At 73.5% G+C, this 57671-nt stretch carries 41 protein-coding genes (2 of these 41 running past the window's edge); 21 read left to right on the top strand and 20 right to left on the bottom strand.

The features are described from left to right. Window positions 1-611, bottom strand: the 5' portion of a protein-coding gene (locus tag ABD901_RS25595) for a carbohydrate ABC transporter permease (protein ID WP_345129855.1). The gene continues 322 nt to the left of window position 1, outside the view; the window shows 611 of its 933 coding nt (coding positions 1-611); its start codon is at window positions 609-611; its stop codon lies beyond the left edge, outside the window. Between the two features lie 5 nt (window positions 612-616). Next, a complete protein-coding gene (locus ABD901_RS25590; protein WP_345129853.1) occupies window positions 617-1996 on the bottom strand; it encodes an ABC transporter substrate-binding protein in 1380 nt (459 codons plus the stop codon). Window positions 1997-2150: 154 nt separating this feature from the next. Here ABD901_RS25590 and ABD901_RS25585 point away from each other — a divergent pair, with 154 nt between their 5' ends. After that, window positions 2151-3386: an enolase C-terminal domain-like protein gene (locus ABD901_RS25585; protein ID WP_345129851.1), complete on the top strand. Its 1236-nt coding sequence runs from the start codon at window positions 2151-2153 to the stop codon at window positions 3384-3386. 45 nt (window positions 3387-3431) lie between these two features. On the opposite strand, the gene ABD901_RS25580 is transcribed toward ABD901_RS25585, so the two are convergent. After that, window positions 3432-4625 (bottom strand): ROK family transcriptional regulator, encoded by a 1194-nt coding sequence (locus ABD901_RS25580; protein ID WP_345129849.1) that lies wholly within the window; start codon window positions 4623-4625, stop codon window positions 3432-3434. Between the two features lie 294 nt (window positions 4626-4919). Here ABD901_RS25580 and ABD901_RS25575 point away from each other — a divergent pair, with 294 nt between their 5' ends. Next, on the top strand, window positions 4920-5351 hold the full coding sequence (locus ABD901_RS25575; protein WP_345129848.1) for a hypothetical protein: 432 nt from the start codon (window positions 4920-4922) through the stop codon (window positions 5349-5351). Window positions 5352-5354: 3 nt separating this feature from the next. On the opposite strand, the gene ABD901_RS25570 is transcribed toward ABD901_RS25575, so the two are convergent. From ABD901_RS25570 to ABD901_RS25560, 3 genes are all read right to left on the bottom strand, one after another. Continuing rightward, window positions 5355-7028, bottom strand: coding sequence for a right-handed parallel beta-helix repeat-containing protein (locus ABD901_RS25570; RefSeq protein ID WP_345129845.1), 1674 nt, complete (start codon window positions 7026-7028; stop codon window positions 5355-5357). A gap of 238 nt (window positions 7029-7266) precedes the next feature. Further along, window positions 7267-9483: a hypothetical protein gene (locus ABD901_RS25565; protein ID WP_345129843.1), complete on the bottom strand. Its 2217-nt coding sequence runs from the start codon at window positions 9481-9483 to the stop codon at window positions 7267-7269. Between the two features lie 39 nt (window positions 9484-9522). Continuing rightward, window positions 9523-10443 (bottom strand): hypothetical protein, encoded by a 921-nt coding sequence (locus ABD901_RS25560; protein WP_345129841.1) that lies wholly within the window; start codon window positions 10441-10443, stop codon window positions 9523-9525. A gap of 212 nt (window positions 10444-10655) precedes the next feature. Here ABD901_RS25560 and ABD901_RS25555 point away from each other — a divergent pair, with 212 nt between their 5' ends. The 10 genes from ABD901_RS25555 (at window position 10656) to ABD901_RS25510 (ending at window position 30777) form a co-directional block, all read left to right on the top strand. Then, window positions 10656-11723, top strand: a complete 1068-nt coding sequence (locus ABD901_RS25555; RefSeq protein WP_345129839.1) for an SUKH-3 domain-containing protein — start codon at window positions 10656-10658, stop codon at window positions 11721-11723. Between the two features lie 8 nt (window positions 11724-11731). Continuing rightward, on the top strand, window positions 11732-12676 hold the full coding sequence (locus ABD901_RS25550; RefSeq protein ID WP_345129837.1) for an SseB family protein: 945 nt from the start codon (window positions 11732-11734) through the stop codon (window positions 12674-12676). Then, window positions 12633-13037, top strand: coding sequence for a YbaB/EbfC family nucleoid-associated protein (locus ABD901_RS25545; RefSeq protein WP_345129836.1), 405 nt, complete (start codon window positions 12633-12635; stop codon window positions 13035-13037). The genes ABD901_RS25550 and ABD901_RS25545 overlap by 44 nt, the downstream gene beginning before the upstream one ends. Next, window positions 13034-13393: a hypothetical protein gene (locus ABD901_RS25540; protein WP_345129834.1), complete on the top strand. Its 360-nt coding sequence runs from the start codon at window positions 13034-13036 to the stop codon at window positions 13391-13393. Before ABD901_RS25545 ends, ABD901_RS25540 begins: the two co-directional genes overlap by 4 nt. A 111-nt stretch (window positions 13394-13504) precedes the next feature. After that, complete coding sequence (locus ABD901_RS25535) at window positions 13505-24748, top strand: WXG100-like domain-containing protein (protein WP_345129832.1); 11244 nt, start codon at window positions 13505-13507, stop codon at window positions 24746-24748. Between the two features lies 1 nt (window position 24749). Continuing rightward, a complete protein-coding gene (locus ABD901_RS25530; RefSeq protein WP_345129829.1) occupies window positions 24750-25862 on the top strand; it encodes a hypothetical protein in 1113 nt (370 codons plus the stop codon). 24 nt (window positions 25863-25886) lie between these two features. After that, window positions 25887-27332, top strand: a complete 1446-nt coding sequence (locus tag ABD901_RS25525) for a hypothetical protein (protein WP_345129828.1) — start codon at window positions 25887-25889, stop codon at window positions 27330-27332. Next, the gene (locus ABD901_RS25520; RefSeq protein WP_345129827.1) at window positions 27332-28420 is read left to right on the top strand and encodes an SMI1/KNR4 family protein; all 1089 of its coding nucleotides are present in this window, start codon (window positions 27332-27334) and stop codon (window positions 28418-28420) included. The genes ABD901_RS25525 and ABD901_RS25520 overlap by 1 nt, the downstream gene beginning before the upstream one ends. A gap of 57 nt (window positions 28421-28477) precedes the next feature. Beyond that, on the top strand, window positions 28478-29737 hold the full coding sequence (locus ABD901_RS25515; protein WP_345129826.1) for a S8 family serine peptidase: 1260 nt from the start codon (window positions 28478-28480) through the stop codon (window positions 29735-29737). Continuing rightward, a complete protein-coding gene (locus tag ABD901_RS25510) occupies window positions 29734-30777 on the top strand; it encodes an SMI1/KNR4 family protein (protein WP_345129823.1) in 1044 nt (347 codons plus the stop codon). Before ABD901_RS25515 ends, ABD901_RS25510 begins: the two co-directional genes overlap by 4 nt. A 61-nt stretch (window positions 30778-30838) precedes the next feature. Here the strand turns inward: ABD901_RS25510 and ABD901_RS25505 are convergent, their stop codons facing one another. The 4 genes from ABD901_RS25505 to eccD all read right to left on the bottom strand — a co-directional run bounded on the left by ABD901_RS25505 (window position 30839) and on the right by eccD (window position 34451). Further along, the gene (locus tag ABD901_RS25505; protein ID WP_345129821.1) at window positions 30839-31132 is read right to left on the bottom strand and encodes a WXG100 family type VII secretion target; all 294 of its coding nucleotides are present in this window, start codon (window positions 31130-31132) and stop codon (window positions 30839-30841) included. 25 nt (window positions 31133-31157) lie between these two features. Beyond that, entirely contained in the window at window positions 31158-31505 is a 348-nt protein-coding gene (locus tag ABD901_RS25500; protein WP_345129819.1) for a WXG100 family type VII secretion target, read from the bottom strand. A gap of 155 nt (window positions 31506-31660) precedes the next feature. After that, entirely contained in the window at window positions 31661-33046 is a 1386-nt protein-coding gene (gene eccB / locus ABD901_RS25495; protein WP_345129817.1) for a type VII secretion protein EccB, read from the bottom strand. A gap of 1 nt (window position 33047) precedes the next feature. Then, window positions 33048-34451 (bottom strand): type VII secretion integral membrane protein EccD, encoded by a 1404-nt coding sequence (gene eccD, locus ABD901_RS25490; protein WP_345129815.1) that lies wholly within the window; start codon window positions 34449-34451, stop codon window positions 33048-33050. A 140-nt stretch (window positions 34452-34591) separates the two neighbouring features. Between eccD and eccCa the strand changes: the two genes are divergently transcribed. Both eccCa and ABD901_RS25480 read left to right on the top strand, forming a co-directional pair. Then, window positions 34592-38572, top strand: coding sequence for a type VII secretion protein EccCa (gene eccCa / locus ABD901_RS25485; RefSeq protein WP_345129812.1), 3981 nt, complete (start codon window positions 34592-34594; stop codon window positions 38570-38572). A 40-nt stretch (window positions 38573-38612) separates the two neighbouring features. Continuing rightward, entirely contained in the window at window positions 38613-39122 is a 510-nt protein-coding gene (locus ABD901_RS25480) for a DUF2199 domain-containing protein (RefSeq protein ID WP_345129810.1), read from the top strand. Between the two features lie 19 nt (window positions 39123-39141). Here the strand turns inward: ABD901_RS25480 and ABD901_RS25475 are convergent, their stop codons facing one another. The 4 genes from ABD901_RS25475 to ABD901_RS25460 all read right to left on the bottom strand — a co-directional run bounded on the left by ABD901_RS25475 (window position 39142) and on the right by ABD901_RS25460 (window position 43895). Continuing rightward, entirely contained in the window at window positions 39142-40266 is a 1125-nt protein-coding gene (locus ABD901_RS25475) for a hypothetical protein (RefSeq protein WP_345129808.1), read from the bottom strand. After that, complete coding sequence (locus tag ABD901_RS25470; protein WP_345129807.1) at window positions 40263-41606, bottom strand: type VII secretion protein EccE; 1344 nt, start codon at window positions 41604-41606, stop codon at window positions 40263-40265. Before ABD901_RS25470 ends, ABD901_RS25475 begins: the two co-directional genes overlap by 4 nt. 182 nt (window positions 41607-41788) lie before the next feature. Further along, a complete protein-coding gene (locus ABD901_RS25465; protein ID WP_345129805.1) occupies window positions 41789-42634 on the bottom strand; it encodes a M15 family metallopeptidase in 846 nt (281 codons plus the stop codon). 127 nt (window positions 42635-42761) lie between these two features. Next, window positions 42762-43895: an FtsK/SpoIIIE domain-containing protein gene (locus tag ABD901_RS25460; protein ID WP_345129804.1), complete on the bottom strand. Its 1134-nt coding sequence runs from the start codon at window positions 43893-43895 to the stop codon at window positions 42762-42764. Window positions 43896-43989: 94 nt separating this feature from the next. On the opposite strand from ABD901_RS25460, the gene ABD901_RS25455 reads away from it, so the two are divergent. After that, the gene (locus ABD901_RS25455; protein ID WP_345129803.1) at window positions 43990-44577 is read left to right on the top strand and encodes an HdeD family acid-resistance protein; all 588 of its coding nucleotides are present in this window, start codon (window positions 43990-43992) and stop codon (window positions 44575-44577) included. A 5-nt stretch (window positions 44578-44582) separates the two neighbouring features. Here ABD901_RS25455 and ABD901_RS25450 read toward each other — a convergent pair whose 3' ends face one another. From ABD901_RS25450 to ABD901_RS25435, 4 genes are read right to left on the bottom strand one after another with little or no spacing between them, the layout of a single operon-like run. Further along, a complete protein-coding gene (locus tag ABD901_RS25450) occupies window positions 44583-45416 on the bottom strand; it encodes a Cof-type HAD-IIB family hydrolase (protein WP_345129799.1) in 834 nt (277 codons plus the stop codon). Between the two features lie 23 nt (window positions 45417-45439). After that, on the bottom strand, window positions 45440-45925 hold the full coding sequence (locus tag ABD901_RS25445; protein WP_345129798.1) for a hypothetical protein: 486 nt from the start codon (window positions 45923-45925) through the stop codon (window positions 45440-45442). Window positions 45926-45929: 4 nt separating this feature from the next. Continuing rightward, the gene (locus ABD901_RS25440; protein WP_345129794.1) at window positions 45930-46826 is read right to left on the bottom strand and encodes a polyphosphate kinase 2 family protein; all 897 of its coding nucleotides are present in this window, start codon (window positions 46824-46826) and stop codon (window positions 45930-45932) included. Further along, window positions 46816-49536 carry a cation-translocating P-type ATPase gene (locus tag ABD901_RS25435; protein ID WP_345129792.1) on the bottom strand — a complete coding sequence of 907 codons (2721 nt, stop codon included), beginning with the start codon at window positions 49534-49536 and terminating at the stop codon, window positions 46816-46818. Before ABD901_RS25435 ends, ABD901_RS25440 begins: the two co-directional genes overlap by 11 nt. A gap of 140 nt (window positions 49537-49676) precedes the next feature. Between ABD901_RS25435 and ABD901_RS25430 the strand changes: the two genes are divergently transcribed. Then, window positions 49677-50060, top strand: coding sequence for a YccF domain-containing protein (locus tag ABD901_RS25430; RefSeq protein WP_345129790.1), 384 nt, complete (start codon window positions 49677-49679; stop codon window positions 50058-50060). Window positions 50061-50111: 51 nt separating this feature from the next. Here the strand turns inward: ABD901_RS25430 and ABD901_RS25425 are convergent, their stop codons facing one another. Continuing rightward, window positions 50112-50522, bottom strand: a complete 411-nt coding sequence (locus tag ABD901_RS25425; RefSeq protein ID WP_345129788.1) for a DUF2267 domain-containing protein — start codon at window positions 50520-50522, stop codon at window positions 50112-50114. 139 nt (window positions 50523-50661) lie between these two features. On the opposite strand from ABD901_RS25425, the gene dnaK reads away from it, so the two are divergent. From dnaK to clpB, 5 genes are read left to right on the top strand one after another with little or no spacing between them, the layout of a single operon-like run. Continuing rightward, window positions 50662-52539 carry a molecular chaperone DnaK gene (gene dnaK, locus ABD901_RS25420; RefSeq protein WP_345129786.1) on the top strand — a complete coding sequence of 626 codons (1878 nt, stop codon included), beginning with the start codon at window positions 50662-50664 and terminating at the stop codon, window positions 52537-52539. A 1-nt stretch (window position 52540) separates the two neighbouring features. Next, window positions 52541-53002 carry a nucleotide exchange factor GrpE gene (locus tag ABD901_RS25415; RefSeq protein WP_345129784.1) on the top strand — a complete coding sequence of 154 codons (462 nt, stop codon included), beginning with the start codon at window positions 52541-52543 and terminating at the stop codon, window positions 53000-53002. Beyond that, window positions 52992-53879 carry a DnaJ C-terminal domain-containing protein gene (locus ABD901_RS25410; protein WP_345129782.1) on the top strand — a complete coding sequence of 296 codons (888 nt, stop codon included), beginning with the start codon at window positions 52992-52994 and terminating at the stop codon, window positions 53877-53879. Before ABD901_RS25415 ends, ABD901_RS25410 begins: the two co-directional genes overlap by 11 nt. After that, entirely contained in the window at window positions 53876-54166 is a 291-nt protein-coding gene (locus ABD901_RS25405; RefSeq protein WP_345129780.1) for a chaperone modulator CbpM, read from the top strand. Before ABD901_RS25410 ends, ABD901_RS25405 begins: the two co-directional genes overlap by 4 nt. Next, on the top strand, window positions 54157-56784 hold the full coding sequence (gene clpB, locus ABD901_RS25400) for an ATP-dependent chaperone ClpB (RefSeq protein ID WP_345129777.1): 2628 nt from the start codon (window positions 54157-54159) through the stop codon (window positions 56782-56784). The genes ABD901_RS25405 and clpB overlap by 10 nt, the downstream gene beginning before the upstream one ends. On the opposite strand, the gene ABD901_RS25395 is transcribed toward clpB, so the two are convergent. After that, window positions 56781-57671, bottom strand: partial view of a glycoside hydrolase family 3 N-terminal domain-containing protein gene (locus ABD901_RS25395; RefSeq protein ID WP_345129774.1) — the 3' portion only. It continues 372 nt past the right edge of the window; 891 of the gene's 1263 nt are visible here — the last part of the coding sequence; its start codon lies off the right edge, out of view — the gene reads right to left on this strand; the stop codon is at window positions 56781-56783. The genes clpB and ABD901_RS25395 overlap by 4 nt on opposite strands.

Genomic DNA, 57671 nt, shown 5'->3' with positions numbered 1-57671 from the left:
AGCGCCGGGTCGACGGCCTGCAGGCCCGCGAGGTACAGCATCATCGAGACCGGGACCGCCGACCACACGGTGATCACGATCAGGGTGGGCAGCGCGGTGCTCGGGTTGCCCAGGAACCCCTGCGGCTGGCGGAGGCTGCCGAGGCCGAGCGAGCCGAGCAGGAGGTTGATCGCGCCGTCGGGCTGCAGGATGTACTGCCACGCGAAGTACACGGCGATGCCGGCGGTCACCTGCGGCACGAAGTACACCGAGCGCATCAGCGTGCGCAGCCGGCGCACCGAGTTGAGCATGACCGCGAGCGGGAAGCTCACCACGACGGTCAGCACCGGCACGGCGAGCATCACCCACAGCGTGTTCAGTGCCGCCTGGTGCACGATCGGCGCCCAATGGGGGCTCGCCCACAGCAGGTCGGCGTAGTTCTGCAGGCCGACCCAGCGCCAGTGCGGCTGGAAGCCGTTCCAGCTCGCGAAGCTCAGCGAGAAGCCGTAGCCGATGGTGTAGGCGCCCATCACCGCGAAGAGCACGATGGCGGGCGCGACGAAGGCGTACCCCCAGGGCGCCTCGGCGGGGCGGGTGCCCCGCCGGCGGCGGCCCGGGACGCGGATCGGCAATGCCATTACTGTTTGGCCCAGAAGGTGTCGATGACCTTCGTCATCTCGGTGCCGACGTCGGCGGCCGACTTCTTGGCCAGCGGCGTGTAGTCCATGAGCACGGAGGCGACGGCCTGCCCGTCGTAGGTGCTGGGCTTGTAGCTGGTGTCGCCCGGGTTGTAGGCCGAGGGGCCGGAGCCGAACGCCTTGATCATGGCGCCCAGCGCGGGGCCGACGGCCGCGGTCGGGTCGGAGCCGAGGTCGGTCGGCGGGATGTCCAGCGCCTCCTTGGCGAACGTGGCGGAGGCGTCGGACTTGGCGAGGTACTTCAGGAACTGGATCGCACCGGCCTTGTTCTTCACGGTCGCGGACACCGAGACGCCGGTGAGCGTGAAGGGCGCCAGGCTCAGGTTCTTGACGGCACCGTTGGCCGGCGCCGGCACCGGGAACGTGACGACGTTGTTGGCGTCGAACCCGTTCTGGGCCAGGAACGCGAGGGTGAAGGTGCCGCCGATGTCGAACGTGGACTTGCCCTGCGCGAAGGCCAGGTCGGCGGCGTCGATGTCCAGGCTCTGCGTGCCGGGCATCCAGTAGGGAGTGACCTGCCCGTAGGTCTCCAGGGCCTGCACGCCGGTCGGCGAGGAGAAGGTGCCGGCCTTGTCCTTGCCCCACAGGGCGTGGAACTTGTCGGGGCCGAGCAGCCCGTACGCCATGGGCTGCATGAACCACTCCATGCCCGTGGTCGGCGCCTTCAGGCCGATGCTCACGCCGCCGTTGTCGGGGAACTTCGCCTTGACCTTGCCCAGGTCGGCGACGAACTCCTCCCACGTCGTCGGGGCGGCGGTGACCCCGGCCTCGGTGAGGCGCTGCTTGTTGGCGTAGACGATGCCGAAGGTGCCGACGGTCAGCGGGACGCTGAAGCGCTGGCCGAGCTTGATGCCCTTGGTCTTGGCGTCCTGGGCGAGGGACTTCTTGTAGTACTCGTCGGTGACCGTCCCGTCCTGGCGCACGTCCGCCCGGTAGCTGGACAGCCACGCCTGGTCGGCGGCGGTGTCGGCGGCCAGGTCGGTGAGCAGGCCGGCGCCGCCGAAGGTGAGGTCGTCGCCGTTGGTGTGCACCTCGATGAGGTCCGGCAGGTTCTTGGTCTGCGCGGCGGCCTGCACCTTGGTGACGAACACGTCGTCGGGGCCGTAGGCCTCGACCTTGATCGTGATGCCGGACTCCTTGGCGAAGTCGTCGGCGACCTTCTGCAGCGCCTTCACGTGCGACTGCTTGAACGTCCACATCGTCAGGGTCTTGCTCTCGCCGGCGTCGTCGTTGCCGCCACAGGCGGCCGTCGTCGCACCGAGGGCCAGGGTTATCAGGACGGCCAGAGCCGGCCGCCACGCGCGTCGTTGGGGTGTCATCGCGGGGCCTTCGCGTCTGGGGCGCCATCGACAGGCGCCGCTCGTATGGCGGAGAACGTAAATCGAATTGATGTACTCTGTCAACCGTATGGACAGCCGGGGCCGGTCGATGGACAAGGACGGCGACTGATCGACGGAGGGGAACGGCCAATCGATGGACTCGGAACCGCTCGCACCCGCGCCCTGGCCGGCTGCCGCCCGCGCCGCCCGGATCACCCGCGTTCGCACCTTCCTGTGCGGACCGCAGGGCTGCCCCTACCTGATCGTCCGGATCGAGACCGACCAGCCCGGCCTCTACGGCCTGGGCTGCGCCAGCGACCCGCAGCGCACCCTCGCCGTGCGCTCGGTCCTCGACGACTACCTCGACCCGCTGCTGCGCGGCCGCGACGCCGGCGACATCGAGGACATCCACCGCCTCGCGCTCAACAGCGGGTACTGGCGGGGCGGCTCGATCGCCAACAACGCGCTCGGCGCCGCCGACGTCGCGCTGTGGGACATCCTCGGCAAGGTCGCCGGCCTGCCGCTGCACGCGCTGCTCGGCGGCCGGGCCCGGCACGGCGCCGCGGCATACACCCACGTCGACGGCGACGACCCGGCCCGCATCGCCGACGACGTCCTCGCCGCCGCCGCGGCCGGATACCGGCACGTCCGCGTGCAGGTGGCGGTGCCCGGCGTGCAGAACTACGGCACCGCCTCCACCGGCACGGCCTGGGACCCCCTGGCCTACCTGCGGCACGTCCCGCCCGCCCTGGCCGAGGTGCGCCGGCGGGTCGGCGACGGGGTCGAGCTGCTGCACGACGCGCACGAGCGGCTCACGCCGGCGCAGGCCGTCCGACTGGTCGGCGCCCTGGCCGACGCGCGGCTGTTCTTCCTCGAGGACGCCCTGGCCCCTGAGGACGCGGACCACTTCCCGCGGCTGGCGTCCTCGGGCGCGACGCCCCTGGCCGTCGGCGAGCTCTTCGACGACGTCGGGCAGTTCCTGCCGCTGCTCACGGCCCGGGCGATCGACTTCGTGCGCCTGCGCATCCCGACCCTCGGCGGGCTCACCCCGGCGCGCAAGCTCACCGCGGCGTGCGAGCTGTTCGGCGCCCGGATCGCGCCGCACGGTCCGGGCGACGTGAGCCCGGTCGCGCAGGCGGCCAACATCGCCCTCGACGTGTCGACGCCCGCGTTCGGGGTGCAGGAGGCGGCCCGCTTCCGCGACGCCACGCTCGAGGTCTTCCCGGGCGCCCCAGTGCCGGTCAGGGGCGTGCTGTACCCCTCGGAAGCCCCGGGCCTCGGCGTGGACTTCGACGAGGCCGCGGCGCGCCGCCACCCCGCTCCCCCGCCGCTGGCCCACGACCGCTGGGCCCTGGTCCGCGGCGTGGACGGCGCGGCCGAGCGGCCGTGACCCTCTCGTCGTTTAGCTGCCTTTGCCCTTTTTTGGGCTTTTGCCCTAGTCCAGTAGCAGTGACTGGGGCTGCGCGGAGAGGAACTGCTCCAGCACCAGGCAGGCGGCGCCGATCGCGCCGACGTCGATGCCCAGCCCCGTCGTCGTCACCGCCGTCGGGTGGATGCGCTCCACGAACGGTGAGCTCTCCACGATGCCCGGGATGACGGCCATGAACCGTTCGGCCAGCAGCGGCCAGATCGGGCCGCCGAACACGATCATCTCGGCGTCCACCAGCGTCGCCGCCGCGCTCACGCCGCGGCCGACCCGCACCGCCCAGCGGTCGATGATCTCGCCCGCGGTCACGTTGCCGGCCGCCGCGCGCCGGCACAGCGCGCGCAGGCTCTGCTCGGCGTCGCGCGGCCCGGCCGGCTTGAACTCCGGGCCCAGCACGCCCTCCTCGATCGCCTCGGCGACCAGCGCGTTGGTGGTGCAGGCGGCGTAGAGGCCGCCGACCTCGCCGGCGTTGCCGGAGAAGCCGCGCAGCACCACGTCGTCGACGACCAGGCCCATGCCGGAGCCGGTGCCCAGGTAGAAGAACAGGAGATTGCCGGTGTCGGTGGCCGCGCCCGCCCAGCGCTCGGCGACCGCGGCCGCGATCACGTCCTTGTCCAGCAGCACCGGCAGGCCGGTCGCCTCGCCGAGCTGGTCGCGCAGCGGCACCCGGCCCCAGCCGACCAGCTCGGGCGGCGCGACGACCAGCCCGGCGGCCACGTCCACGGGGCCCGGCGCGGCGATGCCCAGGCCGAGGATCGCCGAGCGCGCCACGCCGGAGTCGGTGACGAGGGCGTTGATGGACTCGCTCATCTCGGCGAGGGTGTGGTCCGGGTCCGCCGCCTGCGGCGTCGGGCGCTGCGCCCGCGCCACAACCCGGCCGAGCAGGTCGAGCACGACCAGCGTGACGACGGCCGGATCGAGGTGCACCCCGACCGCGTACCGCGCCTCCGCGTTGACCTGCAGCAGCCGGCGCGGCTTGCCGCTGCCCGTGCTGCGGGTGCCGGCCTCCCGGGCGAGCCCGGTGTCCAGCAGCCGCCGGCAGATGTTCGACACGGTCTGCGCCGACAGGCCGGTCAGCTCGATGAGCTCGACCCGGCTGAGCCCGTCTGGCACCCGCCGGATCGCGTCGAGCACCACCGACTCGTTGAAGTCGCCCATGCGCGGCAGGTTGGTGCCGCGGCGCGTCGGCAACTGCTTGACCATCCGCCATCCTCATATTTAATCCATCGAATTGATTTAGGGTAGCATCGATCTCCCCCGCCGTTGGGATGAGGCTAACGCCACAACGCGCGCGGGCACCGCCACGGCCCGTGTCGGCCGTGGTCGTTGTTCACCGGGCACCGCCCGGCGCCTGATCGCCGAGTTGACGGAGCGCTCGCAGGCCCGCGGCCGCTTCGAGGCGGTTTCGGGTTGCCCTCTGATTCAGGCCCCGCATCGTCGCGGGTCGACCCGATATGGGAGGTTGTCAGTAGCTCATCTACACACGGGAGGGTTCGCATGCGCGCGTGGATGGCCGTCGTCGCAGCCGTCGGGGTGCTCGCCGCGTCCGCGGCGTGCGGCGACAAGAACGACAAGCCGGCCGACGACACGGTCGCCTGCCTGACGGCGATCCAGGACTCCCGGGGCTTCGGCGCCAAGCTGGGCACCTCGATCGACGCCGCGCGCGGCGCCGTGCAGGGCAACGCCACCTCGCACTACCAGGCCATGGCGGACGCGAAGTCCTACGCGACGGACTGGCTGGTGAAGATCAAGGACCTGCTCGGCAAGGACATCAGCCCCGACCTGCGTCAGACCCTCACCGAGAGCCAGGCGACGATCGAGGAGATCCAGTCCACCCTCGGCGACGCCACCGCCAACCCGCCGGACGCGACCGGCAAGCTGGCGGGGATCGACGGCAACATCAACCGCGTCTGCAAGGGCAAGTACTGAGGTTCAGCGCGTCGCCGCGATGAGGTCGTCCAGCACGAGCGTGCGCAGGTCGTCGCGGCTCGGGACGCGGCCCAGGCCGCGCAGCCGCGTCGACTGCATCTTGCGCATGCCCTCGAGCAGGCGACGGGCCTCGCGGGCGTTACCGAAGTTCTGGTCCCGCTCGACCTGGTGGAACCACTCGAGCAGCCCGTCGGACAGGCCGGGCGCGAGCATGTAGTCGTCGTTCTCGGCGATGCGGTGCACGATGAGCACCAACTGCTCGGGCTCGTAGTTCTCGAACTCCATGGTCTTGGCGAAGCGGGAGGCCAGACCGGCGTTGGCGTCGAGGAAGTCGGCCATGTCCTTGGTGTAGCCGGCCACGATCACGGCGATCTCGTCGCGGTGGTCCTCCATCAGCTTCACCAGCGTGTCGACCGCCTCGCGGCCGAAGTCGCTGCCGCCGGTGGAGCGGGTCAGCGTGTACGCCTCGTCGATGAACAGCACGCCGCCGATCGCGCTGGTGAAGACCTCGGTGGTCTTCTCGGCCGTGTGCCCGATGTACTGCCCGACGAGGTCGCGCCGGCTGACCTCGCGGAAGTCGCCGTTGGGCAGCACGCCGAGCGCCTTGAGCAGCTCGCCGTAGATGCGCGCCACGGTCGTCTTGCCGGTGCCGGGCGCGCCCGTGAAGATCAGGTGGTGGCTGACCGCGCCGACGGACAGGCCCGCCGCGCGCCGCCACTCGTTGACCTGGATCTCGTCGATCAGCGTGCGGACCTCGTTCTTCACGCCGGCGAGGCCGATCATGCCGTCGAGGTCGGCGAGCAGCTTCTCGACCCGGTCCGGGTCCTTCTGGATGGCCCGGTCGATCGGCTGGTGCCCGGCGCTGACGCGCGGCCGGTCGGCCCGCGCGGCGACCACGGTCGGGTGCGCGCCCTCGTCGATCTGCAGCGCCGGCGACGCGGTGGACTCCAGCGTGTTGCCCTCGATGAGCCCGCCGCAGCCGCGGCCGACGAAGATGCCCACGCCGGTCGCGTCGTGGATCCAGGACTCGCGGATCGTCGGCGAGCTGTGGTGCGCCACCGAGATGCCGGCGTCGCCGGTGCGGCTGATCTCGCAGCGCTCGATCGTCGGGTTGCTGGCCTGGTACACGTAGATGCCCCGGTACCGGCACCCGGCAATGGTGGTGTCCCGGATGACCGGGTCGGCGCCGAGCCGTGCGATCACGCCGTCGGCCGTGACGTCGCTGATCTCGCAGCGCTCGATGACCCCGGTGGAGTCCTCGATCAGCACCCCGAACTCGGCGCCCTTGACCACCAGCTCGGTCGCCTGCACGGTGCCCCGGTCCGACACCGCGATGCCGGCGCCGTAGCGGGCCCGGACCTCGCAGTTCTCGATCGTCAGCTTGCCGCCGGCGATCTCGACCGCGTTCGCGTCACCGGCGTGCAGGGTCAGCCCCCGCAGGGTCAGGTCCGCGCCGCGGGCCCGCACGGCCGGCTGGTCGGCCGAGACGACGTCGATGGTCACCGAGCCCGGCTCGGCGGCGGCGAAGGTCAGCCGCCGCCCGTCCAGCTGCAGCGCCTCGTTGTAGGTGCCGGCGGAGATGGTGATGACGCTGCCGTCGTCGGCCACCTCCAGCGCGTCTCGCAGCGTCGGATACCCGCCGGGCCGCCCGGCGGTGACTGTCAGGACCTGGGGCATCGCTTCACCTGTTCGGTCGGGGACCCGACCACTCTACCGATCCGCCGTCATCCGTTCGCCGTCCGCCGCCCGCCACGGCAACACCGCGGACGGCGCCCGCTCGTCGCCACGGACGGCGCCCGCTCATCGCCACGGACGGCGCTCGGCCGTGATTGGCCCGAGCCGTCCGCCGCCCGCCACTGCAACGCCGCTGACACGCCCGCTCGTGGCCGCGGACGGAGCCCGGCCGTGATCCGCCTTAGCCGTTTGCCGCCCGACGCTGCAGCGCCTCGGGCGTCTCCTGGTCGTGCTCCGCCCGCGGGCCGGAGCCGAGGACGCCGCCGCCCGGCGTGCCGACGCTGAACGCCTGCTCGTCGGTGACGACTCCCGGCTGCTCGCCCGCGGCCGCCGCCGCGTCGTGGTCGTTCGTGTAGCGCCGGGTCTCCATGCCGCGCTCGGTGCGCCGCTGCAGCGCCGCGGCGCCGCGCTGGTCCACGGCCGGGGTGCGGCCGAGCACGGGCGCGGTGGCGCCGGCCGTCGTGGGCGGCAGCATCGGGGCGAAGGGCTCCTGGTGCTGCAGCCGCGCGGCACGCACGCTGCCGTCGATCACGGGCGCCGTTGCCGGCGGCGCCTCCTGCTCGGGCCCGTTGACCCAGTCGCCCGGCTGCGCCGGCGGCGTGTATCCGGGACCGCCCACCCGCGCGCCGCGGCGCTCGCCCGGCGCGCCCGGGGGCAGGCCCGGCAGCCCGGGGTCGCCCGTGCCGATGCGCGGCGCGTGCAGCACCGACGGGCCGCTGCCGGCGTCGACGCCCTGCGTCAGGGACTGGTCGACGACCGGCCGCCCGAAGCGGTCGACCGTCGGTCGCCCGTCGGCGCGGTTGGGCCGGCCCAGCACCGGGTTGGTGCTCGGCGGCATGGCGCCCTCGGTCAGCCCGTCGAACAGGGTGCCCTGCGGCGGCGCGCCCGACGCCGACTGCAGGCCGCGGCGGTTGAGGCCGCCCTGCGACTGCGAGGGCATGCCGGGCTCCCCCGGCGCGTTGGCGTTGGTCCGGTTGTTGCCCAGCACGCCGCGGCGCAGCCCGGGCGCGCCCGGCGGGCGGCCGCGCAGGCCGGAGCCGGGCATGCCGGGCGGGCCCTCGAGACCGCCCATGCCGGGACCGAGGCCCTGCGTGTTGATGCCGGTCGGCCGGGAGATGAGCCCCTTGTTGGCGTTGAGCCCGGACAGGCCGTCGGTCAGCGACGGCGAGAGCCCGGCCGGCACGTTGGCGTTGAGGCCGCTGGTGCCCGGCAGGCCGTTGGGCGCGGTCAGCGACGGCACGAGCCCGATCGGCAGGGCGCCCGGGTTGGGCACCGCGCCCGGGTTTGGCACGGAGCCCGGGTCCGGCACACTGCCGGGGTCGGGTGTCTTGCCCGGGTCGGGCACCGAGCCCGGGTCGGGCGTGCTGCCGACGTCGGGCTTGCCGGTGTCGGGGATCGGGATGACGAACGACGGGATCACCGGCGGCACGATGTTGGGCGGATTCACGTTGACGTGCGGCATCTGCGACATCATGTAGTTGCGCAGCGCGTCGTTGACGACCTTCGAGTCGACGGTCACCGCGTCGGTCGGGCCCTCGTAGCGGTGCGCGCGGGCCGAATACAGCTCGCCGATCGGGCCGGTGAACTCCGTGCCCATCTGATATTCGAGCTTGAACGCTTCGTTGGACCAGTTGACGTTGCCGGTGGCGATGGCGATGCGCATCGGCAGCACGTCCATGGAGCTGCTGGCCTTCATCGGCACGCTGCCGTCGCGGACCTGCTTCATCATGTCGATGTAGTTGTCGCGGTTCCACTGTTTCGCGCCCTGCAGCGACTCGCCGGTCTTGAGGTCCCGGGTGTCGTGGAACTGGTTCCAGTAGTCGTTCCACTCACGCTCGGCGGCCTGCAGGGCGGCCTTGTAGCGGTCGTAGAGGTCCTGCATCTGCCGCTTGTAGTCGGAGATGACGCCGCTGAGGGTGTTGAGGGCGCGCTGGTTGGCGACGGCCGCGGCCTGCCAGTCGTGCAGCGACTTCATCGCCGCGCCGGGGCCCTTGGCGTAGAACGCGTTGGCCGCGGGCGACTCCCAGGCGGTCCACTTGCCCTTGCCGCCGCCGGCGGCGAGCTGGTCGGTGTTCTTCGAATACGCCTGGGACATGGCGTCGAACACGCCGCCCAGCCGGCCCCACGCGGCCGCCGCGGAGCTCGCGTCCTCGGAGGAGAGGGCCATGATCCGCTGGTACACGTTGTCGATGTTGTCGCGCTTCATCCGCGCGTGAAGGTCGTCCCCCGACAGCTTGGACGGGTCGTCCGTCCACCCGCCGCCGCCGGAGTAGCCGTTGCTGTAATACAGCGGGCTGCCTTCCTCGCCGGTCTGGTGCCAGGTGCGAACCAGCTGCGCCTGCTTGGCGTAGTCGGTCTCGTAGCCGTAGTTGTCCTGCGCCGAGTGCTGCCCCGACATCCCCTCGTCCCCTCGATCCCCGCTCGACGGCGCCGCCGGCTACATACCCGACTGAGCTTGGCCCTCTTTGCTGCCCTTGCTGTCGTACTGGACCTCGCGCTTCTGGATCTCGCCGAGACCGGTGCCGTCCGAAACGGGCTTGTCCGACATGACCGTTGCGTCCGAGGTGTGCGACTTGCCGTCGGCGCCCGTCGTGGTGGTGCTGACGTGCACGCCGCCGCCGCTGAGCTGGGTGGTCGACTCGGTGGTGGTGATGTACTTCCCGTCGTCACCGGCCGTCTGCACCGTCTTGCTCTTCGTCGGCTGCCCCGAGTAGTCGGTCGACTCGCCGGTGGTCACGATCGAGGAGGGCTGCTTGTCGCCGGGCTTGTAGATGCTCTTGGTCGTGGTGTTGTTGCTGATGAACATCGACCCGCTGGTGCCGGTCGTGATCATGAGCTTGGAGCCGTCGGCGAACGTGTAGAGGTATCCGCCCTGGACCTCGGTCTGCGTCGCGTACTGCAACATGCTCGGGTCGTCGGCGGCCCGCGCGGCGCTGGTGTTGCGCCCGGCGGCCGCGTCGCGGGCCATCTGGTCGTCGAACATGGTGGACACGCCCTTGGTGGGGAAGCCCTTCGGCGCGCCCGCGCTGCCGTCGGCGAAGGCGAAGGCCACGGCGCCGACGGAGTCGGCCGACTCGCCGTCCGTAGTGGCGTATGCCACAGCCATCACCGTCGATGCCGACTGGATCGCCTGCAGGCCGGTGCCAACGTCCTGCAGGAACGCCTGCACGTCCTGCAGGTTGCGGCCGATGATCGCGTTGGCCGTCTTGGCCTCGGAGAAGACGCCCGCGGCACCCGACGCGAGGTGGATGAACGCGGCGGCCGAATGCTGGGAGATGCCGGTGATCGGCTCCACGAGCTGCCCCTGTGCGTCAGCCATGTCGCCGGCCAGAGCCGCACCGTAGTCGATCAGATCCATCGGATTGACCTTGACTGATCCGTCGCCCACCGCTACCTCCCCGTGTCCGCGTGGTGGCCGGCCGAAGCCGCACCTATGTCGAGCCTAATCGAAGCCGCCAACCGTTGCCGACCGCAAATGCGCCCAGGCTAGGCTGTGCTCCAAGTTACGGGCATTTGTGTTCCAAGTTACGGGCACGACGCCCGGCTCGGAAAGCGCGGAGAGGGGCAGTGGTGAGCGACCCGGAGGTGGACGAACGCGGACGCCCGGGACGGTGGGTGCTCACCGAGAAGCCGCCGGTCGTCCGGCTCGCTCCGGTCGAGGAACCGGGCGAGATGGACGGGTTCCGGCTGGCCCGCGTCTTCTCCACGCCCCTGGAGGACGGCCGGCCGCGCGTCGACCCGGCCCGCGGGCGGATGACGGACGTCGACGAGCGCCGCCGCGTCCTGGACTACCTCGAGTCCGCCACCGTCATCACCGACTTCGGCACGCGGTCCGGCGACCTGCTCGAGCCGCGGCGCATCAACGCGATCCCGGACGTGTTCCGCACCGACGGGCGCTGGATCTGGCACGACTCGGTCGCCTACTACCTGCGCTGGCACCTCGTGCCGCCGGAGCCGGACTTCCTCGGCCACATCATGGCCGAGGACTACCGCGTGCGCCCCGCCGATGCACGGACCGTCGCCGCGGCGGTCAGCGCGGCGACGAAGGCCGACGCCATCTACACGGCCCGCCGCGACCGCTGGCTGGTCGAGCAACGGCTGACCGCCGACCCATCGCGCTTCCCGCAGGAGCTGCAGCAGCGGCTGTTCGCGATCGGCTGGCGCCCGGACCGCGACGTCTCCGACGAGGTCGAGCGGTGGCTGGAGCGCGAGCTGCCGGAGCTGCGCGAGACGCACCGGCGCATCGGGCAGTTCGCACCGCTCGAGCCGTTCGACGCGGCCCGGAAGGTCTTCGCCGAGTTCGGCGGGCTGCAGTCGCGCGACAGCGCCGGCGGCGTCACGTCGGCCCGCGTGCCCTTCGTGATCTTCCCGCCGCCGCCCGGCGACGGCCGGAGCCTGCTGTCCGACCCGTTCAGCGTCATGTACCTCGGCAGCCGGCTCGGCCTGCCGGTGTTCCAGCTCGGATACATCGAGGACGGCTCGGCGCTGCTGGTCATCGCCGAGGACGGCTCGGTGCACCTGACCGGCGCCGTCGAGCGGTTCGTCGGCGAGACGTTCGACGCGGCGATCGCGGCGCTCATGAACGGCGACCTGCCCGAGGAGCCGGACCCGTACGGGCCCGGCGGCACCTACGCGTAGGCGCCCCGATGACCACACCCGACCCGGTCCAGCCCGCCTGGCTGCCCGGCAACGAAGCCGAGGCGGAGCTCGTCACCGCCCTTGCCGCCGACGACCGCGAGACGTTCTTCCGCATCATTAGGGACTCTCCGTGGTACCTCCCTGCCTTCCCCGAGGAGCCCGGCGGCGGCCAGCGCTTCCTCACGCACGAGCTGCTCGGCGAGACGTACCTGCTCGTGTTCACCTCGGAGCAGTCGCTGGCCGGCGCGGTCGGCGCGCTGGTGCAGGCCTACACCGTCACCGGCTTCGAGGAGATGGCCGCGCACTGGCCCGACCCGGCGTGGCGGCTGGGGGTCAACGCGGGCGCGCCGGTCGATGCCTGGGTCACGCTGGCCGCGCTCGCCGAGGCGGCCGCCGGCGAGCGCGTGGTGCCCACCCTCGAGCGCATCGCCGCGCGGTCGGACCCGGATTCCCCCGCCGACCCCCAGATCGATGCGGTGCTCGACGACTTCCTCGCCGAGCTCAACCGCACCACCTTCCTCGTGCCCGTGACCGGCGGGCAGCAGCCCCGGATCGCGGTCGCGCAGCACGTGGACGGGCCCGCCGTGGAGGTCTTCACCTCCGAGCGGACCCTCGCGGCGCGCCACCCCGAGGGCGTGGCGTGGGCCGAGGCCGGCCTGGAGGAGCTGCTGGCCGCCTGGCCCGGGCCGGACTGCGCCCTGCTGGTCGACCCCGGCACCGACACGCCGCTGCGGATTCCGGGGCCGGACCTGCCCGGGCTGCTGCTGTGGGGACCGGCGGGCGCCGGCGAGCCGCCGCCGGCGGAGCCCGGGGCAAGCGAGGAGGTAAGCGGGCTCACCTCGCCACGCATTGCCGATGTTGAGTACATTGACCGGGAGGACCGGCGCGACGGGGAGCGAGGTGAATCGAGTGGAACGTCCGGATTGGGCGAGTCTGCATTCCGTAGTCGATGACCTCAAGCGCGCCATCGGTTCGCTCGACGAGACCCAGAAGCGCATCGCCCGGATCACCGGGACCGGCTACTCCCCGGACCGGATGGTGAAGGTGGTCGTGGGGCCGCGGGGCCAGCTGGTCGACATCGAGATCGACCCGCGCGTGTTTCGCAACCCCGACTCCCGCGGCCTGGCCGACGCCATCCTGGTCGCCGCGCGCAACGCCGTCAACGACGCCAACGGCAAGACGACGACGATCGTCAACGAGGCCGTCCCGGTGCACCTGCGCCGCGGCATGTTCGCGGGCGAGGACCAGCTCGAGGGCGTCATCACCCGCCACGACGGCGACCTGAACGAAGACGAGGGGAGCAGCCGGAGATGAGCAACTTCTTCAAGATCACAGGCTCGCCCGCCGACATCATCGGCATCGCGAGCACCATCTCCGCCGACGGGCACGCGCTGGAGGCCGACCTCAAGGGCCTCCTGGCCAACATCAAGTCGCTGGAGACCGACGCGGTGATCGGCACCGACGACTTCGCCAAGGAGTTCGTCAAGACCTACCGTCAGGACACCCCGGTGGCCGACGGCAGCGCGTGGGCGACCGACGCGACCAAGGACGCCTCCCTGAGCATCGCCACGGCGGCCGGCCAGATCGGCGACGCGGTCAGCTCGGCGATGCAGGACTACCTGATCACCGACGGCCAGGCCGCGGGGGACATCGACTCCGTCGGGGCCTGATCCCCCCTGTCGTGTCCGGCGGGCCGCAGCCCGCCGGCGCGACCGGCGGCCAGCCGTGGCACGCAGTGCCCGGACCACACACGCGCGCAGCACACCGGGGGAGGCAGGGCTTTGCCGCAGGACCACCTGTTCGCGGAGATTCTCGACGCCTTCGCCCAACTCGAGAAGTGGATCCCGGGCTGCGGCACGTGGCCGGTCGACCTCATGATCGGCAAGCTGCCCGACGCCAACCCGGCCGACATCTACCGCCTCGCCGACGCGTGGGGCGAGGCGGCGACGCGGCTCACCGACTACTACTACGACGTCCAGCACAGCGCCGACCCGATCACCGACAACTGGCAGGGCGACGGCGCCCCGATGGCGTTCAACATGGCGTGGAACCAGCACCTGCAGGACGTCGCCGACGTCGCGCAGTCGATGGGCGCCATGCAGATGATCGTGCAGAACTACGGTCTCGAGCTGGAGACCGAAGAGTTCTTCATCGCCTTCACGCTCATCACGCTGCTCGTCCAGGCGATCATCGCCATCGTCAGCGCGTTCTTCAGCGGCGGCATCTCCCTCGGCGGCCTCGGCGCGGCGTACGCGGCCGCGCGAATAGGCATCAAGGAGGCCTTCGAGGCCTGCATGCGCGCGCTCGTGCGGCTCGGCGAGATGCTCGCCACCGGCGAGCTCAAGAAGGTGCTGTCACGCACCGCGATCAAGGACTTCCTCAAGGTCGCCGGGCGCGACCTCGCCGGGCGCGGCGCCGCCGCGCTGCGCAACGCGCCGAGGGCCCTCGGCACCGCCGTGAAGGACGGCGTCAAGGAGCTCGGCCCGCGCCGGATCCTGGCCCGCGCCGCCGCCGACCGGGCCGCCGCGCAGTTCCGCCGCGACATCATGCGCTCGGTGCTGCGAAAGGAGCTGCGCAAGCAGCTCATGGAGGTCGGCACCAAGGCCGAGGCGAAGGCCGCGATCCGAGCGCTGGACAAGGCCGCCGCCGAGCTCGGCCAGCGCATGGCCGCGGATCTGCGCAACCAGCTCTTCGAGAAGTTCGCCGGCCGCAGCGCGGCCCGCCTGGGCGGGCGGGAGCTCGCGCACCTCGGCGAGCACGAGGCCTTCCGCATCGCGGAGCACTACGGCGAGCGCGGGCTGGCCAACACCACCCGCGGCATGCTCGACACGTTCATCGAGCGCCAGCTCGAGCGCACCACGATGCTGGGCACCGCGGGCCGCTACGTCGGGGAGCTCGCCTTCGCCGGCGCCAAGTTCATGGGCGGCGTCGACTTCGGTGCGCAGGCCTTCGAGCTCGTCACCGGCGAGCGCAGCTCCATCGACATGCAGGAGGTCGCGTTCTCGCTCGGCCAGGGCGCGCTCATGGGCGGCGGCATGTTCGGCCACGGCGTGCTCGGCAAGATGGTCACCGGCGGCTTCGCCGGCGTCGCCACCGCCGCGGCCACCGACGGCGCGCAGCTCGCGATCGCCACGATCAAGGGCGAGAAGGCCGACATCCACTGGGGCGACGACATGTGGCGCGGCGCCCGCGACGGCGTGCGCATGGGCCTCGTGTTCAGCGCGCCGCACGCGCTGGCCGGCGCCGCCACCCACGTCGTGCCGCACTTCGGCGAGCGCCCTGGCGGCCACCAGACCTTCGCGCTCAACGACTCCCGCCTCGGCACCAACGTCTGGACCGGCGACACCCGCACCGGCGCCGGCGGCTACACCAGCGAGCACGGCGGCATCGGCTGGCGGCTCGCCGACGGCTCCTTCGTCCACCTCGGCTCCGACGGCTCCGTCATCGCCTCGCACCGCGCCGGCGGCGAGCCCACCGGCGGCGGCCCGACCCGCGACGGCGGCGGCTCGCGCACGTCGGTCATCGAGCGCCCGACCCCCACGCGGAGCGTCGAGGGTGGCGGCGGCGGCCCGCGCAGCACCGAGCGCGCCCTGCCGCCGGGCCATGGCGAGGGCGGCGCCGACCACACCCAGACGACCCACACATCGACCGACCACACATCAACCGACCGCACATCAACCGACCGCACATCGACGGTCGACCACACCCAGACCGACCGCACCTCCACCGACCACACGTCGACCGACCACACATCGCCCGACCGAACGCAGACCGATCGCACGCAGACCGACCACACGTCGACCGGCGACCGCGGCGATCACACCCAGACGGACCGGACCCAAACGGACCAAACCCAAACGGACCGGACCCAAGCTGACCATACGCGGACGGATCGTGCGCAAACCGATCACGCCGGGACGACCGAGCGCGACCACTCGCAGACCACGGACCGCACCAACGACGCCGACCGGACTACCGACCGCACGAACGACGGCGACGGCACGCAGACCGTGGACCGCACGCAGACGGACCATCGCCCGGCGGAGCAGCCGCGCGCCGAGCAGCCGCGGACCGAGGTGCGCGACGAGCAGGTCGCCGCGCGGCACCCGCAGGCCACGCACGAGCGGCCACCGGTGCGCACGCACGCCGAGGAGGTCCTCGCCCGCGTCGACGACACCCGCACGCCGGAGGCACTGCGCGCCGAGCAGCAGACCCACCTGGGCGAGCCGGAGGCGGGGCGGCCGGGGCACACGGTCGAGCACGTCGAGCGGCAGATGCAGGATCTTGCGGTACAAGGGAGGGAGTCGACCCTCGACGGGCACGCCGAGCCGTCCGGGCCGGGTCCCGAGGCGAGGATGCCGGAGCACCCCGACGGCGGCACGCACTGGGTGAGCGCGGCCGGCGGGCACTCCGCGGACCCGCACGACTTCCCGCGCCGGCTCTTCGGCGACGTGCTGGACGCCCGCGTGCCCGGCGGCCTGGCCGGCGCCGAGCCGCACGTCGTGCGGGAGCACGCGCACGAGCTCGCGCAGCAGATCATGGCCGCCGACGACGGCACGCGGCGCATCGACACGGTCCAGAAGCTGCGCGAATACGTTCGCAGCGAGCTCGGCGTGACGGACGCCGCCGGCACCCGCGTCGACCGCACCCGGGTCGAGCAGGCCGCCGACCGGGCCGCCGAGCACGCCCGCAACCGCGGCCCCGAGACCGACCGCACCGCCGTCGAACGCGACCGCCAGCGCGAACACGAGCCCGAGCAGCAACGCGACCGCGGGCCCGAGCACGAGGCCCAGCAGCGCGACCACCAGCCCGAGCGCGAGCGGCAGCAGGAACACGAAGGCCAACAGCGCGACCACGAGGGCCAACGCGACCACGAAGGCCAACGCGACCACGAGAGCCAGCGCGACCACGAAGGCCAGCAGCACGAGCAGCAGACGCACGAGCCCGTGCACACGCCGGGGCGCGAGCCGGTCGAGGTGCGCTTCGCCGAGGACCCGGTGCCCCGCGAGCACACGGTCGAGCGGCGGTTCATGGCGCTCGACCAGTCCAGCGGGCACTGGCGCCTGGTCACCGAGCGCGCCACGATGCACTGGAACGAGGCGGAGTTCGAGCGGCTGCCGCTGGAGCACATGGAGGGCGGCATCGACGGGCCCGCCGCCCGCGAGGCCGCGCACCGCGCCGCCCAGCATCTCGCCGAGCACGAGTACTCCCGGCTCGTCGACGCGACCAACCGGTGGGCCAACGGCGAGGGCCCGGTCGAGGACATCGGCAAGGTCGGCGGCATGTCGGCCGCCGTCGTGCTGCACGACGGGCGCATCGTCGCGGCGACGAGCATGCGCGAGACCACGCACCAGGAGTTCCACGACACCGGCCTCACCAACGCCGAGTGGGAGGGCCTGGGTGCGCGGCGCCAGGCCGAGATCCGGGGCGACTTCCACCCGACGCGCGCGATGGCCGACCGAGCCGTCATGGGCGAGCAGGTGGGCGGGCCCCGCCACCCGCTGGTGCTGCACGAGCTCAACGAGATCCCGCGCCAGCTGCGCTCGCTGACGCACGGCAAGTGCGCCGAGCCGTCCACGCTGAGCAAGGTCGCCCGGATGGTCGAGGCCGACTTCGCCCGCGAGGTCGAGGCGAACGGCGGCCACCCGCGGCCGGGCAGCCGGGAGTACGACGACGCGCTGCGCCAGCGGTTCCACGACACCGTCCGCGACGGTCAGATGGCCAGCCATCGCAACGAGGGCGAGCCGATCGACCGCTCGGAGCAGCTGCCCTGCGCCAGCGACGACCAGCTGCTCGGCCGGCTCGGGCTGCGCTCGGACTACGTCGACCACGCGATCGCGCAGGCGCACATCGACCCGGAGCGCCGGCTCGTCGTCCTGGCCGAGCAGGGCGACCTCCTGCGCGACTACGGCATGCGGCTGCCGGACCTCGGCCCCGACACCGTCGTCGTGGTCATGCACGGCGACGTCGACGGCCGTTCGATCACCGCCCGGATCGGCGGCATGGACGCCACCGGCGCCGAGGTCGCCCGCGTGCTCAACCGCATCATGGCCGAGCACCCGGAGCAGTTCGGCGGCGACCGGCGCATCGTGCTCGTCACGTGCGAGGCCGGCGTCGAGGCCGCGAACGCCGGCTTCCGCGGGCAGACGACGTCGCTGGCCGAGCAGGTGGCGGAGCGCACCGGCCGCACGGTGATCGCCGCGCGGGGCGAGGTCCTCGTCAGCGAGCACGGCGGCGTCGACACCCGCAGCCACCAGCCGGTACCGGACCACGCGGTGGACTCGCGGCCCCGGTTCTCCGAGCCGCAGCGGCCGGGCTGGGTCGAGGTCACGCCGACGCACGACCGCCAGGGCAACATCAACGGCGCGCGCACCCGCGACCTCACCGCGGACGAGGCCCCGTTCCGCGAGCACGCCGACCACCCGGTCGAGGGCCACCAGGTCCGCGCCGACCAGCCCGCGCACGGGCCCGCGCATCCGCCGGCCAACTCGGCAATCGAGGGCACCCGGCACGTCCCCGAGGGCACGAGGCTGCGGCTGAATGAGGACACCGCGTACATCATCGCGGCCGAGGAGACGCACCCCGGCGACTTCGGCGGCGGCGTGCGCGGCCTGGTCCGCGACAACGGCATGCTGCGCGTGGACCTGGCGGGCGAGCGCCCGCACTACTTCCGCGTCGAGGTCGCCGACGGCATGCACGACGTGTCGGTCAGCACCGTCCACACCGGACAGCCGCACGACCCGCACGTCATCCGCATCAGCGAGATGACCGACGGCTACGAGGTCCCCCGCGTCTGGCTCCACGAGATCACCAAGACCCTGGACCAGGCCGCACCCTGGTGGCACCAGGAGCAGCAGCCGCACGGCCTCATGGACCGGATGGCCGCCGAGACGCACGCACCGCAGGCGCGCAGCCACGACCCGTACGTCAACGGCCGCCTCGCCGAGCGCAACCACCTGCTGCGCCAGCTCGGCGACGAGCGCCAGTCGTGGCAGCACGACGAGCTCAGGCAGGACCTGCGCGGCCTGGATCGCGACCTGGCCGAGCACGGCCACGACCCGCACCGGCTCGAACAGGTCGAGGACCCCACCGGGCCCGAGCACGACCCGCACGACGCGCACTGGAACGAGCCGCGCTGGGTCCGCGAAGGACGCCCGCCCTCGATCGACGAGCTCATCCCGCAGACCAAGGCCGAGTCCCAGCGCTGGGCCGGCGCCATCGCCGAGCACGTGCGGCCGCTGTTCGAGCGGTACGAGTTCGGCGGCTTCCACATGCGCCTCGAGCACGACCTGCCGATCGTCGCCCACCGCGACTCCCTGCAGATCCGCCTGGAGGCCGTGCGCCCCGGCCTCGACGGCGGCCGGGCCGGGCACATGTCGTTCACCCTGCGCCGCCTCGAGGACGGCACCCTCGTCGCGCACCACGACCACCTCGGCCTGACCGACACCGGCGAGCGCGGGCGCGGCTTCTACCACCAGCTCAACCAGCACCTCGAAGGCTGGTACCGCTACTCCGGCGTCGACCGCGTCGAGCTGCACGCGGCGGAGTCGGCCGGCGGGTACGTCCACGCGCGCGAAGGCGTCGACTGGGCCAACCCGGGCGCGGCGAACAAGATGCTCAACCGGCTGCAGGCCCAGGTGGACCGCCTCGCCGGCGAGGCCGCGGCCGTCCAGCACTTCATCTACGTGGACCGCTCGACGCAGGTCGGCCACCTCGCGCACGAGTACCGCGCCACCGACGCGCACCAGCTGTACTGGGAGATCGAGCGGCAGCGCGCGGCCGGCCAGGCGGTCCTCGACCGGGCGGCGAACCACCCGTACGGAAGCGACGAGTTCCCGACGCCGAAGGACATCGCCGACGCGGGCCGCCCGCTCGACGGCGACACCGGCCCGGAGCGGATGTGGGGCGGCAAGCGTGCCCTGCTGGGCGGCGCCTGGATGGGCGCCAAGCACATCAGCGACGGCGGGCCCCGCTTCACCCGCGCCGAGCAGGTGACCGCAGGCGCGGTGGAGCACTCCCCGACGTTCCACGCGCACGCCCGGCCGCACCCCGAGCCCGCCGTCGTCGCCGACCACGGCCACCGCGCCCTCGCCGGCGCGATGCAGCGCCAGCCGGAGCACGCGCCGCTGCGCGATGCCCGGGTCGAGCTCACCAGCGCCTCACCGCACCAGCGGGACTGGCCCGGCAACGCCGTCGCGCGCAGCGTCCCGATCGACGCCGCCGGCCGCGACCTGCCGCACGGCACCGTGCCCCCGGAGGGCGGCGGCTACCGCATCGAGATCTCCGACCGCGCCGCCGACGCCGCCATCGATCGCGCCGTCGTCCACGAGGTCGCCGAGACCAACGAGATCCTGACCCGCCACCACAACGGCGAGCCGATCCACGTCCCCGACGCCCTGCGGCCCGGCGCGCACGACCCCGGCGCGCGGCTCAGCCCGCACGACGTCGGCCGCCTCGCCGAGCGGAGCCTGCTGCAGGAGCAGGCCGGCGACCACACGCTGTCCCCGGCCCAGCGCGCGCACGCCGCGCACGAGCTGGGCCTGCTCGACGAGCACCTCGGCCTCACCGGACACGACGAGGCGACGGCCGCCCGGCACGCGCTCGTCGAGGCGCACCAGCGCCCCGCCGACGCCGGCAGCGGGCACCCGCCGGCCAACTCCGCGATCGAGGGCACCCGGCACGTCCCCAACGGCACGCGCCTGCGGTTGGACGAGCACACGGCGTACGTCATCGCGGCCGAGGAAACGCACCCGGGTGACTTCGGCGGCGGCGTGCGCGGCCTGGTCCGCGACAACGGCCTGCTGCGCGTGGACCTGGCGGGCGAGCGCCCGCACTACTTCCGCGTCGAGGTCGCCGACGGCATGCACGACGTGTCGGTCAGCACCGTCCACACCGGACAGCCGCACGACCCGCACGTCATCCGCATCAGCGAGATGACCGACGGCTACGAGGTACCGCGGGTCTGGCTCCACGAGGTCACCAAGACCCTCGACCAGACCGCGCCCTGGTGGCGCCGCGAACAGGGCCTCGTGGACCGCATGGGCACCGAGACACACGACCCCTATGTCAACGCCCGCCTCGCCGAACGCAACCACCTGCTGCGCCAGCTCGGCGACGAGCGCCAGGCCTGGCAGCACGAGGAACTGCGCCAAGACCTCCGCGGCCTCGACCGCGACCTCGCCGAGCACGGCTACGACCCACACCGGCTCGAACAGGTCGAGGACCCGACCGGACCGGCGCACGACCCGCACGACGCGCACTGGAACGAGCCGCGCTGGGTCCGCGAGGGACGCCCGCCGTCCGTCGACGAGGTCGTCCCGCAGACGAAGGCGGAGGCCCAGCGCTGGTCGGGGGCGATCGCCGAGCACGTGCGGCCGCTGTTCGAGCGGTACGAGTTCGGCGGCTTCCGCATGCGCCTCGAGCACGACCTGCCCGTCGTCGCCCACCGCGACTCCCTGCAGATCCGCCTCGAAGCCGTGCGCCCCGACGGCACCAACGCCGGGCACATGTCGTTCACGATGACCCGCGACGAGGGCGGCCGGCTCGCCGTGCACCACGACCACGTCGGCATCACCCTCGACGGCGAGCACGGGCGCGGCTTCTACCGCCAGCTCAACCAGCACCTCGAAGGCTGGTACCGCTACTCCGGCGTCGACCGCGTCGACCTGCACGCCGCCGCCGAGGCCGGCGGCTACGTCCACGCCCGCGAGGGCGTCGACTGGGCCAACCCCGGCGCGGCGGACAAGATGCTCTCCCGGCTGCAGGACCAGGTGCACCGGCTGGCCCGGGACGCCGAGGCCGTGCACCGGTTCATCTACGTCGACCGCTCCACGCCGATCGGCCACCTGGCGCACGAGTACCGCGCCAACGAGGCATTCCAGCTGTACCACGAAATCGAACGCCAACGGCTGGCCGGCCAGGCCGTCCTGGACCGCGCACGCAGCCACCCCTTCGGCAGCCGCGAGTTCCCGACGCCCAAGGACATCGCCGACGCCGGCCGCCCGCTGGACGGCGACACCGGGCGCGACCGGATGTGGGCCGGCAAGCGTGCCCTGCTCGGCGGCGCCTGGCACGGCTCGAAGCACATCAGCTCCGACGGGCCCCGCTTCGCCCGCGGCGGCGAGCAGATCACCGCGTCGTCGGTGCACCGGTCCGAGACGTTCCACGGCTACGCCCGGCCGCGCCCCGAGCCGGCCGAGGTGGCCCACCAGGGCCGGCAGGCGCTCGGCGACGCGCTGCACCGCCAGGCGCAGGACGCACCGCTGCGCGACGCCCGGGTCGAGCTCACCAGCGTCTCGCCCGAGCGGCGGGACTGGCCCGGCGACGCGGTCGCGCGCAGCATCCCGGTCGACGCCGCCGGCCGCGACCTGCCGCACGGCACGGTGCCGCCCGAGGGCGGCGGCTACCGCATCGAGCTGTCCGACCGGGCCGCGGACCCGGCGATCGAACGGGCCGTCGTCCACGAGGTCGCCGAGACCAACGAGATCCTCGCCCGCCACCGCAACGGCGAGCCGATCGACACCCCCGACGCGCTGCGCCCGGGCGCGCACGACCCCGGCGCGCGGCTCAGCCCGCACGACGTGGGCCGGCTCGCCGAGCGGCGGCTGCTGCAGGAGCAGGCCGGCGACCACGAGCTGTCGCGGCGCGAGCGCGCGTCGGCCCGCCACGAGCTGGAGCTGCTCGACGACCACCTCGGGCTCACCGGCCACGACGAGGCCACCCTCGCCCGGCGGGCGCTGGTCGAGGAGCACACGAGCCACCTGCCGCCCGAGCCGGACCGGGCCGCGGTGCCGCACCGGCTCGACGCGCCGTTCCGGTTCGAGGAGATGTACCGCGACCCGCTCTGGCAGCACGACGCCACGCGGTTCGAGCAGGAGGTCGGCGCGCACTTCTTCAACGACGCGCGGACGCAGGAGGCCGCCCGGGACGCGGTGCGCCGGCTGCGCGACGTGCTGACCGACCTCGCCGTGGCCGCCGACCCGCACGAGAGCCCGGCCGTGCTGCGCGAGCGGGTCGAGTCGGCGTTCGTGCGCGACGACAAGCCCGACAGCGCCGGGCAGGTCGGCACCCACGTCCGCCTCGACGAGCTGCTCGAGCACGGCAACCTGCGCGAGCTGATGACGGCGTTCTACAACGCGGCGTACTTCAACTACGAAAACCCCGGGACCCTCTCGCACTCGCTGATCGGCGTCATCGACCACGACCGATGGGCGGCCGCCCGCGAGGCCGGGGTGAACGTCGCCGAGCTTCGCGACGTCGAGCGGCAGCTGGACCACCCGGCCCGGCGGGTGGCCGGGGTGTTGCTGCCCGATCAGTTCTTCCGCGACCCGTTCGCCACCGGCAACGTCGCCTCGCGCTCCGGCCACATCGTCCGCGACTTCGGCGAGCTGTACCGTAGCCAGAAGGCCCGCGAGAACCGGCTGCTGGATGAGCAGGAGCGGCTCGGGCTGATCCACACGGCCGAGGACTACGAGCGGCTCGGTGTTCCGCTCGGTGTGTTCGAGCGCGCGTTCGTCGAGTCGTACGTCGAGTCGCGGGCCGAGGGGCCCTTCACCGACCGCACGCCGCTGCCGTGGCGGGAGGGCCTGACCGCGCACGACACCACCGACAGCCGCTGGGCGCGTTCGGTGGCCGAGCGCGGCCTGCTGCCCGTTGACGGCGTCTCGGGCACCACCGCCCGGATGCTCACCGCGGCCAAGCTCATCGGGCTCGACCACGCGCAGACCGAGCACTTCCTGGACGCGCTCATGGGCTGGATGCTGCCCGGCCGGGACCACTCGCTGTTCGAGATCATGCGCGGCGCCGAGGTGGCCCGGGTGCTGCACGCGGCGCCCGCCGCCGAGCGTTTCGACCCCGCGCACATGTACCGCGAGATCCCCCACATCGACGCGGCCGACCTGCGGGCCCATGTGGCCCCCGACGGGCTGGTGCCGCACGAGGCCCGCTACTACGAGCACGCGATCGACCCGGCCGGCTTCTCCGAGACCCAGCACAAGGTGCAGGACATCGCCGGGCACCTGTGGCCGCAGCTGCGCAGCGGGCACGTCACCGACCCGATGCTGGATCACTGGCTGCGCGAGAACGGGATCGACCCGGCCGACAGCGCGGCGGTGCAGGCGCTGGCCGACCGGCTCACCGAGCCCCATGTCATGGCGCTGGCGGTGTACACCCGGCACAGCCACTATCTGATCAACAACATCGTGCGCACGGAGATGTTCACCCACTCCGACCGGATGGTCGAGGCGCGCTTCAACGCCAAGGTCGACCAGCTCGTGCGCAACTACCTGGACAACCTCGCGCAGGACGTCCGGCCGCTGCCGCTGCCCCTGGCGCTGCGCCCGGTCGTGCACGCCGACACCGGCCATCTCACCTCTGAGTCGGCCCTCGGCGCCGACGCGCAGCGCTGGGTCGACGCGCGGCGCGAGCAGCACGAGTGGAAGCAGCGCGCCGACGAGCTGCGCCGCGAGGGCCGCATCGTCGACGCGCAGGAGGCGAAGCTGCGGGCGCACGACGCCGAGCGCGACCGCCGCGCCGCCGAGCTGGCGCTGCGCCGGCAGCTGCGGGCCGTCGGGCCGGAGCTGCTGCGCGAGATGCGCTGGCACGCCGACATGGTCCAGGACGCGATGATGCAGCTGCCGACGGTCGGCACGCCGGACCACCCGGTGATCGTGTTCCGCGGCGACTGGCGCACCCCGGTGTACTCCCCCATCTACGGCGCCGAGTGGTCGCCGCACGGCATGGCGCGGGAGTTCCTCAGCACCAGCCGCCAGCTCGACGTCGCGGTACGGTTCATGAGCGAGAACCCGGCCGCCGGCCAGAAGGTCCTCGTCGTGTTCAAGCTGACCGGCCACAACGCCCGCGACATCTCGGTCTTCTCCTCGTTCAACACCGACGGCGAGGTGGTCCTGCCGCCCGGCTCGGCGATCGAGCGGGTCGACGACCCGGCGCTCGCCGCCCAGGTCCGGTCGCAACTGCCGGAGTACTGGCAGGATCGGTGCGACATCATCGTCATGACGGAGAGGTGACATGGCCGGCGAGCCAACCGACGAGGCGTGGACGGTGCTGTCCGGGCTGCACCGGGTCCTGCTGCACCTGGCCGGCCGGATGCCCGACGACTGGATGACCACGACCCGCGCGATGCTCGGCGGCGGCGAGCTCGGCTACATGCCCGACATGATCAGCGGCGGCGCGGCCGGCCTCGGCGTCGCCCTGCCGGCCGAGGACATCGCGCTGCTGCGGCGGGTGCAGGCCGACTACGCCGGGCCCGAGGAGCCGGCCGGGCTGGAGCTGGTGCCCGTCGCCGCGCAGCTGCCGCCGACCGGCTACCGGTTCGCCCCCGCGCGCACCGGCGAGGCCCCGGAGCCCGACGAGCACGACGACTCCGCCGTCGCGCTCAACCTCGACCCCGTCGTGGCGGCGGTCGCCCGCGCCTGGCGCACCGGCCCGGACGGCGGCGCACCCACGCGCGTCTTCCTCGTCGAGGTGGACCCGGGCGCGGAGGCCTGGACCGTCGGGCACGACCTGGCCGGGATGCTCGACTGGTCGCCGGAGCGGCCGGTGCCGCAGATCGAGGTGTACTGGACCGGGGAGCCCCTGCCGCCGTACCACGTCGCCGCGCTCGCCGGCGCCCTGCCGCTGTGGCGCCGCGAGGGCGGCCCCGCCCCGGCCGACCCGGGCCTCGAGCTGGTCGAGCGGCTCGTCGACGCGGCGCTGCGGCGCGACCTCGACGGGCTGCGCCGCGCCATCGACTGGCCGCTGACCGGCGCGCCCCGGGTCGCGGCGCGGCTGGCCGAGGTCGAGCCGGCCGAGCGCGACGAGTGGGCGGGTGACATGGTCCCGCGGCTGTTCACCGCGGGCGACACCGTCGAGGGCGTGCTCCAGGTGCTGCGCCAGGTCGTGGTCCTCGTCGGCGACGACCCGACGGTCCACCGGCCCGACGCCGAGGAGGCCCGCGAGGTCCTCGACCGGCTGCTGGTCCCGGCCGTGCCCGGGCTCGGCGGCGAACCGGCCGCGCGCCTGGCCGAGCTCGCCCGGCGCGCCGAGGCCCTGTCGGAGGTGTACCTGGTGCGCGGCGGGCCGACGCTGCTGCCCCTGGTGTGGGCGCCGGACACCGATCGGCTGGTCCTGGTCTATGAGTGAGCAAGTCCATGAGTGAGCAAGTCCATGAGTGAGCAGAACGGCGGGCCGAACATGAGCGAGGAGCGGCAGCGCCGCCTGGCGGCCCTGCGGGCCTGGCACGCCGAGTGGGCCGAGAAGTGGGGCGTCGACGCCTCGCCGTACGAGGGGCAGAGCCTCGCGGACTTCGACGCGCGCATCACGCCGGAGGCCGAGGCCGACTACCAGCGCCACGCCGACGAGATCATGGGCGTCACGCGGCCCGAGCCCGAGCCGCTGCGCATCCCGGAGGGAATGGGGCCGATCCCCATCGTGCCGGTGCCGCTCGAGCAGGCGCCGCCCGCGGCCGCCGACGCGCCGCTGGCCCGCACCCCGTCCGAGGCGCTGTTCTACCTCGAGCTGCAGCCGTGCCCGCGCTGCGGCGAGCGGCGGACCGCGTGGTCCTCGGCGCTGTCCCGCCTCGACGGGGGCACCCTGGCCGAGCGGTACTTCGGGGCGTGCGGCAACTGCGGCGAGCAGCGCGAGTACGTCTTCCGCCTCCCGGAGCGCCACCTGCCGCGACCGGCCGGCGCCGACGTGTTCTACGGCGGGCCCGAACCCTCGCAGCTGTTCGACCCCGGCCAGTGGCTGGGCATGGCGGACCCGCTGCTCGAGCAGATCCGGGCCGACATCGCCGCCGGCGACACCGCGGCCGCCAGGCAGCACACCGAGGTGGCGTGGGTGCACATCGACGAGGCGCTGAAGTTCGTGCCCGACGGCGCCGACGCGGTCCCCGAGTCCGCGTTCTGGACCGAGGCCGGGCGCGAGCGGTACCGCCGCGACCCGCGCCGCTTCACCCGGCGCCGGCTGCTGCTCCTGCAGGAGATGCTGCGTACGGACGTCGGCGCGCCGTCCTGGGCGTCCGCGCCGGACGCGCCGGGCACGCCCGGCGGGATCGCCCGGCCGCCGCTGGCGCGCACCAGCGCCGAGGCGCACCTGTACCTCGACCTGCAGCCGTGCGTCTGCGGCGCGACCCGCGCGCAGTGGCGCAGCCAGGTCCGCGGGCTCGACGGCGACCTCGCGCGCGAGTACGAGGCCAGCTGCCCGCAGTGCGGCCGCGACCGCCGCTTCGTGTTCCGCCTGCCGCAGGAGCCGCCCGCGCCGTCCCGCGAGGGCGCGGACTTCAGCTACGGCGACGGGCCGCACTCGGAGCTGATCGACCCCGGCCAGTGGCTGGGCGAGTCCGACCGGCTCGCCCGCTCGGTGCCGATGCTGCCGGCCGGCGCCGACGCGGCGCAGCGCGAGCGCTTCCGCTTCGCCATCGGGCGGGCCGCGGCGGCGCTGAGCGAGGCGGCCCGGTTCGCGCCGCCGGGCGCGTCCGCGGTGCCCGAGGAGGCGTGCTTCACCGAGGCGGGCCGGGCCCTCTTCCGCGCCGAGCCGGGCCGGTTCCGGCTCGACCGGCTGGCCGCCGTACGAGGGAGCTATCTGCAGTTGCTGGAACTGGCGGAGCGCTGATGGAGCGCGTGTGGCCGGGGACGCAGTATGCGCTGCGGCTGGTGAACTTCGGCTCGCCGCTGGTCCGCCAGCGCCACGACCGCGGCGTGCTCGTCAACCCGCAGGGCTTCCCGGACTGGGAGTTCCACGCCCGCGCGCTGGTGCGCCTCGGCGACCCGCCCGCCGGGCTCACCGTGGACGAGATCCGGGTCGTCGACGTGCTGGCGGCCAACGCGGTGCTGCGCCGGGACGGCACCGACCCGCTGTTTGAGGGCGACGACGGCGACGTGCCGCGCACGCCGCAGGGCTGGACGTGGGCGCACCTCGGCGGCCGGCGCGAGGTGGCGCTGGTGCCGATCGAGCTGCACGCGTCGTTCCGGCACGCCGGCGGCGTCAGCACGCTGCCGCTGGACCGGTCCGTGCGCGGGCTGCGGGTCGACCTCGAGCCGGTGTGGGCCGGCGTGGCGCCCGACATCCAGCAGGTGCCCGCCGACGTCATGGCCGAGCTCGAGCAGGCGCTGGGCTATGGGCTGCCGCCGCGGTACCGCGGGTTCCTCGCGCAGACCAACGGCGCGGCGCCGCGCGAGCCGGGCGTCATGCCGGGCTTCGGGTTCGTCGCCGACCAGCGCTTCTACGGCCTCGCCCGCCCCGACCCGGCGCAGGACCTGATCGTCGCCAACCAGTACACCGGCGACCGCTTCACCGAGGAGTTCCTCGGCATCGGCTGGGTGCAGGGCGGCACGGTCGCGGTCAAGGTCCACGGCGAGGACATCGACTCCATCTGGTACTTCGACGACGACGACGACCGGGCCGACGCGCGCGACGACGCGGCCGGGGTCGCCGCCCGCCTGCTGCACCGCTGCGCCGACTCGATCGAGCAGTTCTGGAACCGCCTCGACCGGCCGGCCCAGCCGCTGCTCGCCGCCGCGGCCGACCTCGCGAGCTCCGGGCGGGCGGCCCAGGCGCGCCCGGACGGGCTGGGCGAGTCGCTGCCGCCGAGCCACCGCGCGCCGTGGCAGCCGCCGCGGGTGCCGGACGAGGAGTACTTCTCCGACCCGGCGATCCGGCTCATGCTGCTGCGCCAGGACGAGCCCGCCGAACCGGCCTGATCGCGGCGCATGCGTACCACGTATCGTCGCTTGCGAGGCGACCTGAAGGACGGTGGCGTGAACATCCAGTGGTACCCGCGGCGGTATGCCCGGCTCGGCGCGGCCGCGGCGGCCCTCGCCATGCTGGCGGCCCCGACGGCGGCGGCGCTGGTGTGGCCGGGCACGGCCGCCGCGGCGCCCAACTGCGCCGACCCGGGCACCACCGCCAAGCAGACCAACTGGGCCCGGCCCGCGCTGGCCCTCGACCGCGTCACGCCCCTGAGCAGCGGCGCCGGCCAGAAGATCGCCGTGCTCAGCACCGGCGTCGACGGCCAGCACGCCCAGCTACGCGGCCGGGTCGACGCCGGCGCCAGCGTGGTGCCGGGCGTGCCCGGCGCGGGCAACACCGACTGCAGCGGCCTCGGCACCCAGGTCGCGGGCGCCGTCGCGGGCGGCCAGCTCGGCGACACCGGCGTCATCGGCGTGGCACCCAACGCGCGGATCGTGCCCATCCGCGTCGCCGACCAGCGCGCCGGCAGCGAGGTGAGCCCGGCCGTCCTCGCCGCGGGCATCAACGCCGCCGTGAACGCCAAGGTCGACGTCATCTGCGTGCCGGTGGTCGCCTACACCGACAGCGAGGAGCTCGAGGCGGCGGTGCGGGCGGCGATCGCGGCCGGCATCCCGGTGGTCGCCGCGTCCGGCGACCCGCCCGGCCAGGACAACCCGAAGCCGTATCCGGCGTCCTCGCCCGGCGTGATCGCGGTGACGGCGCTGAACGCCGCCGGCGCCGTGGTCGCCCGCGCCGGCTCCGGCGACTTCGTCACGCTCGGCGCGCCGGGCGCCGCCGTCGTCACCCTGCAGACCGGCAGCGGCCTGGTCGTGGTCGACGGCACCGGCGTCGCCGCCGGCTACGTCGCCGGCGCGGTGGCGCTGCTGCAGGCCAAGAACGCCAAGTTGTCGCCGGCGGCGGTCGAGCGGCAGCTCACCGGCACCGCGACGCCGACGCAGCCGACGTCGCGGAACAAAGCGCTCGCCGGCATGGTCAACCCGTACCGCGCTCTGAGCGAGACGCTAGTGCTGACCTCGGGCGCGCCGATGCCCGGCTACGAGCCGCCGCCGGCGGCGAAGACCGACCCGGCCAAGGCGCGGGCGCGCGACCGGGCGCTGATCGTCGCGGCCGGCGCCCTCGGGGTCGCGGTCCTCGTCGGCATGGTCGCGATCGGGCTGCGCACCGGGCGGCGCCGCTCGTGGCGGCCGATGCTGGCGCCGCCGCCGATGGAGCCGAACGACTCCGTCGAGGCCATGGCGCCGGTGCTGCTCTTCGAGGAACAGCGGTGAGCGAACCGGACCATCCGCCGGTGCGCGACCTGCCCATTCCCGGCGCCAGGTATGCGCTCACGGTCTTCCACCCGCCCGCACCGGTGATGCGGATCCGCTACCGCGACGGCGTCGTCGTCGGCGGGCACGGCTTCCCGGTGTGGACGCCCTACGCCCGGGCCGTCGTGGAGCTGCCCGACCCGCCGGCCGGCCGCGGCGTCGACGAGATGCGCGTGCTGGACGTGCTGGCGGCCAACGCGGCCCTCGCCGCCGCGGGCTCGCCGATGGCCGCGCCGGACCGGGCCACCCCGCACGGCTGGGTGTGGGCGCACCTGGGCATGACCCGGCGGATCGCGCTCGTCCCGGCCGACCTGCACGCGAGCTTCGCCCACCTCGGCGGCGTGTCGACCATGCGCGCCGAGCGGGCCCGCCGCGGCGTCGACACGGCGGGCGCGCCGGGCGTCGGCGCGCTCAGCCGGGTGCGGCTGCCGGAGAGCGGGCTCGCCCGGGTCGAGGAGTCACTCGGCTACCGTCTCCCCGAGGCGTACCGCGAGTTCCTGCTGGAGACCAACGGCGCCCGCCCCGAGTTCCCGGCGGTGCACCCGGGCTTCGGGTTCGTCGCCGACCAGTACCTCTTCGGCTTCGCCCGCGAGGACTGGATGCAGGACCCGGTCTACGTCGGCGGCTGGTTCGCCGACCGCCTGACCCGGGAGTTCCTGGTGGCGGGCCACGTGCAGGGCGGCCAGATCGCCGTGAAGGTCCGCGGCGACGATTCGGGTTCCGTCTGGTACCTCGACGACGACGATCCCCGTGACGCGGACACGTTCGACGCGGAGTACCGCTGCGCGCACCTGCTGCACCGGCTCGCCGACGACTTCGCGCAGTTCTGGGCGCAGCTTCGGGTCGTGCCCTACTGGCTGCACCGCCTGGCCGCCGAGCTCGTCGAGCAGGGCCGCGTGCGGCTGGTGACGGACGAGCCCGCCGGCGCCTCCCTGCCGCGCAGCCTGCGGCCGATGGAGCGCTCGCACGAGCCGCCCGCCCTCGTGCCCAACACGGGTTGAAACGGCGCTCGGCCGGCGCCCACCGCGTTCGGTGAGTGCCGGCCGAGCAACGTCGCCGGCGTCAGAACCGGGCGGCGGCAGCGGCGTCGGCCTGCTGCATGTTCACAGCGGCGTTGCCGACCTTCTGCGACAGCGTCTGCAGCGTCGTCGCCATCTGGTCGGCGTTGCTGTGCCACTTCTGGCTGCAGCCCTGGAACGCGTCCGCACCGGCACCCGACCAGCCGTTGGCCAGCAGGTTGTTGAAGGTGCGGTCGACCTCACTGAGGTGCTCGTTCATCTGCGTCACGAAGGCCGTGATCGAGCCCGACAGCGAGTTGATGCCATTGAAGTCGTAAACCAGATCGTCGTTGGCCATCTCGTTCTCCTCTCCGCTGTCCCGCTCAGCCGCGCAGCTGGTTCGCGACAGGACCCAGACCCGGGTTGTACTCGTTGGCCACCTTGGCGATCTCCGCCGACGCGTCCGCGTCCGTGCTGCCGAACAACGCGTTGGACTGGCTGACGTTGCCCGCCATGGTGTTGAGGGCCTCGAGGATGTTGCGCAGCTCCTGGCCCAGCTGGGCCGAGGTGTTCTGGAAGCTGTTGCCAGCGCCACCCTGGAAGATCGCCGCCTGGGTCTCGATCTCGTTCAGCAGCCGCGTCAGGTTGAGGGCGATGCCCTCGCCCGCCTGCGTCGCGACGTTCGCCGCGTTGTTCAGCATCTCGGGCGTTACCCGAGTCGGTCCTGCCACTACTCTCACCCCGTCTCTCAGTTGCGACCGGCCAGGGTCCCGGCTGCGTCGGACCGTGTGTCCGGGCAACATATGGCCGACCGTCGTTTGCACGGCCCAATCCCGAGGCTACCAAGCAGCGCAAGTTTCCGCGCTATCGCGGGCTTCGATGAACGTCACTTCGCATTCAGCGGTGCCGCCGCGCTCGCCGCGCCGCGATTGAGCGCCGGGCCGGCCGGGATCCGCACGAGCAGCGCGGCGGGCACCCGCGTCGCGGCGTCCGGGTTGTAGCCGAGGAACGCCACGTCGTCCTTGGAGGCCACCGGGAAGCGGATGCCGGTGTCCGTGACCAGCGACCAGCCGCCGATCGGGAAGCCTGGCGTCGGCTCGCTGACCACGAGCGCGGCCTTGCCGGACGGCACCGCGACCAGGTCGGCCAGCGCGCCGCCGGAGGCGGTGCGCCCGCGCGTGGGCACGCCTTCGAGGTCGCCGGCCGGGCCGAGCGACACCGCCGCCGTGCCGGACTCGCCGTACTCGAGGCAGACCTGGTCGCCGGCGCCGGGCGCGGTCAGGTGCGGCGGCTTCAGCGGCGGCGCCTGCGGCCCCGTGACGGCCGGCAGCGCGTTGGAGCGCCTCGCCTTGTCGGCGTTGCCGAGGTCGACCTGGACCGGGTTGCCGCCGGCCTTGACCGCGATGTCCTTCTGCAGCTCGGTGAGCGGCGCGAGGCCGTCGTCGAACACGAGGTAGTACAGCGGACCGGACCCGGTCTGCGCGACGAGGACCTCGCCGTTGTTGTGGTTCGGCAGCGCCGCACTCTTGGCGCCCGCGTTGGGCACCTGGATGTCCTTGATGTCCGCTCCGGCCGGCAGGCTCTCCAGCAGCGCGCTGCCGATCGGGGTGCTGGGCGCCGCGGCGAAGAGGGACGAAAGGACCGCCTTTTCCACGCGGTACCGATATCCGTGCCAGATCAGCGCGAGTGCGCCCGAGCTGTCGGTGGCGAGGATGCCGTCGTCGGCGGGCAGCGCCTTGGTCCCCGAGGCCGGGCGGCCGGCGGTGAGCTGCACGACGGTCGCGCCGCCGCCGTTGCCGGTGCGGTTCTGCACCGAGCAGACGGTCCACGGCATGCCGGTCAGGTGCTTGGCGTCGGGCACCGAGTTGGGCGCGCCGGCGATGCCGACGGGCGCGGTGCGCGGCATGTCGCCGAGCGAGTTGGCGGCGACGCTCTTGACCAGCGGCGGGGCGTGCCCGGCGGCCAGCAGCGCGGAGGCGTAGTTGAGCGTCGGGTGCAGCGCGCCCTCGGAGTAGACGAAGGTCGCGCCGCTCTCCTTCTCGACCACGACCGTGCCGTCGACCTTCCAGCTGTTGCCGCCGGTCTTGGTCAGGATGCCGTACACGCCGAAGGCGGCGGCCACCAGCACGGTGACCATGCCGCCGATGAGCATCGCACCGCCGCCGCGGCGCAGCGGCGACTGTGCCGGGTCGGTCTCGCGCATCACGAACGCGGAGACCACACGCTGGCTGCGGAACTGGTACGACTGCAGCTGGTCGCGGCGGGATGCCATGTCAGCCCACCGAGGAGAACATGCCCTGGACGGTCTGGAACACGCCCAGCACCCAGCAGGCGAGCGGGATCAGCGACATGAGCGTGAGCACGTCCAGCACATCGGCGATGCGCCCGAGATACGGCGAAGGGCTGCGCCTGCTGTACCGCAACGTCGCGCTCAGCACCACCGCCGCCACCACGAGCACCACGGCGAGCAGCAGCACCCGGCCCGAGCCCGGGTCGGTGTGCCGCATCCAGCCGAAACCGGCGACCGTGAGAATGATCACCGCGCCGATCAGCAGCGGCAGGCGCTGTGCGGCGGTCGGGAAGAGCCGCCCGCGCAGCAGCAGCGCGGCCGTGCCGACCAGGGCGAGCACGATGCCGCCCACGCCGGCGTCGGACAGCAGCACCACGCCGGCGAGCACGCCGACCACCGCGGTGGCCACGAGGCCGCCGGTGAGCAGCTCCGTGGCCCGGGAGACGGCCGCGAAGACGCCGGCCCGCTCGGGCAGCGGCGCGTCCTCGAGGATCTCCTCCGGCCGCTGCGGCAGCGCCGGCAGCGGGATGCGCCCCATGGAGCTGGCCAGCAGCGGCTGGGCCGGCAGCAGGCCGAGCGTCAAGGTGAGCACGATGGCGGCGGAGCTGCCGGCCGAGGCGCCGGCCAGGCAGATCAGGCCGCCCGCGACGCCGCCGAGCCCGACGCCGAGGCCGGCGACGAAGATGCGGGCCAGCGCCGCCACACCGACCATCGCGATCGCGCTGGCGAGGATCAGCGCGGCGCCGCCGGCGACGACCTGCGCGCTGTCGAGGTGCCCGGCCGCCTGCCCGCTGGGCGCGGTGACGAGCGCACCGCCGAGCGCGGCGTAGAGCAGGGCGTAACCGGCGACCACGGCCCCCGCGACCGCGTCGCCGCCGACCCGCGCGAGGAACACGCCGGACAGCACCAGCACGCCCGCGGCGCCGAGGCCGATGCCGCCGGGCAGCAGCCACGGCGAGCCGGCGATGGCGAGCAGGACCGCGCCGAGCACGAGGATCGCGCCGACGGCCGCCAGGCCGAAGCGGCGGGTCGCCGCGCCGCCCCACGAGCGGCCGGTGCGCCGCGCGGAACTGGCGATCACCTCGACCACGTCGTCGTAGGCCGGCTCCGGCCAGTTCAGCCGGCGCGGGGCCAGGTGCAGCAGCTCGCCGTCGCGAACGGACTGACTGGCCAGATCACTGTCGGCGTCGAGCTCGCCACCGGACGTGCGCCGCAGCGTCCAGCCGCCGTGCGCCTCGCCAGCGTCGGCGATCTCCACGCCGGCGTGTCGAAGCAGATGCGGCAGCAGGTCGGCGACGAGGATGTGGTCCGGGAGCGCGACATCGACGCGGCGATGCGGGGTCGACACGGTCACCCGGGTCAGACCCACTCCCACCGGGGCAGTCACCAGCTCCACCTCTCCACGGTCGGCGTCCGCGCAACCCGGGGTGCCCGGCGGTGCCGGGTGGCCGGCGGATGAGGCGCCCAACCTAACATGGCGCTGGTCTAGCATAGGCGCCGGCATATTTCGGGGGAGGCGGTGACCGGGTGGGTCAGATCGTTGTCCGGCGGCTGCCGCGCCGTCCGGCGCCGGCAATGCCGACCGGGGAGATCGTGCTCGACTCGCCCCCCGACCTGCCCGCCGCGGGCGGCAAGGGGTGGGGCCGGCTCCTCATGATCATGCCCATGGCGGCCGGTGGCGCGGCGATGGGCCTCATGATGGGCGCACAGCGCGGCGGCCCGCTGTCCTATGTGGCCGGCGGCATGTACGGCGTGTCGATGCTCGGCATGATCGCCAGCCAGATCTCCACGATGGGCGGCACGCAGAGCAAGCGCGACATGGCCGAGGCCCGGCGGCAGTATCTGCGCCGCCTGAGCCAGCAGCGCGCCCAGGTGCTCACCGCGATCCGCCGCCAGCGCGAGGCGCTGGGCTACCGGCACCCGGACCCGGAGTCGCTGTGGTCCACGGCGTCCAGCGGCCGGCTGTGGGAGCGCCGCCGCCGCGACTCCGACTTCGGCGTGGTCCGGGTCGGGCGCGGCCCGCAGGAGCTCGCCACCCCGCTGGTGCCGCCGCAGACCCGCCCGGTCGACGAGCTCGAGCCGCTGTGCGCGGCCGCGCTGCGCAAGTTCGTGGCGACGTACTCCGTCGTGCCCGACCTGCCCGTCGCCATCGCCCTGCGCGACTTCGCCCACGTCTATGTCCGGGGCCAGGCTCGCCGCGCGCGGGCCAACGTCCGCGCGATGCTCGCCCAACTCGCCACGTTCCACGCGCCCGACGACCTCGTGATCGCCTTCTGCGTCGGCGACAATGTGCGCAGCGAGTGGGACTGGGCGAAGTGGCTGCCGCACGCCCAGCACTCGGCCAAGACCGACGCGGTCGGCCCGGTGCGGCTGTTCTCGCCGAGCATCACGGCGCTGGAGGCCACGCTCGACGACGTGCTGGGCGACCGGGGCCGGTTCAACCCGTCCGCCGCGGGCGGCTCGCGCCAGCAGGTGGTCGTCGTCATCGACGGCGGCTCCACCAGCGGCTCCGACCACCTGATGACCGACGGCGGCATGGAGGGCGTGACCCTCATCGACCTGTCCAACCCGCCGCCGCGGCTGCTCGACGACGCCTCCGTGCTGCTGGACATCGCCGAGGACGGCACCGTCACCGGCACCACGCTGGACGGCAGCACCCAGGTCGGCGTCGCCGACGAGCTGAGCCGCCAGCGGGCCGATGCGCTCAGCCGCGAGCTGTCTCCGCTGCGGCTGTCCGCCGCCTCCGTCGCCGAGCAGACCGGCGTCGCCACCGACCTGGGCCTGGCCGAGCTGCTCGATCTCGGCGACCCGTTCGAGGTCGACCTGGCCGACATGTGGGCCGGCCGGCCGACCCGCGACCGGCTGCGGGTGCCGATCGGCGTCAACGAGCAGGGCCGCCAGATCGAGCTGGACCTCAAGGAGTCGGCGCTGGACGGCATGGGCCCGCACGGCCTGCTCGTCGGCGCCACCGGCTCCGGCAAGTCGGAGCTGCTGCGCACGCTCGTGCTCGCCCTGGCGATCACGCACAGCCCCGAGATCCTCAACTTCGTCCTCGTCGACTTCAAGGGCGGCGCGACCTTCGCCACGCTCGACCGGCTGCCGCACACCAGCGCGATGATCACCAACCTGGAGGAGGAGCTCTCGCTGGTCGACCGCATGCTCGGCGCGATCTCCGGCGAGCTGACCCGCCGCCAGGAGCTGCTGCGCCGGGCCGGCAACTTCGCCTCGCAGCGCGACTACGAGCGCGCGCGGCTGTCGGGCATCCCGCTCGCACCGCTGCCGAGCCTGCTGATCATCGTCGACGAGTTCAGCGAGATGCTCGCCGTGCGACCGGACTTCATCGAGATGTTCGTGCAGATCGGCCGCGTCGGCCGGTCGCTGGGCATCCACCTGCTGCTGGCCTCGCAGCGCCTCGAGGAGGGGCGGCTGCGCGGGCTGGAGACGCACCTGTCGTACCGCATCGGCCTGCGCACGTTCTCGTCCATGGAGAGCCGCGCGGTGCTCGGCGTGGCCGACGCCTACGAGCTGCCCCGGCTGCCCGGCCACGGCTACATCAAGGCGGGCGTCGAGGGCCTGATCCGGTTCAAGGCGGCGTACGTCTCCGGCCGCTACCGCCGGGGCGGGCGCGCCCGCCTGGCCGACAGCCCGAGCGTCGACCCGGTCCGCGCGTTCTCGACCTGGTATGCCGCGCCCGCCGGCGAGGCCGCCAAGGAGCTGGAGGACGCCGCGGTCGAGGCGCCGCAGGAGCCGGTGGAGGAGGTCGTGCGCGGCGACAGCCTGCTCGACATCCTGGTCGACCGGATGGACGGCCAGGGCGTGCCGGCGCACCAGGTGTGGCTGCCCCCGCTGTCCGACCCGACCACGCTCGACGAGCTGGTCACCGGCCTCAACGCGACCCCGGATCGCGGCCTCACCGCCGGCGACCCGGCCCTGCACGGCAACCTGCACGCGGTGGTCGGCATCGTCGACCGCCCGTTCGAGCAGCGCCGCGACCCGATGTGGCTGGACATGTCCGCCGGCTCCGGCAACCTCCTGGTCGTCGGCGGCCCGCAGAGCGGCAAGAGTACCCTGCTGCGCACGATGATGGCCTCGCTGGCGCTGACGCACACCCCGCGCGAGGCCCAGTTCTACTGCCTCGACTTCGGCGGCGGCTCGATCGCCACCCTGCGCGACCTGCCGCACGTCGGCGGGGTCGCCTTCCGCCGCGAGGTCGACAAGGTCCGCCGCACCGTCGCCGAGCTGTACCTGCTGCTGCAGCAGCGCGAGACGCAGTTCGCCGACTGGGGCGTCGACGGCGTCGCGTCCTACCGCCGCATGAAGCGCGAGGGCCGCCTCCCCGACGAGCTGCTCGGCGACGTGTTCCTGGTCGTCGACGGCTGGAGCACCGTCCGCACCGACTTCGAGGAGCTCGAGCCGCAGCTGACCGAGCTGGCCGGCCGCGGCCTGGGCTTCGGCATCCACGTGGTGGCCGCGGCCACCCGCTGGATGGAGGTCCGCCCCGCCATCCGCGACCTGTTCGGTACCAAGGTCGAGCTGCGCCTGGGCGAGCCGTCCGACTCGGTGATCAACCGCCGCGCGGCCGTCAACGTCCCCGAGGCGCCCGGCCACGGCCTCACGCCCGAGGGCCTGCACTTCCTGGGCGCGCTGCCGCGCGTCGACGGCCACTCGTCCAGCGAGGACCTGACCACCGGCCAGGCGGCCCTGGTCGCCGCCGTGCGCGACTGCTGGCCCGGCCAGCCCACGCCCCCGGTGCGCCTGCTGCCCGACCAGCTGCCGTACGAGTCGCTGCCGCAGCGCCCCCACTCGGGCCGCGGCGGCTTCACGATCGGCCTGGCCGAGGCGGACCTGTCCCCCGTGGTCCTGGACTTCGACGCCGAGCCGCACGCCCTGCTCTTCGGCGACGTGGAGTGCGGCAAGAGCTCGTTCCTGCGCGGCCTGGCCCGCAGCGTCGCGACGGCCTACGAACCGGCGCAGGCCCGCCTCATGATCATCGACTACCGCCGCAGCCTCCTGGGCGTGGCCAGCCCCGAGCACCTGCTCGGCTACGGCACGTCGGCCCAGGTCACGCAGGGCCTCATCGACCAGGTCGTGGCGGTCATGAAGGAGCGCCTCCCCGGCCCCGACGTGACGCCGGAGCAGCTGCGCACCCGCAGCTGGTGGCGCGGCCCGCAGCTCTACGTCCTGGTGGACGACTACGACCTGGTGGCGTCGGGCCAGCCCAACCCGCTGATGCCCCTGCTGGACTTCCTGGCACAGGGCCGCGACATCGGCCTGCACCTGATCCTGGCGCGCCGCGCGGGCGGCGCCGCCCGCGCGGTCTTCGACCCGGTGATCGCCCGGATCCGCGAGCTCGCCTCGCCGGGCATCCTGATGTCGGGCCCGCGCGAGGAGGGCGCGCTCTTCGGCCAGGTCAAGCCGCGCCCGCTGCCGCCGGGCCGGGCCCAGCTCATCACGCGCCGGGAGGGCAACCGCCTGATCCAGCTGGCCTGGAGCCCGCCGGCCGGCTGATCTCCTCGACGACGTCGCGCGGCACGGGTACGGTCTCCCGGTGACTGATCTTGGCTACCTGTGCCGGTGCTGCGGCGAGCGCCACGAGGGCATGCCGTTCTCCTACGGCCCCACCGCCCCGGCACAGTGGCGCGACGAGCTGGCGGACGACGAGCGCAGCATGCTCGACAGCGACCTGTGCATCATCGAGGCCCGGTTCTTCTACGTCCGCGGCCGGATCGTCATCCCGGTGCTCGACGCCGAGCCCGAGTTCGACTGGCTCGTCTGGGTGTCCCTGAGCCGCCCGAACTTCGAGCGGATGCTCGACGTGTGGACGACGCCGGGCCGGGAGCAGGAGCCGCCGTACTTCGGCTGGCTGTGCACCGAGCTCCCGGTGTACCCGGCGACGACGCTGAGCCTCAAGACCCACGTGCACACGCAGCGGGTCGGCAAGCGCCCGCACATCGAGCTGGAGGCCACCGACCACCCGCTGGCCGTCGAACAGCGCACCGGCATCACCCTGAGCCGCGTGCAGGAGTTCGCCGAGCTCCTGCTGCACCCCGACGCCTGACCGGCCGCGGCCCGCCGGGTCAGCGCTGGGGCGCGCCCAGTAGGTAGTTCTCGATCGCGGTGCGGTGCAGCCAGACGTAGCGGTGGGAGCCGTCGCCCAGCACCGCCAGCATCTCCGGCTCCAGCTGTTGCATCAGGCGCATGGTCGTGGCGTTCAGGCCCAGCACGTGTGCCGCGATCTGCGCCTCGCCCGGCTGCAGGCGCTGGAACAGCACCAGGTCCGCCGCGCCGAGGACGCTCATCGCGTTGTGGTCCAGGTGGTGTACCACGGTGACGCGGGTCTGCCAGGCCGCCAGGGGCGCCGCGGCGCCGCCGGGGGCGGTGTCGCGCACCACGAGCATCGGGCGGTAGGCGCTGCCCGGCGGCAGGTCGAACTCGGCCGGGGCCATCTGGACCCGCTCCCGCTGACCGACGGCGTGTGCGCCGAGGCCGTCCCAGGCCGAAGGCTGGGCGGTGATGGCGTAGACCTGCGCGCCCACGGCGAGGGCCCGGAACGTGAGCAGGCGGGCCGCCCAGACGCCGCCGACGAGGACGATGTTGGTGGGCTTGCGGCGGAAGAGGCGCACGACGACCGGGGTGCGGTCGCGGTCGGCGCCGACCAGCAGGCCGGGGCCGAGGGCGGGGGCGGAGAGCTGGTCGAGCGCGGCCGCGTTCACCAGGTGGCTGCCGATGTGCAGGCCGGTGAGGCGCTGCGAGGACGGCTGCGGTGCGCGCTCGCCCGGGCGGTACACCGTGCCGGGCGGCGCAGGCGGTGCGCTCGGTGCGGCCGCGGCGCCGGCGCTCGGGCGGGTCAGCACGGCGCTGGACGCCCACTGCTGGCCCACGGCGGCGGCCTGGCTCGCGGCCTCGGAGGTCTCGGTGGTGCGCGCCGCGCCCTGCACGGTCGGCGCGGCGACGGTCTGACCGGTCGTCCACGGTGCGGGCGCCTGCTGGCCGGTGCCCTGCGCGGGGACCTGGGCGGGGGCGCCCTGGGCCGGCGCGGCCTGCGGCTGGGCGGCCGCGGCGCCGTACACGGCGGCCTGCGTGTACGCGGCACCGCCACCGCCCGGCGGATACTGCTGCGGCTGCTGCGGGCGGCGCAGCGTCGCCTCTGCGTGCTGCTGCTGGTAGGGGTCCGCTTGCGGATCGTACGGCGGCTGGCTCACCAGCGACCCCCTCCCGTCGGTGCGGTCGCGTAGACCGCCGGCGCCTGCTCGCCGTCGAGGCGCTGGACCTGCGCGCCGAGCTCCTCTGCGGACCTGACCACGGCCGACTGCGCATCAGCCAGGCGGTCGCTCGTCGTGGCCACCCGTACCAGGCAGCGCAGCTCGGCCTCGCCCAGCGGGGCGTCGAGCACGTCGGCCTCGAGGTCTGCCGGGGGTACCGCCACGATTGTCGCAACCGTCGTCTGCATCGCCGGAATGGTCGCGAGGCGTTGCAGCAGCGCGGGCACGCGGGGCGGCGCGGGCCACTCGCTGATCCAGAAGCAGCTGTGCACCAGGTGGCCGCTGTGCCAGCCGTTCCACTCCTCGTGCGGGCCCTCGGGGCCGCCCGGCAGGCCGCAGCCCTGGCGCAGCGCGGCGAGCAGAGCGGGCCGGTCCAGCGGGCCGGCGGACAGCCCGACCCGCTGCAGCGTGTGCACGGCGCGGCGCAGCAGCGCGGCGACCACGACCGGTGCGCGCTCGTGCACGTCGCCGTCGGCTCCGGCGACCGCCAGGCGGTGCTCCTCCAGGCGCACGACCAGCCAGGACACGCGGTTGACGGGCGCCGGGCCGGAGCCGATCTCCTTGAGCAGGTCCTGGTAGGAGCGGGCGGCCTGCGGCGGCGGCTGGACGGCCGGCGACGTGGCGGGGCTGGCCTGCGTGACCACCTGCAACAGCACGCCGGCCTGGCCGGTGGCGGCGAGGGTGCGCGCGAGCATCGGCAGCGGCACCGGCGAGGTGGGCTGGTCGGCCATCACGGTGGTGGGCTCGATCTCGGCCACGGCATACCAGCCCGCGGGGTCGCGGGCGACGGCGACCACGGCGTGCGCCTCGGCGTCGGGCGCCTGCTCGCCGTCGCGGGCGAGCTGGCCGAGGTCGGTGGTCTCGCTCGAGTCGCGCGCGGCGCCCGCGCGGCCGAGCTCGGTGATGCTCAGGCCGGGTGCGAGCAGGTGCAGGTCGGCGAGCTCGTCGGCCGGGCCGCCGGCCGGGCGCGCCGCGCGGCGGTGGCGGAACATCCGGGTGATGCGCCACTGCTCGAGCCACCAGCGGCCGCGGCTGCGGGCCAGCACGGCGATGCACAGCACGGCGGCGACGAGGGCGACCGGCAGCGCCACCAGCACGCCCTGGCCGAGCAGCGCCACCGCGGTGACGACCAGCGCCTCGACGACGAGCAGCTGCAGGATGTGCACCGGACCGAGCTGCCCGCTGCGCTTGGCCGGGCGCATCTCCGGAGTGCCCGGCGGGGGCTGGGACGTCGAGCCGACCCTCGCCACGGCCCGAACCCCGGTCGCCGTCTCCGTCACGATGCTGGTCCCCCCGCCGTTGTTGCCACGTGCCGATGTCTGCTTGCCATCATAGGTAGCCGTGCCGACGAGCGTAGACGGCGCTCAGTCGGTATCGGTGGCCGCCGGGATCGCAACCGTGCAACGGTCGCAGCGATGGCCCGCGATCCGTGGCCCATCGACGGGTGTACGTGCGGCGATGTTCACGCGACCGGGAAGTTGAAGTACGTGTCGGGGAACGGCTCGTTCTGGAGCGTGTAGTGCCACCACTCCTTGGGGTAGTTCGTGAAGCCGCCGGCGGACATGAGCCCGGTCAGCAGCTCGCGGTTGTCACGCTGCGCCGGGCTCACCCCGTCGGCGGCGGTGTGCGCGAGCGGGTCGAAGCAGTCGAACCCGGTGCCCATGTCGACGGTGTTGTCCGCGAAGCGCTGCCCGGACGGCGCCGTGCACGGCAGCAGCGGCTGCGCCGGGTCGAAGCCGGGCTGCGTCCGCGGCGGGAGCGCCACGATCGTCAGGTCCAGCGTGCTGCCGCGGCTGTGCGCGGTCGGCCCGCCGATGTACCCGTCGGCGAAGAGCCGCGACTTGTCCACGTGCGGGTAGAACTCGCCCTTCATCCGCTGGTCGGAGTCGTGCGACCACGACACGAAGTCGTCGACCGCCTGCTGGGGCCGATAGCAGTCGTACACCTTGAGGCTGTACCCCTTGGCCACCGCCTTCTGCTGCACGCTGCGCAGCGCCTCGGCCGCCTGCCGGGTCACCAGGCAGCGCGGCTGCTTGTAGCCGGCGACCGGCCGCCCGACGAAGTTGTGCGGGGTGGCGTACCGCATGTCCTGCAGAATGCTCGGATCCACATCGGACAGTGCCACGAAGCCCTCGTGCACCGGCGCGAGCGACGGGGTGGCGGACGGCTCCGGGCTGCGTGACGGCTCGGCACCGGTGGACGCTGGTGGCACGACCGGCACGGACGGCGCCGGCGAGGCCGGACCCCCGCAGCCGGAGACCAGTAGTGCGGTGGCGACGAGCGCCGTCGCCGCGAACTTCAGGCGCATGCCCGGATCATCCGGTTTTGTCGCCCGTCGATGCGCCCCCGCCCACATACGCCGACACCTGGCCGCTAGCCCCGCGGCCGGAGCCGCTAGCCCCGCGGCCGGAGCCGCTAGCCCGCGGCCAGAGCCGCTAGCCCCGCGGCCAGAGCTGCCGGGCCCGCTCGCCGTGCGGCGCGATGCGCCCGATCAGCACGTCCAGCTCCGTCGGCCGGTCGGGGAGGCGCTCCCACGAGGGCGGGTACTGCTCGGACACATATGCCGCACGAAACGCCCGCGGCGCCGCCTCACCCACGCGCAGCAGCGCATGCCCGGGCGCGTTCGGCAGCTCGTACGCGTCCGGCACCCCGATGAGCTCCCGCGACTGCGCGGCGGAGTACGTGCGCAGCGCGACCCGCTGCGAGAGGTAGGTCGCCAGCCCGCGCAGCCGCTGCGGCTCGAAGCGTTCGTCGGCCAGCACGAGGTGCATGCCGAGCGACCCGCCGACCCGCCCCAGCAGGACCAGCACCTCGACGAAGCCGGGATCGTAGGCGACGAGCGCGGAGAGGTCGTCGCACAGGATGACCAGCCGCGGCCCGTAGCCGCCGCCCCGCAACAGCTCCTGCCGCCGGTACACCTCGCCCGCGATCGCCTCGCCCAGCTCGCGGGTCCCCGTGGGGTAGTCGAGCTGCGTGGCGAACCCCACCGAGTGCGGCAGCGCGGTGAGCGCCTGGTAGGCGGACCCGCCCATGAGGTCGATGAACAGCAGGTTGAGCTCCTCGGGCGGATACGCGGCGGCGAGCCCGACCGCGAGGGTCCGCAGCAGCTCGGTCTTGCCCGATCCGGTCGCGCCCGAGACGTACAGGTGGGCCCCGCCGCCGCCCTCGGACTCCCGCCGCAGGTCGAGCGTCACCGGTTCGCCGCCCGCCGAGGTGCCGATCGCCACGCTGACGGCGGGCCGCCCGGCCGCGGCGCGCCGGCTCGCGACCGGGTCGAACGCCGCCGCGTCCGCGATCCCCCACAGCGCCGCGCCGCCTTCGACCCGCGGCGCCGGAACCATACGGGTGATGACGGCAATGGCGGCACGCGCCGTCTCGCGCAGCACCGGCGGCGTGCCGGCGTGGTCGAGCCCGGCCAGGGCCAGCACGATCGCCCGCGCGTCGGCGCCGGGCCGCACGGCGAGGTCGAGCATCTCGTGCACGGCGGCGAGCCGGGCCGCCGTGTCCTGGCCGCGCACGGTCGTGGTCGCGGCGAGCAGGCGATCGTCCAGCGGGCTGCGCGGCGGCATCGGCCCACCGTACCGCCGCCCGATCACCCCCGGAGGGCGATGGGCGCCACGGTGCAGAGGTCAAGGCTGATTGATGAAGAGGGGGGTGGAACCCATGACCACCGTTCCGGGAAGTGCCGCTCAAGCCACGCACGGCCCCGTCACGATGCCCTTCTGGACGCTGCTGGGCGCCGGGGTCATCACCACGTTGTTCGGTGCCGCGGTGCTGGCCTGGCCAGGGGCCACGCTGCGCCTGCTGGGCGTGCTGACCGGCATCTGGCTGCTCGTCATCGGCGTGATGCGGGTCGCCGGTGCGTTCCGCGCCGGCCACGACGAGGAGCACACGAGCGGCATAGGCATGCGCGGGGTGGTCGACGGCGCGTTCGGTCTGCTCCTGGTGGTCGTCGGCATCGGCTGCCTACGCTCGACGGCCACCGGCGTCATCGCGATGTCGGTGCTCATCGGCCTGGCGTGGCTGCTCAGCGGCTTCGCCGGGGTGCTGCTGGGCATGTTCGCGCACGGCCACACGCGCGGCTGGCTGCTCGGCGTCGGCGTCGGGTCGATCGTCGTCGGCATTCTGTTCCTGGCCTGGCCGGGCCTGTCGCTGCACGCGCTGGTCCTGCTGACCGGCATCACTGCCGTCATCCTCGGCGTCGCCGAGATCGCCGCGGCGATCAGAGCCCGCGGCCACGCAACGGCCTGACGCCCTCACCCCTGCGGGCCAGGCCGCGGCTCCACGCTCGGTAGGACGTACCGCTCGACCGCCTCCGCGAAGCCCTCCTGCTCGTATGAGGCGGTCACGTGGGTCGCCTGGCGGCGTACGTCCTCCGGCGCGTTGCCCATCGCGATGCTCAACCCGCTGCGCACGAACATCGCCACGTCGTTCGGCTGGTCGCCGATCGTGGCGATGTGCTCCAGCGGGATGCCGTAGTAGTCCGACAGGCGCTGGACGACCACGCCCTTCGTGGCCGACGGGTGTGTGACGTCCAGGTAGTGCGGCTGGGAGCGGCTCGCCGTCACGTGGGCGCCGAAGCGGACCCGCAGGTCGGCCTCGGCCAGGGCGACGCGATCGTGGTCGTCGCCCACCCCGACGATCTTGACCGCCCGGTCGAGCACCGGGGCGAGGTCGGTGACCACGACCGGCTGATAGCTCACCGTGCGAGCCTCCCGGCGGGCGTGCGGGGCGTCCTCGTCGGTGAGGTACCAGCCCGTGGAATGGAACACCCACACGTCGAGGTCGTGCTCGCGCAGGGCGGACACGATCGACGGGGCCAGGCCCGGCGGGACGGTGCGCTCGTCGACGACCCGCATGTCGGGCATGACGATCGCGCCGCCGTTGAAGGCCGCCATCGGCACGGTCACGCCGAGCGGCTCGACGAGGCCGACCAGGCCGCTGGGCGGGCGGCCGCTCGTGATGGCGAAGACGACGCCGCGGCGCTGCAGCTCCCGCACGGCGCCGACGGCCCTGCCGGTGAGCCGGCTGTCCCCGGTGACGAGGGTGCCGTCGACGTCGGCGAGCAGTGCCCCGATCCCAGCATTCATTGGGGGTACCTCCAGAAAAAGGCTCAATGCAGCGCGGCCTTAAGCGCGAAGAGCACAATGCCGAAGCTGCAGGCGACGGCGGCCGACACGATGCGCTCGGCGCGGCTGAGCCGGCCGCTGCGGCCGACCTCCCAGCCCGCCAGGCACAACAGCCCGGTGCTGCACAGCAGTGCGCCGAGCACCGCCGGGTACTGCCCGACGCCGAGGATGTCGAGCACGACGAGGACGAACAGTGGCAGCGCCGAGGCGGTCACGATCTCCCAGCCGGTGGACAGCTGCCGCCGCACGACCGCCCACGCCGGGCGGTGGCCCTCGTGGATGCGCTCGGCGACCAGGCGCGAGTAGCGTTCGGCGCTCCAGTAGACGGCGAGCGTGAGCAGCACCGCGATCGCGGTCGCCGTCGCCGAGTGGGCGTGCGAGGTGGCCATGACACCGGAGGCCACGATGACGCCGTAGATGCCGGCTGCGGTGCCCTCCTCCGTGGCCCGCAGGATCAGCCGCTGCGGCACGGGCTCAGCTCTTCTCGAGCGCGCCGCGCAGTTCGAGCAGGTCGCGGCGGGCCCGGCGGTCCAGGGTCGGGTAGTGCGGGTCGGCCGCCATCAGGGTGTGCACGATCGCGGCGCCCGCGGCGATGCGGGCGAACCACTTGTGGTCGGCCGGGATGACGTACCACGGCGCCCACTCGGTGCTGGTGTTCGACAGCACCGCGGCGTACGCGCGCTGGTAGTCGGCCCAGCGCTGCCGCTCGGCGAGGTCGGCCGAGGAGAACTTCCAGTTCTTCGCCGGCTCGTCGATGCGCGCCAGGAGCCGCTTACGCTGCTCGTCCTTGGAGAGGTTGAGGAACAGCTTCACGATGCGGAAGCCGTTGCGGGTGAGGTGGTGCTCCCAGTCGTTGATGGCCCGGAACCGCTCGCGCCACACGCCGCGGCGGCGCGCGGCCGCGGGGAGCCGCTGCTTGTCCAGCAGCTCCGGGTGGACGCGCACGACGAGGACCTCCTCGTAGTGCGAGCGGTTGAAGATGGCGATCTCGCCGCGAGCGGGCAGGCGCTTGGAGTACCGCCACATGAAGTCGTGGTCGAGCTCCTCGGCCGAGGGCACCTTGAAGCTGTGCACCCGCACGCCCTGCGGGTTGACGCCGCTCATCACGTGGCGGATGGTGCCGTCCTTGCCCGCCGCGTCGAGCGCCTGCAGCACCACGAGCACGCCCTGGCTGCGCTCGGCGGCCAGCCGCGACTGGTAGTCGGCCAGGAGGCTCACCCCGCGCTGCAGCAACGCGGCGCCGTCCTCCTTGCGCACCATGTCGGCGGTGAAGCCCGGGTCGTAGTCCCGGGGCAGCCGCACCTGGGCGCCCGGTCGCACCCGCAAGGGCGCGATGAGCTCGGCGATGCGGTCGCGCTGGCTATGCGCCATGGACGGCTCCCTTCCGGCGCAGGAACGCCTTGCGCGCCTCGGTGAGGACGATGACGGTCAGGGAGGCCAGCAGGCACACGAGCCACTGGCCGACGCTCAGCCCGACGGTGTGCAGCATCCGCTGGAACAGGCCGAGCTCGGTGGCGAGCACGATCGCCGCGACGGACAGGCCGCTGGTGACCAGGAACCGGTGGTCCTCGAACGTGTCGAGGCTGAACACCGAGCGGGTCTCGCTGCGCACGCTCAGCGCCAGGAACAGGTTCAGCAGCGAGAACGTGGTCAGGCCCATGGTGCGGGCGACCTCGATGCCGTAGCGGGCTTCGGCGCCGGCGATGACGACCAGGGTGGTGGCGCCGAGCACGACGCCGACGATCGCGAGCCAGCCGAGGATGCGCCCGGGCAGCAGCGCCTCGTCGGAGCGGCGCGGCTGGCGCTGCATGAGGTCCGGCTCGGGGCGGCCGTAGCCGAGGCCGATGGCCTGGAACAGCTGGGTGGTGAAGTTGACCCACAGCGTCTGCAGCGGCAGGAACGGCACGCCGGCGGCGATGCCGAGGATGCTCGCGCCGAGGAACGTGGCGATGAACCCGGTGAGGGCGCCCATCTGGAAGAAGACGTACCGCTTGAGGTTGTCGTACAGCGCCCGCCCGATGGCGACGGCCTTGACGATGGTGGCGAAGTCGTCGTCGGTGAGGATCATCGCGGCGGCCTCCTTGGAGACCTCCGTGCCGGTGATGCCCATCGCGATGCCGATGTCGGCGCGCTTGAGCGCGGGCGCGTCGTTGACCCCGTCCCCGGTCATGGCCACGATGTGGCCCTTGCGGCGCAGGATCTCCACCAGGCGCACCTTGTGCTCGGGCGTGACCCGCGCGATGACGCCGATGCCGTCGATCTCGGCCAGCGCCTGCTCCTCGCTCATCGCGGCGAACTCGGCCCCGGTGATGGCGCGCCCCTCGATGCCGAGGTGCCCGGCGATCGCGCCGGCGGTCACCGCGTGGTCGCCGGTGATCATGCGCACCTGGATGCCGGCCGCCTTGGCCGTCGCGATCGCGTCGCGGGCCTGCGGGCGGGGCGGGTCGACGATGCCGGCCAGCGCGAGCAGCGTGAGGCCGTCGAGGGCCTCGAGCAGGTCGGCGCGCGGGTCGAAGGCGCCGGGGTCGAAGTCTTTGCGGGCGGTGGCCATGACCCGCAGGCCCTGGCCGGCCATCCGGGCGTTCTCGGCCATGTAGCGCTCGCGAAGCTCGTCGGTGAGCGGGCGCAGCGCCTCGCCGGGCCGGGCGAACTCGGTGGCGCGGGCGAGCAGCTGGTCCGGCGCGCCCTTGACGAAGCACCGGACCACGTCGCGGCCGGACTCGTCGGTCATCCTGTGGTACGTCGCCATGAGCTTGTAGGCAGCGTCGAAGGGGATCTCGGCGATTCTGGGGTACCGCTGCCGCGTCTCGGCGACGTCGAGCCCGCCCTTGGCGGCGAGGACGACGAGCGCGCCCTCCGTCGGGTCGCCGATCAGCGCGCCGTCGGCCACCTCGGCGTCGCCGGCGAGCGCCATCGGCAGCAGGAACGGCTCCAGCGGCACGTCGGGGTCGCCGGCCGTGTGCCGGATGGCGCCCTCGGCGCCGTAGCCGGTGCCGGAGACGGTGTAGCGCCGCCCGGGAATCGCCAGCTCCGTCACCGTCATCTGGTTGAGCGTCAGCGTGCCGGTCTTGTCGGAGTTGATCGCCGAGGTCGAGCCGAGCGTCTCGGTCGAGCGCAGCCGCTTGACGATCGCGTTGGCGCGGGCGAGCAGCTGCGTGCCCAGCGACAGGATCGTGGTCACCACGGCCGGCAGGCCGGTCGGGATCGCCGAGATCGCGAACGCGATGGCGGCGGTGAAGACGACGTCGAAGGTGTTGCCGCGGGCCAGGTTCAGCACCACCGACAGCAGCAGCGCGACGCCGGCGACGAGCAGGATCTGGTTGGTCAGGCGGGCCAGCTGCCGGGTCAGCGGCGTCTCGGCCTCCTTGCCCGACTGCAGCATGCCGGAGATCCGCCCGACCTCGGTCGCCATGCCGGTCGCGGTGACGACGAGCTCGCCGCTGCCGCGGGTGACGCTCGTGTGCATGTACGCCATGTCGACCCGGTCGCCGAGCGCCGAGGCGACGGCGGCGACCGCGTCGGCGTCCTTGGCCACGGGCAGGCTCTCGCCGGTCAGCGCCGACTCGTCGACCTCCAGCCGGGCGGTGCGCACGAGCCGGCCGTCGGCCGGCATGCGGTCGCCGGCCTCGACGAGCACGACGTCGCCGGGCACGAGATCCTCGGCCGGCACCGAGGCGAGCTCGCCGTCGCGGCGCACCCGGGCCCTCGTGACCATCGCCCGCTGCAGGGCGCCGACGGCGGCCGCGGCCTTGCCCTCCTGCCGCAGCCCGAGCACGGTGTTGAGCAGCGTGAGCGCGATGAGCAGCAGGCCGGTGCCGAGCTGCTTGAGCGGGTACAGGCTGCCCAGGCCCGCGCACAGCAGCACGATCTGCATCGGGTCGGCGTACTGGCGCAGGAACGCCCGCCAGCGCGGCTCGCGGCGCACCTCGGTGAAGCGGTTGGGCCCGAACTGCTCGCGGCGCGCGGTCACCTCGCTCGCGGGCAGGCCGGTGGGCCCCTCGACGTGTTCCGTCGCGAGCGCCTCGGTGGCGGACATCGCATGGAACGGCGGGCTTTCCGCGTCGGGCAGCGTTGCGGTCATCGGCGATCGCCTCCGGGTCGGGGTGAAGGGGGCTCGCGGCGGCCAGCACTACCCCCGCCGCCGCGGCCCAAGCCGCCCCGTCCCCGGCTCACCCGGATCCTCATCAGCCGGAGATTGCGGCGGTACGTCATGATCGAGGCGTGATTCGCTTCGTCCTCAACGTGCTGTGGCTCATCTTCGGCGGCGGCCTGGTGCTGTTCATCGGCTACGCCTTCGCCGCCCTCATCTGCTTCGTGCTCGTGGTGACGATCCCGTTCGGCATCGCCTCGTGGCGCCTGGCCGTGTACTCGCTGTGGCCGTTCGGCCGCACGGTGCGCCCGAAGCCGGGCGGCTCCGGCGTCGCCACCGGCCTCGCCAACGTGCTGTGGGTGGTGCTCGCCGGCTGGTGGCTCGCACTGACCCACATCACCGCCGGCATCACGCTGTGCGTGAGCATCATCGGCATCCCGTTCGGCATCGCCCACTTCAAGCTCGTGCCGGCGGCGTTCTGGCCCCTGGGCCGCGAGATCGTCGACCTGGACTGAGCCGACCTGCGCTGAGCCGACCCGGACCGGGCCGGCCTGTACCGGCCGGTCTCACGAAGCGGCCGGCTCGGGGGTCAGCAGCTCGCCGTAGTCGTCGGTGAGCTGGCGCCGCACGGCCTCGAACTCCCCCGGGCTGACCGCCTCGCGCAGGGTCAGCAGCACCGCCCGTGCGCCCTCGCGCGCCACGGTGAAGTTCACGTCGGCCCGGGCCGCCACCCGGTGCACGAAGCCCTGCACGTCGTAGCGTTCCGCACGCTCGGGTACGCCGGGCGTGAGCAGCGGCTCCTGCAGCTCCTTGGGCAGCTGGGCGGCGAGGTCGCGCGCCTCGCCGCCGGGCACCCGGCCGGCCAGGGTCCGCAGCGCGGCCGTCGTGACCGCCCGGGTCCGCTCGGCCGAGGCGTCGCCCATGCGCTCCGCGACCGCGCGCATGAAGTCGGGGTACTGCATCCGGATCACCTCCATGCAATGGAGCGGATTCGGCTACCCGGGGCGCGGCGTGGCAAACGGGGCCGCGGGCTCATCCGCAGTGCGGGAGGCACCCGCGGTACACCCGCGGAATCTCGGAACCGAGGACGTCACGCGTCGGAAGGATCTGAGACCCATGGCCAGGGCAGTAGGCATCGATCTCGGGACGACCAACTCGGTGATCGCCGCGTTCGAGGGCGGCCAGCCCACGGTGATCCCCAACGCCGAGGGCAGCCGCACCACCCCATCCGTCGTCGCGTACACGCCCACCGGCGAGCGGCTCGTCGGGCACCTCGCCCGGCGCCAGGCGGCGCTCAACCCGGACGGCACCATCACCTCGGCGAAGCGCTTCATCGGCCGGCGCTTCGACGAGATCACCGAAGAGGCCGAGACCGTCACGTACAAGGTCGTGCCCGGCCCGGACGGCGCCGTCCGGTTCGACGTGCGCGGCAAGGAGATCTCGCCGGAGGAGGTCTCCGCGCAGGTGCTGCGCAAGCTCGCCGACGACGCGGCCAAGTACCTCGGCGAGAAGGTCACCGAGGCCGTCGTCACCGTGCCGGCGTACTTCAACGACGCCCAGCGCCAGGCCACCAAGGACGCCGGGCGCATCGCCGGGCTCGAGGTGCTGCGCATCATCAACGAGCCGACCGCGGCCGCCCTCGCCTACGGGCTGGACAAGGCCGGCCACGAGACGGTGCTCGTGTTCGACCTCGGCGGCGGCACGTTCGACGTGAGCATCCTCGACGTCGGCGACGGCGTCGTGGAGGTCCGCGCGACCGCCGGCGACACGCACCTCGGCGGCGACAACTTCGACCACCGCCTCGTCGACCACCTCGCCGAGGAGTTCAAGCGCGCCGAGGGCATCGACCTGCGCAAGGACCCGCAGGCACTGCAGCGGCTCACCGAGGCCGCCGAGCGGGCCAAGATCGAGCTGTCGACGGTGCCGCAGACCCAGGTGAACCTGCCGTTCATCACCGCGGACGCCAACGGCCCGAAGCACCTCACCACGACCGTCACGCGGGCGGTGTTCGAGGAGCTCACGCACGACCTGCTGGAGCGCACGATGGGCCCGGTGCGCCAGGCGATCAGCGACGCGCGCATCGGCGAGGGCGACCTCGACGAGGTGATCCTCGTCGGCGGCGCGACCCGCATGCCGGCCGTGCAGGCGCTGGTGCGCCGCCTCACCGGCGGCAAGGACCCGAACATGAGCGTCAACCCGGACGAGGTCGTCGCGCTCGGCGCCGCGATCCAGGCCGGCGTGCTCAAGGGCGACGTGCGCGACGTCGTACTGCTCGACGTCACCCCGCTCTCGCTCGGCGTGGAGACCCTCGGCGGCCTCATGACGAGGGTCATCGAACGCAACACGACCATCCCCACGCGGCGCACCGAGACGTTCACGACCGCCGAGGACAACCAGCCGGCGGTGGAGGTGGTGGTACTGCAGGGCGAGCGCGAACGCGCCGCCGACAACCGGGTCCTCGGCCGGCTGCGGCTGGAGAACATCCGCCCCGCACCTCGCGGCACGCCGCAGATCGAGGTCACCTACGACATCGACGCCAACGGCATCCTGAACGTCTCCGCGCGCGACCAGGCCACCGGCGGCGAGCAGAAGATCGCCATCACCGAGAGCGGCACGCTGGACAAGGCCGAGGTCGAGCGGATGGTGCGCGAGGCCGAGCAGCACCGCTCCGACGACGAGCGCCTGCGCCGTGCGGTCGAGTCGCGCAACGAGCTCGACGGCGCCGCGTACCAGGTGCAGCGGATGCTCGACGAGCGCGGCGAGCAGGTGCCCGAGCACGAGCGCGCCCGCGCCGAACTGCTCGTGCAGCAGGCCCGCGACGCGGTCAAGGACCCCGATGCCGACCAGGCGCGGCTGCAGGGCATCACCGAGGACCTGCGGCAGGTCGCCTACGGCCTCTCGGGCCCGGCCCGCCAGCAGCAGCAACAACAGGGGCAGCAGCGCCCGCCGAGCGCCGACGAGGACGTCGTCGACGCCGACTTCACGGGCGGCTGAGATGACCGAGGAGACGCCGTCCGGGGTTGAGGACATCGACTGGGAGGAGCGGTTCCAGCGCGCCGCCGCCGACGCCGACAACGCCCGCAAACGCTGCGACAAGCTCGTCGCCGAGCGCACCGCGGCCGAGCGGCGGCGGGTGGCGGCGGCGTGGCTGCCGATCCTGGACCACCTCGACCTGGCGCTGCACCACGCCGAGGCGGACCCGCAGGCGATCGTGCAGGGCGTCGCACACGTGCGGCAGGAAGCCCGCGACGTGCTCGAGCGGCTGGGATTCGGGCCGCTCGGCACGCCGGGCGAGCCGTTCGACCCGGCCCGGCACGAGGCGGCCGAGGCGGTGCCCGACCCGCAGGCGCCGCCCGGCACGGTCGTGCGGGTGATGCGCCCCGGCTACGGCGGCCCGGAGGGCCTGCTGCGCCCGGCCGTCGTCGCCGTCGCCAAGGAGGACGGCGATGGCGGCTGACTACTACGAGGTCCTCGGGGTGCCGCGGACGGCGACGGCGGAGGAGATCCAGCGGGCGTACCGCACGCTGGCCCGCCGCGCACACCCGGACGTCAACAAGGAGCCGGGCGCCGAGGATCGCTTCAAGCAGATCACCGAGGCCTACCACGTGCTCTCCGACCCGCAGCGGCGCCGGCAGTACGACCTCGCCGGCGTCGGGGCCGGAGTCGGGGCGGGAGCGCGCGCGGGCGCTTCCGCCGGTCCGCGTGGCGCGCCGGGCGGGTTCCGCGACATCGACCTCGAGGACCTGCTCGGCGGGCTCTTCGGCGGCGGGGGCGGCGGCGGCATGGGCGGCGGCTTCGGCGCGGTGCCGGGCGCGGACACCGAGGCGGAGGTGACGATCACGCTCGAGGACGCCTACCGCGGCGGCCGGCGCACGGTCACCCTGCACGGCGGCGGCCGCTACGAGGTCACCATCCCGCGCGGGGTCACCGAGGGCCAGCGCATCCGGCTGGCCGGGCAGGGCTCCCACGGGCTGGGCGGCGGCCCGCCAGGCGACCTGTACCTCGTGGTGCGCCTGCGCCCCGACCCGCGTTACCAGGTCTCCGGCCGCGACGTCACCGTCCGGCTGCCCGTCACGCCGTGGGAGGCCGAGCTCGGCGCGAAGGTGCCGCTGACCACGCCCGGCGGCGAGGTGCGCGTCGACGTGCCGCCGGGCTCCTCGTCGGGCCGCAAGCTGCGGCTGCGCGGGCAGGGGCTGCCCAACCCGCGCGGCAACCCCGGCGACCTGTTCGCCGAGATCAGGATCATGGTCCCGCCACACCCGGGCGCCGACGAACGGCGGCTGTTCGAGAAGCTGGCGCGGGTCTCGACGTACGACCCCCGGAGTAGCGGATGAACCTCGCCCTCGTACACCGCCCGTCGATGTCGCTGGACGCGTTCGCCGCCGCCGGCGGCGTCCACCCGCAGCTCGTCACGCGCCTCGTCGCCCTCGGCCTGCTCGAACCGGTGGCCGGGGTGCGCGGCGAGCCCGCGTTCGAAGGCGCCCAGCTGACGCAGCTCGCGCGCATCCGGCGGCTGCACGCCACCCTGCCGCTCAACTACGCCGCCGTCGGCGTGGTGCTGGATCTGCTCGCCCGCATCGACGAGCTCGAGGCACAGCTCAGGAGGCGACCATGGACCTGAACCGTCTCACCGAGAAGTCGCAGCAGGCACTGCTCGAGGCACAGCGGCTGGCCACCCGGTCGGGGCAGCCGGAGGTCGACGGGGAGCACCTGCTGCTCGCGCTCGTCGACCAGCCCGAAGGCGTCGCGACCCGGCTGCTGACCGGCTGCGGCGTCGAGATCGGCGTGCTGCGCGCTGAGCTGCAGGCCGACCTCAACCGGCGCCCGAGCGTCACCGGCCCCGGCGCGCCGCCCGGGCAGGTCTCGATCACGCAGCGCCTGGCCCGGCTGCTCGACGCGGCCGAGCGGGAGGCGGCGCGCCTCAAGGACGAGTACGTCTCCGTCGAGCACCTGCTCCTGGCGCTCGTCGACGAAGGCAGCTCGACCGCCGCCGGGCGGCGGCTGCAGTCCGCCGGGCTCAACCGGGAGCGGCTGCTCGGCGAGCTCACGAACGTGCGCGGCGCCCAGCGGGTCTCCTCGGCCAACCCGGAGGCCGCCTACGAGGCCCTGTCCAAGTACGGCCGGGACCTCGTCGCCGACGCGCGGGCGGGCAAGCTCGACCCGGTCATCGGCCGCGACGAGGAGATCCGCCGGGTCGTGCAGATCGTGTCGCGCAAGACGAAGAACAACCCGGTGCTCATCGGCGACCCCGGCGTGGGCAAGACCGCCATCGTCGAGGGCCTCGCCCAGCGCATCGTGAACCACGACGTGCCGGAGGGCCTGCGCGACAAGACGATCTTCTCGCTGGACATGGGCGCGCTGGTCGCCGGCGCGAAGTACCGCGGCGAGTTCGAGGAGCGGCTCAAGGCGGTGCTCGCCGAGGTGACCGCCGCGCAGGGCCGCATCCTGCTGTTCGTCGACGAGCTGCACACCGTGATCGGCGCCGGCGCCGCCGAGGGCGCCATGGACGCCGGGAACCTGCTCAAGCCGATGCTGGCCCGCGGCGAGCTGCGCATGATCGGGGCGACGACGATCGAGGAGTACCGCAAACACATCGAGAAGGACGCGGCCTTCGAGCGGCGGGTCCAGCCGATCCTCGTTTCCGAGCCGAGCCCCGAGGACGCCATCACGATCCTGCGCGGGCTGCGGGAGCGGCTCGAGGTGTACCACGGCGTCAGGATCCTCGACGCGGCGCTCGTGGCGGCCGTCCGGCTTTCCCATCGGTACGTCGCCGACCGCTTCCTGCCCGACAAGGCCATCGACCTCGTCGACGAGGCGTGCGCGATGCTGCGCACCGAGATCGACTCGCAGCCGGCCGCGCTGGACGAGGCCGCCCGCCGCCTGATGCGCCTGGAGATGGAGGACACGGCGCTCGCCAAGGAGACCGACCCGGCGAGCATCGCCCGCCTCGACCAGATCCGCCGCGAGATCGCCGACCTGCGCGGCGAGGTCGACGCGATGCGTGCGCAGTGGAACGCCGAGCGCCAGGCCATCCGCAAGGTCCAGGAGCTGCGCGAGGAGATCGAGCGGATCCGCCGCGAGGCCGACCTCGCCGAGCGCCAGTACGACCTCGACCAGGCCGCGCAGCTGCGCCTCGGCCGGCTGCCGGAGCTCGAGCGGCGCCTGCACGCCGAGGAGGACCGCCTCGCCGACAAGCAGTCCGGACACCGGCTTCTGCGCGAGGTCGTCACCGCCGACGAGATCGCCGGGATCGTCGCGCGCTGGACGGGCATCCCGACCACGCGCCTCATGGAGGCCGAGCGCGACAAGCTGCTGCGCCTCGGCGACATCCTGCACGAGCGGGTCGTCGGCCAGGACGAGGCGGTGCAGGTCGTCGCCGACGCCGTCGTGCGGGCCCGCTCCGGCATCAAGGACCCGCGCCGCCCGATCGGCTCGTTCCTGTTCCTCGGCCCGACCGGCGTCGGCAAGACCGAGCTCGCCAAGGCCCTGGCGGCGGCGCTGTTCGACACCGAGGACAACCTGATCCGGCTGGACATGAGCGAGTACCAGGAGCGCCACACGGTCTCGCGCCTGCTCGGCGCGCCGCCCGGCTACGTCGGCTACGAGGAGGGCGGCCAGCTCACCGAGGCGGTGCGCCGCAAGCCGTACTCCGTGATCCTGCTCGACGAGATCGAGAAGGCACACCCCGACGTGTTCAACACGCTGCTGCAGCTGCTCGACGACGGCCGCCTGACCGACTCGCAGGGCCGCACCGTCGACTTCCGCAACACCGTGATCATCATGACCAGCAACCTCGGCTCGCAGCTCCTCCTCGACGGCGTCACGCCCGAGGGCGAGCTCACCGAGGAGGTCCGCGCGGGCATCACGAACGCGCTGCGGGCCGCGTTCCGCCCCGAGTTCCTCAACCGCATCGACGAGACGGTGCTGTTCCGGCCGCTCACGATGGCCGAGATCGAGCAGATCGTGGACCTGCTCCTCGACGACCTGCGCGCGCGCCTGGCCGAGCGGCGCCTCGCGCTGCACGTCTCGGCGGAGGCGCGGCACTACATCGCCGGAGCGGGCTTCGACCCGGTCTTCGGCGCTCGTCCCCTGCGCCGCTTCCTGCAGCGTGAGCTGGAGACCCGCATCGCGCGGGCGCTGCTGGGCGAGGACGTCATCGAGGACGCCTCCATCGACGTCACCCTCGGCCCCGACGGCCTTTCGGTGTCACTCGCTCCGGTGGGCGCGGCAACCGCCTAGCAGTGTGTCAGTCCCGCTCGAATCTTACTTTGTACGACCCGCGTGGTGGACTGGGTGACCCGTGCGGCGAACGCCGGGTCGCCCTTCGCCGCGGCGACCAGGGCGTCGGACATCGGCCCGGCGTCCTGCAGGCGCACGCTGAGCACCACGTCCCCGCCGGCCTTGACGAACCGCACGGCCCGCTGCCCGACCGGCACGGACCCGACCGCCTCGGCCGCGCCGAGGTCGTCGGAGAGCACCAGCCCGCCGAAGCCCAGCTTGCCGCGCAGCAGGTCGGTGACGATCGCCGAGGAGAACGCGGCGACGTTGTTCGGGTCCAGCTTCGGGTACGTCGCCGAGGAGATCATCACCGCCGCCGACCCGGCCGCGATGCCGCTGGCGAACGGCTTGAGCGACGGGTCGTTCGCGGTCGTGATGTCGTCGCGGGCCCCGGTCGAGGTGTCGGTGTTGACCCGCACCCGCCCCAGCCCGGGGAAGTGCTTGAGTGTGGTGAGCACCCCGACACCCTGGATCGCCGTCACCAGGGTCGCCACGTCCGCGGCGACGGGGTCGGGCGTCGAGCCGTACTGCCGCTCGAACCCCCCGATCGGCGGGTTGGCCTTGCCGACGTCGGCCGGCACCACGTCGGCGACGGGCGCGAGGTCGATGGTGACCCCGATGTCCTTGAGCCGCCCGGCCCACTCGGCGGTGCGGGCCTTCAGCGTCGCGTCGTCGAGCTTGCCCTGGCTGACCGCGGTCGGGATGGCCGGGAAGTCGGTGCCCTTGAGCGTCTGGACCTGCCCGCCCTCCTGGTCGATGCCGATCTGGAGCGCGAGCCCCGACGCCTGCCGCGACGCGTCCTGCAGCTGCCCGATCGCCTGGCGCATCGAGGCGGCCGACGCCGAGCT

Source organism: Dactylosporangium darangshiense, assembly GCF_039537565.1.
GTDB lineage: Bacteria > Actinomycetota > Actinomycetes > Mycobacteriales > Micromonosporaceae > Dactylosporangium > Dactylosporangium darangshiense.
Note: the sequence above shows the minus strand (reverse complement) of the source record. Positions and strands in the feature narration are given on the sequence as shown.

Bases quoted from the DNA above. Each gene is read 5' to 3' on its own strand.
- ABD901_RS25590 (WP_345129853.1), bottom strand. From the start codon at position 1,996: ATGACACCCCAACGACGCGCGTGGCGGCCGGCTCTGGCCGTCCTGATA.
- ABD901_RS25585 (WP_345129851.1), top strand. From the start codon at position 2,151: ATGGACTCGGAACCGCTCGCACCCGCGCCCTGGCCGGCTGCCGCCCGC.
- ABD901_RS25580 (WP_345129849.1), bottom strand. From the start codon at position 4,625: ATGGTCAAGCAGTTGCCGACGCGCCGCGGCACCAACCTGCCGCGCATG.
- ABD901_RS25575 (WP_345129848.1), top strand. From the start codon at position 4,920: ATGCGCGCGTGGATGGCCGTCGTCGCAGCCGTCGGGGTGCTCGCCGCG.
- ABD901_RS25570 (WP_345129845.1), bottom strand. From the start codon at position 7,028: ATGCCCCAGGTCCTGACAGTCACCGCCGGGCGGCCCGGCGGGTATCCG.
- ABD901_RS25565 (WP_345129843.1), bottom strand. From the start codon at position 9,483: ATGTCGGGGCAGCACTCGGCGCAGGACAACTACGGCTACGAGACCGAC.
- ABD901_RS25560 (WP_345129841.1), bottom strand. From the start codon at position 10,443: ATGGATCTGATCGACTACGGTGCGGCTCTGGCCGGCGACATGGCTGAC.
- ABD901_RS25550 (WP_345129837.1), top strand. From the start codon at position 11,732: ATGACCACACCCGACCCGGTCCAGCCCGCCTGGCTGCCCGGCAACGAA.
- ABD901_RS25540 (WP_345129834.1), top strand. From the start codon at position 13,034: ATGAGCAACTTCTTCAAGATCACAGGCTCGCCCGCCGACATCATCGGC.
- ABD901_RS25530 (WP_345129829.1), top strand. From the start codon at position 24,750: ATGGCCGGCGAGCCAACCGACGAGGCGTGGACGGTGCTGTCCGGGCTG.
- ABD901_RS25525 (WP_345129828.1), top strand. From the start codon at position 25,887: ATGAGTGAGCAGAACGGCGGGCCGAACATGAGCGAGGAGCGGCAGCGC.
- ABD901_RS25520 (WP_345129827.1), top strand. From the start codon at position 27,332: ATGGAGCGCGTGTGGCCGGGGACGCAGTATGCGCTGCGGCTGGTGAAC.
- ABD901_RS25505 (WP_345129821.1), bottom strand. From the start codon at position 31,132: ATGGCCAACGACGATCTGGTTTACGACTTCAATGGCATCAACTCGCTG.
- eccB (WP_345129817.1), bottom strand. From the start codon at position 33,046: ATGGCATCCCGCCGCGACCAGCTGCAGTCGTACCAGTTCCGCAGCCAG.
- ABD901_RS25465 (WP_345129805.1), bottom strand. From the start codon at position 42,634: ATGCGCCTGAAGTTCGCGGCGACGGCGCTCGTCGCCACCGCACTACTG.
- ABD901_RS25460 (WP_345129804.1), bottom strand. From the start codon at position 43,895: ATGCCGCCGCGCAGCCCGCTGGACGATCGCCTGCTCGCCGCGACCACG.
- ABD901_RS25455 (WP_345129803.1), top strand. From the start codon at position 43,990: ATGACCACCGTTCCGGGAAGTGCCGCTCAAGCCACGCACGGCCCCGTC.
- ABD901_RS25450 (WP_345129799.1), bottom strand. From the start codon at position 45,416: ATGAATGCTGGGATCGGGGCACTGCTCGCCGACGTCGACGGCACCCTC.
- ABD901_RS25440 (WP_345129794.1), bottom strand. From the start codon at position 46,826: ATGGCGCATAGCCAGCGCGACCGCATCGCCGAGCTCATCGCGCCCTTG.
- ABD901_RS25435 (WP_345129792.1), bottom strand. From the start codon at position 49,536: ATGACCGCAACGCTGCCCGACGCGGAAAGCCCGCCGTTCCATGCGATG.
- ABD901_RS25425 (WP_345129788.1), bottom strand. From the start codon at position 50,522: ATGGAGGTGATCCGGATGCAGTACCCCGACTTCATGCGCGCGGTCGCG.
- dnaK (WP_345129786.1), top strand. From the start codon at position 50,662: ATGGCCAGGGCAGTAGGCATCGATCTCGGGACGACCAACTCGGTGATC.
- ABD901_RS25415 (WP_345129784.1), top strand. From the start codon at position 52,541: ATGACCGAGGAGACGCCGTCCGGGGTTGAGGACATCGACTGGGAGGAG.
- ABD901_RS25410 (WP_345129782.1), top strand. From the start codon at position 52,992: ATGGCGGCTGACTACTACGAGGTCCTCGGGGTGCCGCGGACGGCGACG.
- ABD901_RS25405 (WP_345129780.1), top strand. From the start codon at position 53,876: ATGAACCTCGCCCTCGTACACCGCCCGTCGATGTCGCTGGACGCGTTC.
- clpB (WP_345129777.1), top strand. From the start codon at position 54,157: ATGGACCTGAACCGTCTCACCGAGAAGTCGCAGCAGGCACTGCTCGAG.